Source organism: Paenibacillus sp. HWE-109 (assembly GCF_022163125.1).
Lineage (GTDB): Bacteria > Bacillota > Bacilli > Paenibacillales > NBRC-103111 > Paenibacillus_E.
This window is the reverse complement of sequence record NZ_CP091881.1, coordinates 6,770,001-6,825,489: the sequence shown is the minus strand read 5'-3', so window position 1 is coordinate 6,825,489 and position 55,489 is coordinate 6,770,001. Positions and strand designations below refer to the sequence as shown.

At 44.5% G+C, this 55,489-nt stretch carries 72 protein-coding genes and 1 other annotated feature (1 of these 73 running past the window's edge); of the genes, 69 read left to right on the top strand and 3 right to left on the bottom strand.

What is annotated here, in order from left to right; genetic code table 11:
* From clpC to pssA, 4 genes are all read left to right on the top strand, one after another.
* Window positions 1–1,468 carry the 3' portion of an ATP-dependent protease ATP-binding subunit ClpC gene (gene clpC / locus LOZ80_RS29255; protein ID WP_238167917.1) on the top strand. 974 nt of this gene lie to the left of the window's left edge, so the window shows 1,468 of its 2,442 coding nt (coding positions 975–2,442); its start codon lies beyond the left edge, outside the window; it ends in the stop codon at window positions 1,466–1,468.
* A 157-nt stretch (window positions 1,469–1,625) separates the two neighbouring features.
* Entirely contained in the window at window positions 1,626–3,056 is a 1,431-nt protein-coding gene (radA, locus tag LOZ80_RS29250) for a DNA repair protein RadA (protein ID WP_238167916.1), read from the top strand.
* A 241-nt stretch (window positions 3,057–3,297) separates the two neighbouring features.
* Complete coding sequence (gene disA / locus LOZ80_RS29245) at window positions 3,298–4,377, top strand: DNA integrity scanning diadenylate cyclase DisA (protein ID WP_189018505.1); 1,080 nt, start codon at window positions 3,298–3,300, stop codon at window positions 4,375–4,377.
* Window positions 4,378–4,489: 112 nt separating this feature from the next.
* Window positions 4,490–5,239 carry a CDP-diacylglycerol--serine O-phosphatidyltransferase gene (gene pssA, locus LOZ80_RS29240; RefSeq protein WP_189018507.1) on the top strand — a complete coding sequence of 250 codons (750 nt, stop codon included), beginning with the start codon at window positions 4,490–4,492 and terminating at the stop codon, window positions 5,237–5,239.
* A 78-nt stretch (window positions 5,240–5,317) separates the two neighbouring features.
* Here the strand turns inward: pssA and LOZ80_RS29235 are convergent, their stop codons facing one another.
* Window positions 5,318–5,713: a nucleoside triphosphate pyrophosphohydrolase family protein gene (locus LOZ80_RS29235; protein ID WP_079418106.1), complete on the bottom strand. Its 396-nt coding sequence runs from the start codon at window positions 5,711–5,713 to the stop codon at window positions 5,318–5,320.
* Window positions 5,714–5,867: 154 nt separating this feature from the next.
* Here LOZ80_RS29235 and LOZ80_RS29230 point away from each other — a divergent pair, with 154 nt between their 5' ends.
* From LOZ80_RS29230 to LOZ80_RS28925, 62 genes are all read left to right on the top strand, one after another.
* Window positions 5,868–6,935, top strand: a complete 1,068-nt coding sequence (locus LOZ80_RS29230; protein ID WP_238167915.1) for a PIN/TRAM domain-containing protein — start codon at window positions 5,868–5,870, stop codon at window positions 6,933–6,935.
* A 132-nt stretch (window positions 6,936–7,067) separates the two neighbouring features.
* Window positions 7,068–7,772: a 2-C-methyl-D-erythritol 4-phosphate cytidylyltransferase gene (gene ispD, locus LOZ80_RS29225; RefSeq protein ID WP_238167914.1), complete on the top strand. Its 705-nt coding sequence runs from the start codon at window positions 7,068–7,070 to the stop codon at window positions 7,770–7,772.
* Window positions 7,769–8,254, top strand: coding sequence for a 2-C-methyl-D-erythritol 2,4-cyclodiphosphate synthase (gene ispF, locus LOZ80_RS29220; RefSeq protein ID WP_238167913.1), 486 nt, complete (start codon window positions 7,769–7,771; stop codon window positions 8,252–8,254). The genes ispD and ispF overlap by 4 nt, the downstream gene beginning before the upstream one ends.
* Before the next feature lie 33 nt (window positions 8,255–8,287).
* On the top strand, window positions 8,288–9,742 hold the full coding sequence (gltX, locus tag LOZ80_RS29215) for a glutamate--tRNA ligase (protein WP_238167911.1): 1,455 nt from the start codon (window positions 8,288–8,290) through the stop codon (window positions 9,740–9,742).
* Between the two features lie 336 nt (window positions 9,743–10,078).
* Window positions 10,079–10,750, top strand: coding sequence for a serine O-acetyltransferase (gene cysE / locus LOZ80_RS29210; protein WP_238167910.1), 672 nt, complete (start codon window positions 10,079–10,081; stop codon window positions 10,748–10,750).
* Window positions 10,731–12,131 carry a cysteine--tRNA ligase gene (gene cysS / locus LOZ80_RS29205; protein ID WP_238167909.1) on the top strand — a complete coding sequence of 467 codons (1,401 nt, stop codon included), beginning with the start codon at window positions 10,731–10,733 and terminating at the stop codon, window positions 12,129–12,131. Before cysE ends, cysS begins: the two co-directional genes overlap by 20 nt.
* The gene (locus tag LOZ80_RS29200) at window positions 12,128–12,559 is read left to right on the top strand and encodes a Mini-ribonuclease 3 (RefSeq protein WP_238167907.1); all 432 of its coding nucleotides are present in this window, start codon (window positions 12,128–12,130) and stop codon (window positions 12,557–12,559) included. The genes cysS and LOZ80_RS29200 overlap by 4 nt, the downstream gene beginning before the upstream one ends.
* A gap of 52 nt (window positions 12,560–12,611) precedes the next feature.
* Window positions 12,612–13,358: a 23S rRNA (guanosine(2251)-2'-O)-methyltransferase RlmB gene (gene rlmB / locus LOZ80_RS29195; RefSeq protein ID WP_238167906.1), complete on the top strand. Its 747-nt coding sequence runs from the start codon at window positions 12,612–12,614 to the stop codon at window positions 13,356–13,358.
* Between the two features lie 5 nt (window positions 13,359–13,363).
* Window positions 13,364–13,876, top strand: coding sequence for an NYN domain-containing protein (locus LOZ80_RS29190; protein WP_238167905.1), 513 nt, complete (start codon window positions 13,364–13,366; stop codon window positions 13,874–13,876).
* 120 nt (window positions 13,877–13,996) lie between these two features.
* Window positions 13,997–14,641 carry an RNA polymerase sporulation sigma factor SigH gene (gene sigH, locus LOZ80_RS29185; RefSeq protein ID WP_028557511.1) on the top strand — a complete coding sequence of 215 codons (645 nt, stop codon included), beginning with the start codon at window positions 13,997–13,999 and terminating at the stop codon, window positions 14,639–14,641.
* A gap of 224 nt (window positions 14,642–14,865) precedes the next feature.
* Entirely contained in the window at window positions 14,866–15,015 is a 150-nt protein-coding gene (rpmG, locus tag LOZ80_RS29180) for a 50S ribosomal protein L33 (protein ID WP_079418041.1), read from the top strand.
* Between the two features lie 19 nt (window positions 15,016–15,034).
* Entirely contained in the window at window positions 15,035–15,247 is a 213-nt protein-coding gene (gene secE / locus LOZ80_RS29175) for a preprotein translocase subunit SecE (RefSeq protein ID WP_028557510.1), read from the top strand.
* A gap of 24 nt (window positions 15,248–15,271) precedes the next feature.
* Window positions 15,272–15,805, top strand: a complete 534-nt coding sequence (gene nusG / locus LOZ80_RS29170; protein WP_079418039.1) for a transcription termination/antitermination protein NusG — start codon at window positions 15,272–15,274, stop codon at window positions 15,803–15,805.
* Window positions 15,806–15,906: 101 nt separating this feature from the next.
* Entirely contained in the window at window positions 15,907–16,332 is a 426-nt protein-coding gene (rplK, locus tag LOZ80_RS29165; protein ID WP_029196472.1) for a 50S ribosomal protein L11, read from the top strand.
* Window positions 16,333–16,453: 121 nt separating this feature from the next.
* Window positions 16,454–17,146 (top strand): 50S ribosomal protein L1, encoded by a 693-nt coding sequence (rplA, locus tag LOZ80_RS29160; RefSeq protein ID WP_238167903.1) that lies wholly within the window; start codon window positions 16,454–16,456, stop codon window positions 17,144–17,146.
* Window positions 17,147–17,200: 54 nt separating this feature from the next.
* Window positions 17,201–17,355 (top strand) — a sequence feature (ribosomal protein L10 leader region).
* Between the two features lie 65 nt (window positions 17,356–17,420).
* Window positions 17,421–17,930, top strand: a complete 510-nt coding sequence (gene rplJ / locus LOZ80_RS29155; RefSeq protein WP_238167902.1) for a 50S ribosomal protein L10 — start codon at window positions 17,421–17,423, stop codon at window positions 17,928–17,930.
* Window positions 17,931–17,985: 55 nt separating this feature from the next.
* Complete coding sequence (rplL, locus tag LOZ80_RS29150; RefSeq protein WP_057313458.1) at window positions 17,986–18,351, top strand: 50S ribosomal protein L7/L12; 366 nt, start codon at window positions 17,986–17,988, stop codon at window positions 18,349–18,351.
* Between the two features lie 139 nt (window positions 18,352–18,490).
* Window positions 18,491–19,087 (top strand): class I SAM-dependent methyltransferase, encoded by a 597-nt coding sequence (locus tag LOZ80_RS29145; RefSeq protein WP_238167900.1) that lies wholly within the window; start codon window positions 18,491–18,493, stop codon window positions 19,085–19,087.
* A 381-nt stretch (window positions 19,088–19,468) separates the two neighbouring features.
* The gene (gene rpoB / locus LOZ80_RS29140) at window positions 19,469–23,008 is read left to right on the top strand and encodes a DNA-directed RNA polymerase subunit beta (protein WP_238167899.1); all 3,540 of its coding nucleotides are present in this window, start codon (window positions 19,469–19,471) and stop codon (window positions 23,006–23,008) included.
* A 69-nt stretch (window positions 23,009–23,077) separates the two neighbouring features.
* Window positions 23,078–26,698 (top strand): DNA-directed RNA polymerase subunit beta', encoded by a 3,621-nt coding sequence (rpoC, locus tag LOZ80_RS29135; protein ID WP_283214713.1) that lies wholly within the window; start codon window positions 23,078–23,080, stop codon window positions 26,696–26,698.
* A gap of 188 nt (window positions 26,699–26,886) precedes the next feature.
* Window positions 26,887–27,138 (top strand): ribosomal L7Ae/L30e/S12e/Gadd45 family protein, encoded by a 252-nt coding sequence (locus LOZ80_RS29130; RefSeq protein WP_189018536.1) that lies wholly within the window; start codon window positions 26,887–26,889, stop codon window positions 27,136–27,138.
* 161 nt (window positions 27,139–27,299) lie between these two features.
* Window positions 27,300–27,719, top strand: a complete 420-nt coding sequence (gene rpsL / locus LOZ80_RS29125) for a 30S ribosomal protein S12 (RefSeq protein ID WP_189018538.1) — start codon at window positions 27,300–27,302, stop codon at window positions 27,717–27,719.
* 44 nt (window positions 27,720–27,763) lie between these two features.
* Window positions 27,764–28,234: a 30S ribosomal protein S7 gene (gene rpsG, locus LOZ80_RS29120; RefSeq protein ID WP_189018540.1), complete on the top strand. Its 471-nt coding sequence runs from the start codon at window positions 27,764–27,766 to the stop codon at window positions 28,232–28,234.
* A gap of 39 nt (window positions 28,235–28,273) precedes the next feature.
* Entirely contained in the window at window positions 28,274–30,349 is a 2,076-nt protein-coding gene (fusA, locus tag LOZ80_RS29115) for an elongation factor G (protein WP_173226637.1), read from the top strand.
* A 39-nt stretch (window positions 30,350–30,388) separates the two neighbouring features.
* Window positions 30,389–31,579 (top strand): elongation factor Tu, encoded by a 1,191-nt coding sequence (gene tuf / locus LOZ80_RS29110; RefSeq protein ID WP_028557497.1) that lies wholly within the window; start codon window positions 30,389–30,391, stop codon window positions 31,577–31,579.
* 239 nt (window positions 31,580–31,818) lie between these two features.
* Window positions 31,819–32,127 (top strand): 30S ribosomal protein S10, encoded by a 309-nt coding sequence (gene rpsJ / locus LOZ80_RS29105; protein WP_028557496.1) that lies wholly within the window; start codon window positions 31,819–31,821, stop codon window positions 32,125–32,127.
* Window positions 32,128–32,172: 45 nt separating this feature from the next.
* Window positions 32,173–32,796, top strand: coding sequence for a 50S ribosomal protein L3 (gene rplC / locus LOZ80_RS29100; RefSeq protein WP_029196463.1), 624 nt, complete (start codon window positions 32,173–32,175; stop codon window positions 32,794–32,796).
* Window positions 32,797–32,812: 16 nt separating this feature from the next.
* Window positions 32,813–33,439, top strand: a complete 627-nt coding sequence (gene rplD / locus LOZ80_RS29095) for a 50S ribosomal protein L4 (protein ID WP_189018544.1) — start codon at window positions 32,813–32,815, stop codon at window positions 33,437–33,439.
* The gene (gene rplW / locus LOZ80_RS29090; RefSeq protein WP_028557493.1) at window positions 33,436–33,726 is read left to right on the top strand and encodes a 50S ribosomal protein L23; all 291 of its coding nucleotides are present in this window, start codon (window positions 33,436–33,438) and stop codon (window positions 33,724–33,726) included. Before rplD ends, rplW begins: the two co-directional genes overlap by 4 nt.
* A gap of 30 nt (window positions 33,727–33,756) precedes the next feature.
* On the top strand, window positions 33,757–34,587 hold the full coding sequence (gene rplB, locus LOZ80_RS29085; protein ID WP_161407566.1) for a 50S ribosomal protein L2: 831 nt from the start codon (window positions 33,757–33,759) through the stop codon (window positions 34,585–34,587).
* 39 nt (window positions 34,588–34,626) lie between these two features.
* Window positions 34,627–34,905 carry a 30S ribosomal protein S19 gene (gene rpsS / locus LOZ80_RS29080; RefSeq protein ID WP_029196461.1) on the top strand — a complete coding sequence of 93 codons (279 nt, stop codon included), beginning with the start codon at window positions 34,627–34,629 and terminating at the stop codon, window positions 34,903–34,905.
* Window positions 34,906–34,935: 30 nt separating this feature from the next.
* Entirely contained in the window at window positions 34,936–35,268 is a 333-nt protein-coding gene (gene rplV, locus LOZ80_RS29075; protein WP_047683189.1) for a 50S ribosomal protein L22, read from the top strand.
* Between the two features lie 13 nt (window positions 35,269–35,281).
* Window positions 35,282–35,944 carry a 30S ribosomal protein S3 gene (gene rpsC / locus LOZ80_RS29070; RefSeq protein ID WP_079418013.1) on the top strand — a complete coding sequence of 221 codons (663 nt, stop codon included), beginning with the start codon at window positions 35,282–35,284 and terminating at the stop codon, window positions 35,942–35,944.
* Between the two features lie 3 nt (window positions 35,945–35,947).
* Window positions 35,948–36,382 carry a 50S ribosomal protein L16 gene (gene rplP, locus LOZ80_RS29065; protein ID WP_161407565.1) on the top strand — a complete coding sequence of 145 codons (435 nt, stop codon included), beginning with the start codon at window positions 35,948–35,950 and terminating at the stop codon, window positions 36,380–36,382.
* Complete coding sequence (gene rpmC, locus LOZ80_RS29060) at window positions 36,372–36,569, top strand: 50S ribosomal protein L29 (RefSeq protein ID WP_028557487.1); 198 nt, start codon at window positions 36,372–36,374, stop codon at window positions 36,567–36,569. The genes rplP and rpmC overlap by 11 nt, the downstream gene beginning before the upstream one ends.
* Before the next feature lie 27 nt (window positions 36,570–36,596).
* On the top strand, window positions 36,597–36,860 hold the full coding sequence (rpsQ, locus tag LOZ80_RS29055) for a 30S ribosomal protein S17 (protein WP_079418009.1): 264 nt from the start codon (window positions 36,597–36,599) through the stop codon (window positions 36,858–36,860).
* Between the two features lie 35 nt (window positions 36,861–36,895).
* The gene (rplN, locus tag LOZ80_RS29050) at window positions 36,896–37,264 is read left to right on the top strand and encodes a 50S ribosomal protein L14 (RefSeq protein WP_028557485.1); all 369 of its coding nucleotides are present in this window, start codon (window positions 36,896–36,898) and stop codon (window positions 37,262–37,264) included.
* A gap of 55 nt (window positions 37,265–37,319) precedes the next feature.
* Window positions 37,320–37,673: a 50S ribosomal protein L24 gene (gene rplX, locus LOZ80_RS29045; RefSeq protein WP_209856245.1), complete on the top strand. Its 354-nt coding sequence runs from the start codon at window positions 37,320–37,322 to the stop codon at window positions 37,671–37,673.
* A 33-nt stretch (window positions 37,674–37,706) separates the two neighbouring features.
* On the top strand, window positions 37,707–38,249 hold the full coding sequence (gene rplE / locus LOZ80_RS29040; RefSeq protein WP_079418003.1) for a 50S ribosomal protein L5: 543 nt from the start codon (window positions 37,707–37,709) through the stop codon (window positions 38,247–38,249).
* A 36-nt stretch (window positions 38,250–38,285) separates the two neighbouring features.
* Window positions 38,286–38,471, top strand: a complete 186-nt coding sequence (locus LOZ80_RS29035; protein ID WP_029196455.1) for a type Z 30S ribosomal protein S14 — start codon at window positions 38,286–38,288, stop codon at window positions 38,469–38,471.
* A gap of 33 nt (window positions 38,472–38,504) precedes the next feature.
* Complete coding sequence (rpsH, locus tag LOZ80_RS29030; RefSeq protein WP_056834171.1) at window positions 38,505–38,903, top strand: 30S ribosomal protein S8; 399 nt, start codon at window positions 38,505–38,507, stop codon at window positions 38,901–38,903.
* Between the two features lie 29 nt (window positions 38,904–38,932).
* Window positions 38,933–39,475 (top strand): 50S ribosomal protein L6, encoded by a 543-nt coding sequence (rplF, locus tag LOZ80_RS29025; protein WP_047683181.1) that lies wholly within the window; start codon window positions 38,933–38,935, stop codon window positions 39,473–39,475.
* 101 nt (window positions 39,476–39,576) lie between these two features.
* Window positions 39,577–39,945, top strand: coding sequence for a 50S ribosomal protein L18 (gene rplR, locus LOZ80_RS29020; protein WP_238167897.1), 369 nt, complete (start codon window positions 39,577–39,579; stop codon window positions 39,943–39,945).
* Window positions 39,946–39,973: 28 nt separating this feature from the next.
* Window positions 39,974–40,471 (top strand): 30S ribosomal protein S5, encoded by a 498-nt coding sequence (gene rpsE, locus LOZ80_RS29015; protein WP_029196451.1) that lies wholly within the window; start codon window positions 39,974–39,976, stop codon window positions 40,469–40,471.
* Between the two features lie 11 nt (window positions 40,472–40,482).
* Window positions 40,483–40,671, top strand: coding sequence for a 50S ribosomal protein L30 (gene rpmD, locus LOZ80_RS29010; RefSeq protein ID WP_079417994.1), 189 nt, complete (start codon window positions 40,483–40,485; stop codon window positions 40,669–40,671).
* A 35-nt stretch (window positions 40,672–40,706) separates the two neighbouring features.
* The gene (gene rplO, locus LOZ80_RS29005; protein WP_238167896.1) at window positions 40,707–41,147 is read left to right on the top strand and encodes a 50S ribosomal protein L15; all 441 of its coding nucleotides are present in this window, start codon (window positions 40,707–40,709) and stop codon (window positions 41,145–41,147) included.
* Window positions 41,147–42,451 carry a preprotein translocase subunit SecY gene (gene secY, locus LOZ80_RS29000; protein ID WP_238167895.1) on the top strand — a complete coding sequence of 435 codons (1,305 nt, stop codon included), beginning with the start codon at window positions 41,147–41,149 and terminating at the stop codon, window positions 42,449–42,451. The genes rplO and secY overlap by 1 nt, the downstream gene beginning before the upstream one ends.
* An 85-nt stretch (window positions 42,452–42,536) precedes the next feature.
* The gene (locus LOZ80_RS28995) at window positions 42,537–43,187 is read left to right on the top strand and encodes an adenylate kinase (protein WP_238167894.1); all 651 of its coding nucleotides are present in this window, start codon (window positions 42,537–42,539) and stop codon (window positions 43,185–43,187) included.
* A complete protein-coding gene (gene map / locus LOZ80_RS28990) occupies window positions 43,187–43,939 on the top strand; it encodes a type I methionyl aminopeptidase (RefSeq protein ID WP_189018557.1) in 753 nt (250 codons plus the stop codon). The genes LOZ80_RS28995 and map overlap by 1 nt, the downstream gene beginning before the upstream one ends.
* A gap of 10 nt (window positions 43,940–43,949) precedes the next feature.
* Window positions 43,950–44,255 (top strand): hypothetical protein, encoded by a 306-nt coding sequence (locus tag LOZ80_RS28985; protein ID WP_443146984.1) that lies wholly within the window; start codon window positions 43,950–43,952, stop codon window positions 44,253–44,255.
* A gap of 2 nt (window positions 44,256–44,257) precedes the next feature.
* Window positions 44,258–44,476, top strand: a complete 219-nt coding sequence (infA, locus tag LOZ80_RS28980) for a translation initiation factor IF-1 (RefSeq protein ID WP_009676800.1) — start codon at window positions 44,258–44,260, stop codon at window positions 44,474–44,476.
* Window positions 44,477–44,602: 126 nt separating this feature from the next.
* Window positions 44,603–44,716 (top strand): 50S ribosomal protein L36, encoded by a 114-nt coding sequence (rpmJ, locus tag LOZ80_RS28975; RefSeq protein WP_003333770.1) that lies wholly within the window; start codon window positions 44,603–44,605, stop codon window positions 44,714–44,716.
* 19 nt (window positions 44,717–44,735) lie between these two features.
* Entirely contained in the window at window positions 44,736–45,104 is a 369-nt protein-coding gene (gene rpsM, locus LOZ80_RS28970; RefSeq protein WP_145669519.1) for a 30S ribosomal protein S13, read from the top strand.
* Window positions 45,105–45,122: 18 nt separating this feature from the next.
* Complete coding sequence (rpsK, locus tag LOZ80_RS28965; protein ID WP_189018559.1) at window positions 45,123–45,518, top strand: 30S ribosomal protein S11; 396 nt, start codon at window positions 45,123–45,125, stop codon at window positions 45,516–45,518.
* Between the two features lie 126 nt (window positions 45,519–45,644).
* Window positions 45,645–46,589 carry a DNA-directed RNA polymerase subunit alpha gene (locus LOZ80_RS28960; RefSeq protein ID WP_029196443.1) on the top strand — a complete coding sequence of 315 codons (945 nt, stop codon included), beginning with the start codon at window positions 45,645–45,647 and terminating at the stop codon, window positions 46,587–46,589.
* Window positions 46,590–46,613: 24 nt separating this feature from the next.
* A complete protein-coding gene (gene rplQ / locus LOZ80_RS28955) occupies window positions 46,614–46,979 on the top strand; it encodes a 50S ribosomal protein L17 (protein WP_079417964.1) in 366 nt (121 codons plus the stop codon).
* Between the two features lie 140 nt (window positions 46,980–47,119).
* On the top strand, window positions 47,120–47,881 hold the full coding sequence (gene truA / locus LOZ80_RS28950) for a tRNA pseudouridine(38-40) synthase TruA (RefSeq protein ID WP_238167893.1): 762 nt from the start codon (window positions 47,120–47,122) through the stop codon (window positions 47,879–47,881).
* Window positions 47,882–48,056: 175 nt separating this feature from the next.
* Complete coding sequence (gene rplM, locus LOZ80_RS28945; protein ID WP_238167892.1) at window positions 48,057–48,494, top strand: 50S ribosomal protein L13; 438 nt, start codon at window positions 48,057–48,059, stop codon at window positions 48,492–48,494.
* An 18-nt stretch (window positions 48,495–48,512) separates the two neighbouring features.
* Window positions 48,513–48,905 (top strand): 30S ribosomal protein S9, encoded by a 393-nt coding sequence (rpsI, locus tag LOZ80_RS28940; protein WP_189018563.1) that lies wholly within the window; start codon window positions 48,513–48,515, stop codon window positions 48,903–48,905.
* Window positions 48,906–49,122: 217 nt separating this feature from the next.
* Entirely contained in the window at window positions 49,123–49,815 is a 693-nt protein-coding gene (locus LOZ80_RS28935) for a phosphoadenylyl-sulfate reductase (RefSeq protein WP_238167891.1), read from the top strand.
* Window positions 49,816–49,942: 127 nt separating this feature from the next.
* Entirely contained in the window at window positions 49,943–50,698 is a 756-nt protein-coding gene (cwlD, locus tag LOZ80_RS28930) for an N-acetylmuramoyl-L-alanine amidase CwlD (RefSeq protein ID WP_238167890.1), read from the top strand.
* A 60-nt stretch (window positions 50,699–50,758) separates the two neighbouring features.
* Window positions 50,759–51,856, top strand: coding sequence for an Mrp/NBP35 family ATP-binding protein (locus LOZ80_RS28925; protein WP_238167889.1), 1,098 nt, complete (start codon window positions 50,759–50,761; stop codon window positions 51,854–51,856).
* A gap of 39 nt (window positions 51,857–51,895) precedes the next feature.
* Here LOZ80_RS28925 and gerD read toward each other — a convergent pair whose 3' ends face one another.
* Complete coding sequence (gerD, locus tag LOZ80_RS28920) at window positions 51,896–52,675, bottom strand: spore germination lipoprotein GerD (RefSeq protein ID WP_238167888.1); 780 nt, start codon at window positions 52,673–52,675, stop codon at window positions 51,896–51,898.
* A 136-nt stretch (window positions 52,676–52,811) separates the two neighbouring features.
* Between gerD and LOZ80_RS28915 the strand changes: the two genes are divergently transcribed.
* A complete protein-coding gene (locus LOZ80_RS28915; protein ID WP_238167887.1) occupies window positions 52,812–53,408 on the top strand; it encodes a KinB-signaling pathway activation protein in 597 nt (198 codons plus the stop codon).
* Between the two features lie 39 nt (window positions 53,409–53,447).
* Here the strand turns inward: LOZ80_RS28915 and pdaB are convergent, their stop codons facing one another.
* Window positions 53,448–54,230, bottom strand: a complete 783-nt coding sequence (gene pdaB / locus LOZ80_RS28910) for a polysaccharide deacetylase family sporulation protein PdaB (RefSeq protein ID WP_238167886.1) — start codon at window positions 54,228–54,230, stop codon at window positions 53,448–53,450.
* A 118-nt stretch (window positions 54,231–54,348) separates the two neighbouring features.
* Between pdaB and LOZ80_RS28905 the strand changes: the two genes are divergently transcribed.
* Window positions 54,349–54,963 carry a stage II sporulation protein M gene (locus LOZ80_RS28905; protein ID WP_238167885.1) on the top strand — a complete coding sequence of 205 codons (615 nt, stop codon included), beginning with the start codon at window positions 54,349–54,351 and terminating at the stop codon, window positions 54,961–54,963.
* A gap of 149 nt (window positions 54,964–55,112) precedes the next feature.
* Complete coding sequence (locus tag LOZ80_RS28900; protein WP_189018578.1) at window positions 55,113–55,343, top strand: regulator of G-protein signaling domain-containing protein; 231 nt, start codon at window positions 55,113–55,115, stop codon at window positions 55,341–55,343.
* The last annotated feature ends 146 nt before the right edge of the window (window positions 55,344–55,489 follow it).

Below are 55,489 nucleotides of genomic sequence, written 5' to 3'. Positions count from 1 at the left end.
AAAAGACGCTGCGCTTGAACGCCGTTTCCAACCGATTACGGTTGATCAACCATCGCCGGATGAAGCGATACAAATTCTTTATGGATTGCGTGATCGGTATGAGGCGCATCACCGTGTGAAAATCACTGATGCTGCTATTCAAGAAGCTGTTAAACTTTCGGATCGTTACATTACAGACCGCTTCCTGCCTGATAAAGCGATCGATTTAATTGATGAGGCCAGCTCCAAAGTTAGGCTTCGCTCTTACACGGTACCGCCATCCTTGAAACAGCTTGAGAATAAGCTGGAAGATATCCGCAAAGAGAAAGACGCGGCGGTTCAAAGCCAAGAGTTCGAGAAAGCGGCCGGTCTTCGCGATACAGAGCAAAAGCTTCGTGAAGAGTTGGATACGACGAAGAACGAATGGAAAGAGAAACAAGGTCGTTTGGATACGGAAGTTACGCCGGATGACATTGCCCAAATCGTAGCGAGCTGGACTGGAATTCCGGTCAGCAAGCTGGCGGAAGAAGAAACCGAGCGACTGCTCAAGATGGAAGAGATTCTTCATGAACGTGTCATTGGTCAAGAAGAAGCTGTGAAATCGGTTAGCCGCGCTATCCGCCGCGCGAGAGCAGGACTTAAGGATCCGAAGCGTCCGATGGGCTCCTTCATTTTCCTTGGACCAACGGGTGTAGGTAAAACAGAATTGGCGCGCGCGTTAGCGGAATCTTTATTCGGTGACGACAATGCCGTAGTACGTATCGATATGTCCGAGTACATGGAGAAGCATTCGACATCCCGACTCGTTGGGGCGCCTCCAGGCTATGTGGGTTATGAAGAAGGCGGCCAGCTTACCGAGAAGGTTCGTCGTAAGCCGTACTCCGTCGTACTGCTCGATGAAATCGAAAAAGCGCATCCGGAAGTGTTCAACATCCTCCTTCAAGTTTTGGAAGACGGACGTTTAACAGACTCCAAAGGACGCACGGTTGATTTCCGCAATACATTGATCATCATGACATCCAATGTGGGTGCCGATGTGATCAAGAAGAATTCGTCACTGGGCTTTACGGCTGCGGTTGATGCCGGCAGAGACTATACGAATATGAAAGACAAAGTGATGGGCGAGCTTAAGAAAAGCTTCCGTCCCGAATTCCTTAACCGGATTGATGAAACGATTGTGTTCCATTCCTTGGATGAAACGCATATCGCACAAATCGTTAGCTTAATGGCAGAAGATCTTCGCAAACGTCTTAAAGAGCAAGAAGTTGACTTCTTGTTGACAGATAAAGCGAAAATGTTCTTGGCCAAAGAAGGCTTTGATCCTACGTATGGGGCAAGACCGCTGCGTAGAGCCATTCAGAAGCATATTGAAGATCGCTTGTCCGAGGAACTGCTTAGAGGAAATATATCCAAAGGCGACTCCTTGACAATCGATGAAAACGAAGGCGAACTTGTCGTCTTGAAGAGCGAAGGCGTAGTTGCCAAATAAATGAAAAGCAAAAAAGCATTTTGCATCATCCAGCGTGGATGCGGCAAAATGCTTTTTATTTGCTTTAGCTCTTTCAGGGGCTTCATAATCATAGTAAACTTTATTTGGAAAAGGAAGTTTGAAAATAATTGATTAATTGGAGAAGTGATTCTTACATATGAAAAAGAAAACCACATACAAGTGTACCAGTTGCGGTCAAGAGCATCCCAAATGGCAAGGTTCGTGCAGCAGTTGTCGGGAGTGGAATACGCTCGAAGAAGAAGATGTTATCAACGCTCCTAGTGGTGGCCAAAAGGGCGTAACGAAAAAAAAGAATGTTGTCATTAACCGTCTTACCGATACCGTGTCTCAGAACAGTGATAGAATTGTTACTAAATACAATGAATTTAATCGCGTAATGGGTGGAGGGATCGTTAAGGATTCTGTTACGATTATCACGGCTGTTCCAGGTGCGGGGAAATCTACGCTTTTGTTGCAAATATCGGATGATGTGGCGAAGCAAGGGTTGAAAGTGTTGTACGCTTCTGGGGAAGAAAGTGACAGCCAGATCAAGAGAAGAGCTGAGCGAGTCCTGCAAAATATTCATAAAAACGTCTGGGTTTATTCGGATAATAGCTTGAATAATGTCTTGGGTTGTATTGACCAGGTAGACCCGGATTTGATTATTATTGATAGTATTCAAACTTTTTTATTGGAAGAATATCCACAAAGACCCGGGTCCCCTACGCAAACGATGGAATGCGCCAATACGCTCCTCAAGGTTGCCAAAGATGCGCAAAGACCAAGAGCTATTATTATGGTTGGACAGATGACGAAAGATAACGAATTAGCTGGTTTAAGAGCATTAGAACATTTGGTGGATGCCGTTCTTGTTCTGGAAGGAGAAGAAGGTGAGGAGCTGAAACAGCTATTCTCCACTAAAAACCGCTACGCCAGCACAGGAGAACTTGGATTTTTCACCATGGGAGAGCAAGGATTGACACCTATTGATAACCCCTCAGAGTTCTTCATGACGCAAAGAGACGAAAATGATGTTGTGAGTGGGAGCGCATTAACAGTCGTTAAAGAAGGCACAAGACCGATTATTTTGGAGATAGAAAGTTTAGTATCAACGACGTTCATGCCATACCCAAGCCGGATTGCTGAATGTTTAAAAAAGGACCATGTAAACACACTTATCAGCATCATGGAACAAAGAGCTAATATACCTTTACATGATAAGAATGTGGTTGTGAAAACAACGGGTGGCATTCGCTTAAAGGAACAGTCCTCAAACTTAGCCGCGATAATGAGTATTGTCTCTTCCTGCAAGAACCAAGGTATTCCTAATGATACTGTTTTTATCGCAGATATTGGATTAACGGGTGAATTAAAGAAAGTACCTACATTGGAACTAAGAATCAGAGAACTTGAAAGAATGGGTTTCAAACGAGTCTATGTTGCGCTTAATGGTTTAAAAAGCACAACTTCATTTTCTACAATAAAAGTAGTCCCATGCAAAACCTTGAGTCAGGTCATACACTCTGTATTTGGTTCATCCAACCAAGGCAAAGAGCAGAGAGCACCCTGGGATGAGGAAGATAATTAGCATGAAATAGGATATAGTTATATACTTAACAGTTTATCAATTATATACAACTTCTTTTAAAGGAAAGCATTTTCCGTTATACTTAGTTGTAAGGATTTAGCAACTGAACTCTATTCTTAGTCCGATCGGGATTAAGGATGCTTAGGTTGAATCAAAACAGCATGAATTTCGAATGTGACATGTATGATATATGTAGAGACTCTTGTGGTCATTCAACCTGCAAGCCTTCAGGAGGAAAATGATGAGTAAAGAAGAGATAAAGCGAGACGTCATGAGCCAATTGCTGCAAATGGTAGCGCCTGGTACTCCGTTCCGCGATGGTTTGGAGAATGTCCTACGCGCCAAAACGGGTGGACTTCTTGTAGTTGGCTATAGCGCAGAAGTGCGAGAAATCGTAGATGGCGGTTTTTCGATCGATTGCGATTTCTCACCTAACTACTTATATGAGCTTGCCAAGATGGATGGCGCGATTATTCTAAGTGAAGATATCAAGCGAATTCTTTATGCAAACACACAACTAATCCCGGACTCCTCGATCTCCTCTTCAGAGACGGGAATTCGCCATCGCACAGCGGAACGAGTTGCGAAGCAAACGAACAAATTAGTGGTCTCAATTTCACAGCGGCGAAATGTCATCACCTTATATCAAGGCAATTTACGCTATGCGCTCAAAGATATCGGTGTTATTTTGACCAAAGCGAACCAAGCGATTCAGACCTTGGAACGTTATAAAGTGGTGCTTGATCAATCGCTGACGAATCTGAGCGCGTCTGAGTTTGAGGAATTAGTTACACTCCATGATGTTACCAATGTGATTGCACGTTTCGAGATGGTTTTACGCATTAAAGCGGAGATCAATCGATATATTAATGAATTGGGGAATGAAGGACGCCTCATCAGTATGCAATTGGAAGAACTTGTGGGGAATGCGGAACTTGAAGCGCGTTTGCTCGTAAAAGATTATGTAAGGGAATTATCCGAAGACCGAGTCAAGGAAATGCAAGCAGGTTTGAAGCGGTTATCGTCAGATGAACTGTTAGAACCGCACCAAATCATTCGCTTACTTGGTTATCCGCATACGAATTCCATCGTCGAAGAACCGGTTTCACCTCGAGGGTTCCGTGTTCTTGGGAAAATTCCGCGACTTCCTTCCATCATTATTGCTAATCTGGTGGAGAAGTTCGGATACCTGCCACATATGATGATGGCGACAATTGAAGAACTGGATGAAGTTGACGGAATCGGGGAAGTGAGAGCTCGTGCCATTAAAGAAGGGCTCAAGAGAATTCAGGAACAAGTGTTCATTGACAGACATATTTAAAGTGGATACAATCAGTAAGTATCAATGTTGAGATTTTGTGAAGTCATTCAGTCGATAAGGTTTTATTAAGTCGAGATTAGGGTATAGTAAATTCAGAGGTGGACAAAAACATATGTTAACGAAATCGATTCCCAGTCTTTTTACAGTAGGGAACTTATTCCTAGGTGTTCTTTCAATTATTCTGGCTTTTAGCGGTGAACACGGGATTGCAGCTGTGCTCGTCATTGTCGCTATGTTGCTGGATGGTCTGGATGGACGTGTCGCAAGAGCGTTAAATGCCCAAAGTGAATTTGGTAAAGAATTGGATTCCTTGTCGGATGTCATTTCTTTCGGTGTAGCTCCTGCCTTCATCATGTACGTTGTTGCTTTCAATGATCCTAGCGTGATTAGTCCAGCGTTTGCTTGGATCGTCACAGCGATTTTCCCGATTTGCGGTGCTCTTCGTCTTGCTCGGTTCAATGTTGTTGCGGGTACACCAGGCTACTTCATCGGTCTTCCAATCCCGGCAGCTGGCGGCGTTCTTTGTACATTAGCTCTGTTCGTGAATGAGATTAATGTGTATGTTCTTTTGGTAAGCACAATTATGTTGTCTTACTTGATGGTAAGTACAGTCAAATACCCGAATTTCAAGAAAGCTGGCATTCCCAAAGCAGCAATTTGGATTACGCCGATTATTGTTGCCGTAGCTGTTCTTATTGCAATCAAATGGCCAGAGTCCATTTCCAAAATGATTTTCGTACCTTTATTGGGGTACGCGCTTTACGGCTTAAAAAAAAACGTTGATGGATTCTTCATCCGTCTGCGCAGAAAGAACAAAACACGCGGCAGAGACGATTCGAAGTCCGTTAAATCGGATGTCTAGGTCTTAGTACGAAAATAAAAAGCATTTATTTTCTTCTGATGTAATCAGAAAGAAGATAAATGCTTTTTTTTCGTTTGTTCATGACATGTTAAAAAGTCCTAATGTTGTGCATTTCTTCGATTCGTTCTCAACGACTTGCTCCAAATTAATGTCAAGAATGTTGCTTAGTGCGGACATATAGAACAAGTTCCTGCCCAGCTCATTGCTCACAACTTCGATGCATTGTTCACATAAGTGTCCAGTCACATGAGTGCCGAGCACATCCTTGGCTTCATTCAAAGTCATCTCAGGATGATACTCTTGCTTGGCCGCATGAACCTGTATACATCCGCATTCGGTTATGGATTTCACCACGGAACGATTGGCGGCTGCGCCTGACTGTTGAAATTTGGATAAGACGTCAAGCAGACTTCGGTGACGGAGTAACAATTCGGATACTTGATCTTGAAACTGCTTTAAAGTCAAGGAGCTCATTCCATCCACCTCTGGTGTGTTGGTAACTTCCAATTTCATTATAAAGGAAGCCCTCTAATATTTCAATTTTCCATATGAAGAAGTGATTAACGTTGGAGAAATTGGAACATAATTGTAATAAAGCTTTATCAATGTTGAAGTAGGGGGTGAATCTATGATGAGGAAATGGGTACAGTTCATTTTGGCCATCATGGGTGGTAGTTTAGGTTATGGGTGGAGCGATACCATTTTTCGAACGACAGGATTCATAAGTGAAGCAGGTAATGGGATTTGGATGAATAGTTTGTGCGCTGTCGTCATGTTTTTTGTTTCCGGGTGGGTGGCAGGTCAAGGGATGAAGCTCTTGATAAAAGGTGAGAAGAATGTTGTAGATATCCCGGTTTCTGATCTGCTTTCTGGGACGCTGGGGTTAGTCATTGGGCTGCTTATCTCTGTCATGGTGTTCCCTGTGCTCGATCAAGCGAAGTGGGCTGGTCCCTTCCTGCCTTTCATCGTATCCGCTGTATTAGCTGTGATGGGCTTCAGAATCGGGTATAGCAAGCGGGAAGAATTGGTTCAGATGATGGTGAGAAGCCGGTCAACCGGACCGGAGAAGCAAACACATCGCCCTTATGAGGAACACAAGATTTTGGATACGAGCGTTATTATCGATGGGCGAATCGCTGATATTTGCAAGACCGGATTTATCGAGGGAACCTTGGTAATCCCGGAATTTGTTCTGGAAGAGCTGCAGCACATTGCAGATTCGTCGGATTTACTCAAGCGGAATCGCGGACGACGCGGTCTGGACATTTTGAACAAGATCCAAAAAGAACTTGAAGTCAAGGTCCTTATCTATGAAGGGGATTTCGAAGAAATATCGGAAGTCGACAGCAAGCTTGTTCGTCTGGCCAAGGTATTGCAAGGCAAAGTGATAACCAATGATTTTAATCTCAATAAAGTCTGTGAATTGCAGGGTGTTTCGGTGCTGAACATCAATGATTTAGCGAATGCTGTGAAGCCTGTTGTTTTGCCGGGAGAAGAAATTATTGTTCAAGTCATTAAAGACGGCAAGGAACATGGACAAGGTGTCGCTTACCTGGATGACGGCACGATGATCGTCGTGGAAGGCGGACGTGAGTTCATTGGGATGACGCTTGAAGTGATGGTCACCAGCGTGCTGCAGACGTCTGCGGGTCGGATGATCTTCGCCAAACCTAAACTATTGGAAAAAGCACAATAAAACCAGTATGATAGGGAGATGTAACATAGCCTGGACAAACGTGCTCGTCCTAGAAGGACGACGGAGTCGTCTAGCCTTGGGCCTATGCTTACGAAGAAAGCTTTCTGACGAAAGCGCGTAGTTGGAGGACTTATGGGGAAGCTAGGGGTTATCATCGTGGCAGCGGGCAAGGGCTCGCGCATGGGAACGGCTGAAAGTAAGCAATACTTACAACTGGGACAGAAGCCAATTCTGGTACATACCTTGCAATTATTTCAAAACATACAGGAAGTGCATGAAATCATTCTGGTTGTTGGGGAACACGACATAGATCGCTGTAGAAGCTATGTACAGGACTATGGGCTGTCGAAGACGACTCATGTGCTATCAGGAGGCGCTGAGCGCCAAGATTCTGTTAGACGGGGGCTGGACTCCTTACAACAGGGGACCGATTGGGTGCTCGTTCATGACGGTGTTCGGCCATTCGTCAAAAAAGAACATGTGTTCGATTGCCTGGAAAAGGCACAAGAACAAGATGCAGCCGTTCTGGCTGTACCTGTAAAAGATACAATCAAAGTGGTAGATACGGAAAAGCGAATTCAATCTACACCCGATAGACGAAGCTTGTGGGCGATCCAAACGCCGCAAGCTTTTCGGCTTTCCGTTCTGCAGGAAGCGCATGAACGCGCTCTTCAAGAGAACTTTATAGGGACAGATGACGCTATGCTGGTCGAACGAATCGGGACGACGGTGCATGTGGTCGAAGGGGATTACTACAATATCAAGATCACAACACCGGAAGATCTGCCATGGGCAGAATGGATTTTAAACAATGTTAGGGGAGAGGGACAGCTATGATTCGCGTAGGACAAGGATTTGATGTTCATCAATTGGTTGAAGGCCGCAAGTGCATTATTGGAGGCGTCACGATTCCTTACGAAAAGGGACTGCTGGGTCATTCAGATGCCGACGTGCTGCTTCATGCTATTAGCGATGCGATTCTTGGCGCATTGGGGCTGGGCGATATCGGGAAGCATTTCCCGGATACGGCAGCTGAGTTTAAGGACGCGGACAGCCTGGTGCTGCTGAAAGAAATTTGGCAGATGGCCAAAGAGCGAGGATACCGTTTGGGAAATGCCGATTCCACGATCATTGCCCAGAAGCCGAAAATGCTGCCATACATTCCGCAAATGGTAGAAATTATTGCCGCAGCGCTGGAGACAACGCCGGAGCAAGTGAATGTGAAAGCGACAACGACAGAACAGCTTGGTTTCACGGGGCGCGGGGAAGGTATTGCTGCGCAATCGGTTGTTTGTTTAATTCGAGATGTGCTAGAATAGCAGGTATTATTGGGGATAAGAGGAGATACAGTCATGAATCAACCGTTACGTGTGCGTTATGCACCAAGTCCGACTGGACATTTACATATTGGCGGTGCTCGTACGGCACTGTTTGATTATTTATTGGCGCGTCGTCATGGTGGAGCCTTTGTTGTCCGCTTCGAAGATACGGATCAAACCCGCCATAAGGAATCAGGCATCGAGGATCAATTGAATGGCCTCAGATGGCTTGGCTTGGAGTGGGATGAGAGCGTTGATATCGGAGGACCTTATGGTCCCTACCGCCAGATGGAGCGATTGGATATCTATCAAACCTATCTGGATCAACTGCTGCAGAGCGGACATGCGTACCACTGCTATTGTTCAGAAGCAGATTTGGAGCAGGAGCGGGCGGAGCAAGAAGCCAGCGGCGAGATGGGCGGATACTCCGGAAAGTGCCGTCACTTAACGCCAGAGCAGGTTGCTGCGCACCAAGCGGAAGGACGCAAGCCGTCTACCCGTTTCCGTGTGCCAGCTGATCGTATTATTGAAATCGAGGACAAAGTGCGGGAGCATGTTGAATTTGAATCCAATGGTATTGGTGATTTCATTATTGCGCGCACAGACGGCATTCCGACATATAACTTCGCGGTCATCGTCGACGACCACTTGATGAAAATCAATTTGGTTATTCGCGGTGAAGAGCATCTGTCCAATACACCGCGACAAATTTTGATGTATGAAGCTTTAGGGCTTCCTATTCCTGATTTTGCCCATTTGGCATTGATTTTGAATCCCGATCGCAAAAAAATGAGCAAGCGGGATGAGTCCATCATCCAGTTTATTGAGCAATACAGAGAACTTGGTTACCTGCCGGAAGCGGTCGTTAATTTCATCGCGCTGCTTGGCTGGTCTCCGGGCGGTGAAGAAGAAATCTTCACGAAGGAAGAATTGATTGCTCAGTTTGACCTGGATCGCGTATCCAAGAGTCCGGCTGTGTTTGATATGGACAAATTGAATTGGATGAACAATGCTTATTTGAAAAAGGCTCCGCTTTCGCGCGTTGTTGAGCTTAGCGTGCCTCATTTGCAAAAAGCAGGCTATATCCAAGGTGATCTGGATGAAGCGGCGCAGGACTGGATTGCGGCACTCGTAGGCCTTAACCAAGACAGGATGCGCTACGCGGCGGAGATCGTCGAACTATCGAGCATCTTCTTCAAAGATGAGCTCGTCATCGACGAAGAAGCGGCTGCTGTTCTCAAAGAAGAGCATGTTCCGGTTGTGCTGGCCAGCTTCTTGACCCAAGTTGAGCAAGCGGAAGCCTTCACCGTAGAGGCGATTCCTGCTTTGTTGAAACAGGTACAGAAGGATACTGGCTTTAAGGGCAAACAACTGTTCATGTCCATTCGTTCGGCATTAACGGGACAAGTCCATGGCCCAGACCTGAATGTATCACTTTATCTGCTTGGTAAAGAAAAAGTCGCTTCCCGGCTTAGGAACTTATTGTAAAGCGAGTTTCTTTTCGCTATACTTAACTCAATACACAGTGCGATGATCAGGAGAGTACGTTTATTATGGGATTCATCAGAGAGGATAATCGAGGCCTAACGGCTTCGGCTGTGAGTTATCCAATCCCTGTAACCGGAAATGCACCTGGGAGCTGCCGCGCCGAATACTCGCCCGAGTAAAGTAGGCGCAGCCGGAGTACCCACGTTACGGGAACCTAAGTTGGGAGACTTCCGAGTCACCAAGCAGAGTGGAACCGCGATAACTACGCCTCTGCAGCCATATGGCTGCGGGGGCTTTTTTGCATATTTTTCTACTGAGAAGCGAGAAGGTGAGAGCATGTGGACATCCGTCAAATCTGATATTTCTGCCGTATTCGACAACGACCCGGCTGCACGCAGCTGGTTTGAAGTTGTGTTTACGTATTCTGGGCTTCATGCGATTTGGGCGCATCGAGTGGGCCACTGGTTCTACAAACGGAAGATGTATACCATTGCTCGGGTGATTTCGCAGTGGAGTCGCTTCATGACGGGTATTGAGATTCACCCGGGAGCGACGATCGGCCGCAGACTGTTCATTGATCATGGCATGGGGGTCGTGATTGGAGAAACCTGTGAAATCGGTGACGATGTCATCCTTTACCAAGGCGTTACACTTGGTGGCACAGGAAAAGAAAAAGGGAAGAGACACCCAACAATTGGCAATAATGTAGTTGTAGGCTCAGGGGCCAAAATACTTGGATCTTTTCTCGTGGGCGAGAATTCGCGCATTGGATCTAATGCGGTTGTCATTCAGGAGGTTCCCTCCAACAGCACTGTCGTCACGATGCCGGCTAAGCTTGTTAAGCGGGACGGTGTTCGCGTGAATCGTTTGGATCACGGCAATTTGCCGGATCCGATTATTGATATATTTCAGGAATTGCAGCAGCAAATTAATGATCTCAAGAAACAGCTTGAACAAGAACGGTCAAAGAATGGAGAAGCGAGAGAACATGACGCTCAAAGTGTATAATACCTTAACACGCAAGAAAGAAGAATTCATTCCCATAGAGCCAGGCAAAGTGAAAATGTACGTTTGCGGACCTACCGTCTATAACTATATTCATATCGGGAATGGTCGTCCGGTTATCTTTTTTGATGTCGTACGCCGCTATCTGGAGTCGCAGCAGTATGAAGTGAACTACATTACGAACTTTACCGATGTGGATGATAAAATGATTCGCAAAGCCGAGGAAATGGCGGTTACGGTTCCAGAGCTGGCAGAAACGTTCATCCAAGCTTTTCTTGAGGATATCGCTGCGCTTGGAGTTCACGAAGCCAGCATGAATCCGCGGGTTACGGAGAACATTCAGGAAATCGTTGATTTCATCGCTGTTCTCGTGGAGAAAGATTATGCGTATGAAGCTCGCGGCGATGTCTACTACCGCACTAGCAAATTCGCCGACTACGGCAAGCTGTCGAATCAAAATCTGGATGAACTCCAATACGGTATTCGGATTGAGGTGGACGACCGCAAAGAAAATCCGCAGGATTTTGTCCTGTGGAAAGCCGCGAAGCCAGGCGAGATTTACTGGGATAGCCCTTGGGGGCAAGGCCGTCCAGGCTGGCATATCGAATGTTCGGCGATGGTTCGCAAATATTTGGGTGAAACAATCGATATTCACGGGGGCGGGCATGATTTGACATTCCCGCACCATGAGTGCGAGATTGCCCAGACAGAAGCGGTAACGGGCCAGCCGATGGCGAATTACTGGATGCACAACGCTTTCTTGAACATCGACAATGAGAAAATGTCCAAATCGCTTGGCAACGGTATTTTAATTCGTGATTTGGTTAAACAAATTAAGCCGGAAGTGTTCCGTTTCTTCATGCTGTCTGCGCATTATCGCAATCCGCTGAATTTCAGTGATGAAAGTCTGAAGCAGGCTGCCAATGCGCTGGAACGGATTCAGAATGCCTACGATAATTTGAAACATCGGTTGGCTACAGCCTCAGATTCCAGTGAAGTGGATCCGCAATTGACGGATCGTGTAGCTGCGATAGCAACGCAATTTGTGGATAAAATGAATGATGATTTCAATACACCGGATGCGATTACAGCTGTATTTGAGTTGGTCGCTGAAGCTAATTTATATTTGCAGCAGGAGCGGGTACACGCGGCTGTCTTGCAGCTTTTCATCAATCAATTGCAAGCATTCGATCAGACATTAGGCATTCTTTCGCAGCAAGCAGATGAGCTCCTGGACGAAGAAATCGAGCAACTTATTGTAGATCGGACAGAAGCTCGCAAGTCCAAGAATTGGGCTCGTGCTGATGAAATCCGTGATCTGTTAACGGAGAAAGGGATACACTTGGAGGATACACCGCAAGGAATACGGTGGCGCCGCAAATGACCGATACCGTAACTGACCATGCGAATCTTTTTATTTTCCCGCCATCCAAAAGTCCGCATTTGCTCAATCCGTTAGTCTTAGCCTATATTGGGGATGCGGTATATGAGGTCTATATTCGGCAATATGTCATATCCGGGACTAATCATCGGCCTAACCATTTGCACAAAGCATCGACAGGCTATGTGTCTGCGAAAGCGCAATCCAAGCTGCTTGAAGCTTTGATGCCGATGCTCACGGAAGAGGAAGTGGATATGGTGAAGCGCGGGCGCAATGCCAAATCGGGAACAACAGCCAAGAACGCGGAGGTGCTGGAATACCGGCACAGTACCGCGTTTGAGTGCTTGATCGGATATTTATACTACAAGCAGTCATTTGAACGATTGAAAGAAATTATGGACTTCGCGTTAACTTACAAGAAACAAACATAACGGTGGTATAAGCAGTGTTGTGAACAAAGGTAAATGCCTAGGAGGAACAAGTATGGAAGAAGATCAAGAATATATTGGTGGCAAGCACTCCGTATTGGAAGCTATCCGTGCCGGCCGCACGATTAATAAAATATGGATTGCGGAGAATGCGCAGAAGCAGTTCGCAGGTCCCATCGTGGCAGAAGCCAAAAATTTAGGAATCCTGGTCCAGTTTACGGACAAGCGGAAGCTTGACCAGATGGCGGAAGGGCTGCAGCACCAAGGTGTCGTAGCGCAAGTAGCTGCTTACGCCTATGTGGAAGTGGAGGATATTTTAGCCAAAGCTAATGAACTAGGGCAAGAGCCGTTTATCCTGATTTTGGATGAGATTGAAGATCCGCATAATCTAGGTTCCATTTTACGTACGGCTGACTGCACAGGGGTTCATGGGGTGATTATTCCCAAGAGGCGTTCGGTGGGACTTACCGCGACCGTTTCCAAAACATCGGCGGGTGCCGTTGAGTATGTACCTGTTGCCCGTGTAACGAACATTGCGCAGACCATCGAGAAGTTGAAAGAGCAGGGAGTTTGGGTAGCTGGAACGGACGTATCCGCTGCTCAGGATGTGTACAAAGCGAATTTTAATATGCCGATTGCGCTAGTTATTGGCAATGAAGGCAAGGGTGTCGGTCGACTAATTAAAGAGAAATGTGACTTCCTGGTCAAGCTGCCAATGGCGGGACATGTGAATTCTTTGAATGCTTCTGTTGCCGCGGGTGTATTGATGTATGAAGTGGTTAGACAGCGTAAACAGAGCTAAATGCTATGGAAGAGTTTCTGATTGTAGATGGTTACAATATCATCGGAGCTTGGCCTGAACTGAGCAAACTTAAAGATACGGATCTGGAAGGCGCTCGCGATAAGCTGATTCATATGCTGGCTGAGTATCAGTCTTATTCAGGTATGAAGGTCTACCTTGTTTTTGACGCGTATATGGTACCTGGACTAGGGAAGAAGTACGTGCAGAGCAAGCTGATCGTCCTCTATACCAAAGAGAAGGAAACGGCGGATGAACGGATCGAACGATTGGTCACGAATCTGATGGGCCGCCGGAAACAAATCTATGTGGCGACCTCGGATATGATTGAACAGCATGTTATATTCGGCAAAGGAGCACTTCGATTGCCTGCTGGCGAACTGCTGGTCAAGATCAAGCAAAATCGCAAAGAGGTCCGTGAGCGCATTCATCCAGAGACGTCATCGAAGCGGAATCCGTTTGAAGGAAAGCTGAGCAGCGAAGTCAAGGCGCAATTCGAGCGTTGGCGCAGAGGAGAGTGAAATCCTCCAAATGCTAGAAATGGTGCGGTTCCCCGTTGACGGTGTGAGATTTCATCATGTATACTTAACCTAAACTTTTATAGTGAATCTGGGTAGTCCTGCAGGCCGGAGGGATTGTTGGTGAGTGTCGACCTCAAAGAACTGAGAATGTATGATTATGACCTCAAGCCAGATGAAGACATCGTCGAAGCAGTCCGTGAAGGCAGTAGCGAAGCGTTGGAATACCTTATCAATAAATATAAGAATTTCGTACGTGCCAAAGCACGTTCTTATTTTTTGATAGGTGCAGACCGAGAAGACATTGTGCAGGAAGGCATGATAGGTTTATATAAATCTATTCGCGACTTCCGAGGAGACAAGCTTGCTTCATTCAAAGCCTTTGCTGAACTGTGCATCACACGACAGATCATCACGGCCATTAAGACAGCAACGCGTCAGAAGCACATTCCTCTTAATTCCTACGTGTCACTGGACAAGCCTATCTATGATGAAGATTCTGATCGTACCTTGCTTGATGTCATTAGTGGTTCTCGGGTCACAGATCCCGAGGAGCTCGTGATTAATCAAGAAGAGTTTACGGGCCTTGAAGATAAAATGGGAGAAATATTAAGTGACTTGGAGCGTAGAGTACTTATGCTCTATCTCGATGGTAGATCCTACCAAGAGATCGCGGTTGATCTCGATCGACATGTGAAGTCCATTGATAATGCTCTCCAGCGCGTCAAACGCAAGCTAGAACGATATTTGGAAGTCAGAGACTTATAGAAAGTGCCCGTACTGCTAATGCAGCGCGGGTATTTTTCTTTATGCGCATGTTTAACAATTCACTGGAGGGTCTATACTGTTGATACTCTCGCTTTTGTGAGACTTGTGCCTTGACACTCTATCACGGATTGTGATAAAGTATTTCAGGTAGCCCTAAAAGTCGCTTTCTTTTTGACGCGCTTCGAAGGGCTTTAATTAGAACGTGTCTGTAGGAGGTGTACATCATGCGGGTCATCATCACATTAGCGTGCACAAATTGCAAACAAAGAAACTATGCATCCACTAAAAATAAGCGCAACAATCCCGACCGTATTGAGTTGAAGAAATATTGCAAATTTTGCAATGAACATACTGCTCATCGCGAGACTAGGTAGTTCTTTGGAGGTGTAGTTTGTGGCGTTCTTGGCTAGAATGAGACAAAGCTTCGGATCCACTTTTTCCTTCTTCACCGACAGTTGGACAGAACTCAAAAAGGTCAAGTGGCCAAGTCGCAAAGAGATGACTACCTATACGCTTGTCGTTATTGGTACCGTAGCTTTTGTTGCTATTTATTTTTTTGTGCTTGATCTAGGCATTTCTGAGTTGCTGCGCCTTGTTTTTAAATAAACAGGACTATAGGTGAATTTATTCATGGAAAAAAGATGGTACGTCGTACATACCTATTCAGGGTATGAGAACAAAGTGAAAGCCAACCTAGAGAAACGTGTAGAATCTATGGAAATGACGGACAAGATCTTCCGTGTGCTTGTGCCTATGGAAGAAGAACTGGTGAACAAAGACGGCAAGAAAAAAGTCGTCATGCGTAAAGTTTATCCAGGGTATGTCCTCGTCGAAATGATTCAAACGGATGACTCTTGGTACGTAGTGCGTAATACGCCAGGAGTGACTGGATTCGTAGGTTCTACAGGATCCGGCTCTAAACCGACTGCATTATTACCTGAGGAAGTTGAATCTATTTTGAAGCATATGGGGATGGAAGAGCCGAAGGAGATTATCGACTTCGAACTCAAAGAAACCGTTCGCGTCAAAGTGGGACCTTTCGCAAACTTTGTTGGATCTGTTGAGGAAATTGTGGCTGACAAGGGTAAACTTAAGGTGCATGTCAACATGTTTGGTAGAGAAACCCCGCTTGAGCTCGATTTCGACCAAGTGGAAAAGCTATAAAACAAGACAACCAAGGGTTTCTGCCAGGTCTATTCCTCGGGATAGACCTTCGTTAGTGGGATCACACCAGATTCCATACTAAAAGCAAGGAGGTGTCTATCATGGCAAAAAAGGTTATTAAAATCGTGAAGCTTCAAGTTCAAGCTGCGAAAGCAAATCCAGCACCACCGATCGGTCCAGCATTGGGTCAAGCAGGTGTGAACATCATGGCTTTCTGTAAAGAGTTTAATGCTCGTACTGCTGATCAAGTTGGTCTTATCATTCCGGTTGAAATCACAGTATTCGAGGATCGCTCCTTTACATTCATCACTAAAACGCCTCCGGCTGCAGTTCTTCTTCGCGTCGTTGCTGGTATCGAAAAAGGATCCGGTGAACCAAACAAAAAGAAAGTTGCAACTGTGAAACGTGCAAAAGTTCGCGAAATCGCTGAACAAAAAATGCCTGACTTGAATGCTGCATCCGTTGAGGCTGCAATGCGTATGGTCGAAGGTACTGCTCGCAGCATGGGAATCACTATCGAAGATTAATTCCGCAAGGAATGCGGTTAACCGCTAAGCATCTGCTTGCGAAGTGAGTTTTCTTTGAGGGAACTCTTCAGCCGCTCGGTGGGAGGATTATCCGCTAATACCACTAAGGAGGATTATCATTATGCCTAAACACGGTAAAAAATACCGCGAGGTATCTCAGCTTGTAAACGCTGAAACCTTGTATGATCCGTCAGAAGCAATCGAGCTTGTTAAGAAAACAGCTCCTGCTAAATTCGATGAAACTGTAGATGTTGCAGTTCGTCTGGGTGTTGACCCAAGAAAACAAGATCAGGCTGTTCGTGGTGTTGTAGTACTTCCACACGGTACTGGTAAAACGAAACGCGTACTCGTTTTTGCTAAAGGCGACAAAGCGAAAGAGGCTGAAGCAGCTGGTGCAGATTTTGTTGGTGATGCTGACATGATCAACAAAATTCAACAAGGTTGGTTCGAATTTGACGTTTGCGTAGCTACTCCAGACATGATGAGCGAAGTTGGTAAACTGGGTCGTATCCTCGGGGGTAAAGGTTTAATGCCGAACCCTAAAGCAGGAACAGTTACTTTCGACGTTACCAAAGCTGTTCAGGAGATCAAAGCTGGTAAAATCGAATACCGTCTTGACAAAGCAGGACAAATTCATGCTCCACTTGGTAAAGTATCCTTCGATGCAGACAAGTTGAACGAAAACTTCAAAGCATTGGTTGATGCGCTTCTTAGAGCGAAACCAGCAGCAGCTAAAGGTGTTTACCTGAAGAACATTGCTGTATCTTCGACTATGGGCCCAAGCGTACGTGTGAACCTGTCAACCTTCAGATAAGTAGAAGCTTCCAGTTGACTTAGGTTGCTGGGCATGATACTCTATCAAAGGTCCCAAAAATGAATATGCAAACCGTAGACAGTAGGTGCCGCAAGGCTTAATTTCCTACCGAGGTGTTATGATATAGATAACGATTTCTTTGTACATCAGGGAAAAAGTGAACACATCATGCCTTCGTAGCGTCTACGAAGGCATTTCTTATTTTATAAGGAATGCTGATGCTCCTACTGTTTGCGATCTTGAAAGATAAATGTATAAAGAAGTGAGGTGTACTATGGCAAACGCGAAAATTCTTGCAGAGAAAGAACAAGCAGTAGCTGAAGTAACTGAGAAGTTTAAAGCTAGTGCTTCTACAATCATCGCAGACTACCGCGGTTTAAACGTAGCTCAAGTAACACAGTTGCGTAAAACCTTGCGCGAAGCTGGTATTGAATTCGTAGTTCTCAAGAACTCGTTGGCTAGACGCGCATCGGCAAATGCTGAGCTAAGCGCATTGGATGAATACCTAACAGGTCCAACTGCTATTGCTTTCAGCAAAGACGATCTAGTTGCTCCAGCGAAAATCTTGACTGATTTTGCGAAAAAGAATGATCAATTGAGCGTAAAAGGTGGCGTGGTCGAAGGCCGCGTAGTTGGATACGATCAAATCAAAGCACTTGCAGAACTTCCATCCAGAGATGGTCTTCTCTCCATGTTGCTTAGCGTTCTTCAAGCTCCAGTTCGTAACTTTGCACTTGCTGTTAAAGCAGTTGCTGAGAAAAAAGAAGCTGAAGGTCAAGCTTAATTTTGTTTTACAACAACAACCACAAAATATATGAAATGATAATGGAGGTTTAACCATGAGCACAAATGCAACGATCCTAGAAGCAATCAAAGGCATGACAATCTTGGAATTGAACGACCTGGTTAAAGCAATCGAAGAAGAGTTTGGCGTAACAGCAGCAGCTCCAGTAGCAGCTGGCGGTGGCGCAGCAGTAGCAGTTGAAGAAGCTCAAACTGAGTTTGACGTTATCTTGACAAGCGCTGGCGCTTCCAAAATCAACGTAATCAAAGTAGTTCGCGAAATCACAGGTCTTGGCCTGAAAGAAGCGAAAGACCTTGTTGACGGAGCTCCAAAAGCAGTTAAAGAAAAAGTTAGCCAAGAAGAAGCAGACGCTGTTAAAGCTAAGCTTACAGAAGCTGGCGCTTCCGTAGAAGTGAAGTAATTTCTTTTTCTTAAAAACCTCTTGAAGCTAGTCTTCAAGGGGTTTTTTTCAACCTAAGTTTTTACCCTTAGGAAAGCCTTAGGAACGCGCTCTGTTATTTGATTTTCCTATAGGTAAAAAAGAAGGAGGGAAGCTTATCGTGTCAGAGCACTATTATACACAGCGGCCCACTGTTAAACGTGATGTTCACACCATGCAAGAAGAGCTGCGGGGTAAGACGTATACGTTTCTGACGGATGCGGGTGTCTTTTCGAAAAAGGGTGTCGATTATGGAAGTAAGCACTTAATTGAAACGATGCAGCTGAAAGAAGATGCCAAAGTTCTGGATGTTGGTTGCGGCTATGGACCTATTGGACTTAGCGCGGCTGTAATGTGTCCGAAGGGACATGTGACAATGGTCGACATCAATGAAAGAGCGATTGAGCTTTCCTTGGATAATGCCAAGCGCAATGGCATTGCCAATGTGAGCATATTGCAAAGCGATCTGTTGGAACAAGTGAAGGAACAGCGTTTCGATGTTGTGCTGACCAATCCTCCAATTCGTGCCGGTAAAGAAGTGGTTCATCGCATTTTTACAGATGCTTATGATTGCTTGGTGGAGGGTGGGTCTATCTGGGTTGTTATTCAGAAGAAACAAGGTGCTCCTTCGGCAATGAGAAAGCTGGAATCTCTCTATCGTGAGGTTGTTGAGGTGTCCAAGGATAAGGGCTACAAAATTCTCAAAGCAACAAAGTAAGCTATCGAGGGCAACAGGCTGAAAGTCTTATCACTCAATCGTGGGAATTTGTTTGACTTGACTTTTTACATGTGGTATTATTAAAAAATGTCAGTATTAAGATGGGACACATGTCTTTAGTTAACAAAAATGTCAAGTACTTTTTTTTGTCCGAGATGAATAAAATTTGAATGTATAACGTATAATGTTTGAATTTTAGGAAACTCTAACAGGATGAGAAGAAATATTTGGAAAAGTTTCAGTGATTACAGAGAAAAACCTTCATCCATACAGTCGCTTATTCGGACGGGCTCCACTAACGGAGGCGTCCTGAGTGTACGTCGGTCGAAGTTTTTCTTCTTTCTTTTTATTTATTGAGTAGAGTTGAGGGGTGAATGAAAGTTGGCGGGACATCTTGTTCAATTTGGACGACGTAAACGCAGGACTTATGCACGAATTAATGAGGTGCTGGGCATTCCAAACCTGATTGAAATCCAGCAAAAATCGTATGAGTGGTTTTTGGAAGAAGGACTACGTGAGATGTTTCAGGATATCTCTCCGATTCAGGATTTTACAGGTAACCTAGTACTGGAGTTTATTGACTATAGCTTGGGTGATCCTAAGTATTCAGTTGATGAATCCAAAGAACGCGACGTAACCTATGCGGCGCCGTTAAGAGTCAAAGTCCGTTTGATTAATAAGGAAACCGGTGAGGTCAAAGAACAAGAAGTGTTCATGGGGGATTTCCCTATCATGACTGACACGGGAACGTTCATTATTAACGGTGCGGAGCGTGTAATCGTCTCCCAGCTCGTTCGTTCACCCAGTGTTTATTATAGCACGAAAGTGGATAAAAACGGCAAAAAAACTTACACCGCAACCGTTATTCCGAACCGTGGAGCTTGGTTAGAACTTGAGACGGATGCCAAAGATATCATCTATGTTCGGATCGATCGCACACGTAAAATTCCAGTTACTGTCTTGCTTCGTTCATTAGGTTTTGGCACAGATGCTGAGATCTTGGATTTGCTAGGCGATAACGAATACATCCGCAATACGCTCGATAAAGATAACACGGATTCTACGGAAAAAGCGTTAATCGAGATCTATGAGCGTCTTCGTCCGGGTGAGCCGCCTACGCTTGATAATGCAAGAAGCTTGATCGTTGCTCGTTTCTTCGATCCTAAGCGTTATGATCTTGCGAATGTAGGGCGCTACAAAATCAACAAAAAACTTCACATCAAAAATAGATTGTTCAATCAACGTTTGGCTGAAACATTGGTGGATTCCGAAACAGGAGAAATCATCGCAGAAGCTGGGCAATTGCTTGACCGTCGTGTACTGGATGAAATCCTTCCTTTTATCGAAAAAGGAGCAGGTTACCAAGAGTTCACGATTCCTAAAGGCGTAACAGGAGCGGATACAATTCCGGTTCAATGTATCAATGTATACTCGCCAACAGAAGAAGGTAAAATCGTTAAGGTTATTTCCAATGGTGTGATTGATAAAGCAGTCAAGAACATTACGCCTGCTGATATCATTTCATCCATTAACTATTTTATCAACTTGCTGCATGGTATCGGGAATACGGATGACATTGACCACTTGGGTAACCGTCGTCTGCGTTCCGTAGGTGAATTGCTGCAAAACCAATTCCGTATCGGTTTATCCCGTATGGAGCGTGTTGTTCGCGAGCGGATGTCGATTCAAGATGCGAACGTCATTACGCCGCAGGCTTTGATTAACATTCGACCAGTGATTGCGTCCATCAAAGAGTTCTTCGGTAGTTCCCAGCTTTCACAGTTTATGGACCAAACGAATCCCCTTGCTGAATTGACGCACAAAAGACGTCTGTCTGCACTCGGACCCGGCGGTTTAACGAGAGAGCGCGCAGGGATGGAAGTTCGTGACGTGCATCACTCTCACTATGGCCGTATGTGTCCTATTGAGACGCCTGAGGGACCGAACATTGGTTTGATCAACTCGTTGTCGACATTTGCCCGTATTAATGAGTATGGCTTCATTGAGGCTCCATATCGTTGGGTAGATCCGAAGACAGGTTTGGTAACCGATCAAATTGCATACCTGACTGCTGATGAAGAGGATAACTATGTTATCGCTCAAGCGAACGCAGAACTGACGGAAGAAAATAAATTCGTTGAAGATGCGATTATCGTTCGTTACAAGGATGATAACTTAACGCTACCGGTTGAACGTGTCGATTACATGGACGTTTCTCCGAAGCAAGTTGTTTCCGTTGCAACGGCGCTAATTCCGTTCCTCGAAAATGATGACTCCAACAGAGCGCTCATGGGATCCAACATGCAACGTCAAGCGGTACCTTTACTTATCCCTAAAGCACCTCTCGTAGGTACGGGGATGGAGCATAAGGTTGCTAAAGACTCAGGAGTATGTATTGTATCCAAATTTGATGGAATTATTGAGAAAGCTGCTGCCAACGAAATTTGGTTGCGTCGCCAAGAAATGGTGGATGGCAAATTAGTCAGTGGCAACATCGTCAAATATAAGCTTCACAAATTTATGCGTTCCAACCAAGGGACTTGTATCAATCAACGTCCGATTGTTAAAAAAGGACAATTGGTCAAGGCTGGCGAGATTCTTGCCGATGGACCATCGACAGAGCAAGGGGAATTGGCTCTTGGGCGTAACGTTGTCGTAGCTTTCATGACTTGGGAAGGCTACAACTACGAGGATGCTATTTTGCTTAGCCAAAAGCTTGTGAAGGAAGATGTGTATACTTCGATTCATATCGAGGAATACGAATCCGAAGCTCGTGATACGAAGCTTGGACCTGAAGAAATTACACGCGATATCCCGAACGTTGGGGAAGATGCACTGAAGAATCTTGATGAGCGCGGAATCATCCGTGTCGGTGCCGAAATCGGCGCAGGCGACATCCTTGTTGGTAAAGTAACGCCGAAAGGTGTGACGGAGCTAACAGCGGAAGAAAGATTGCTGCATGCGATCTTCGGAGAGAAAGCTCGTGAGGTTCGTGATACATCCCTTCGCGTACCGCATGGTACAGATGGTATTGTCGTAGACGTGAAAGTATTTACTCGTGAGAATGGCGATGAGCTGCCTCCAGGTGTCAACCAACTCGTACGTGTCTATATCGCGCAAAAACGGAAAATTTCCGAAGGCGATAAAATGGCCGGACGCCATGGTAACAAAGGGGTAGTAGCACGTATTCTTCCTGAAGAAGATATGCCTTTCCTGCCAGATGGTACGCCAGTTGAAGTTGTTCTGAATCCACTAGGGGTTCCTTCACGGATGAACATCGGTCAAGTGCTTGAAGTTCACTTGGGTATGGCTTCCAAATACCTTGGTATCCATGCTGCAACTCCGGTATTCGATGGAGCGCGTGAGTATGACGTGTTCGATGCGATGGAAGAAGCCGGCATGCAGCGCAGCGGTAAAACGATCCTGTACGATGGTCGTACGGGTGAGTCGTTCGAGCGTGAAGTTACCGTTGGCGTCATGTACATGATCAAATTGGCGCACATGGTTGATGATAAAATCCATGCCCGTTCAACAGGACCTTACTCCCTTGTTACTCAGCAGCCGCTGGGTGGTAAAGCGCAGTTCGGTGGACAACGTTTCGGGGAGATGGAGGTATGGGCGCTCGAGGCTTATGGAGCCGCTTATACACTGCAAGAAATCCTTACCGTGAAGTCAGATGACGTCGTAGGCCGTGTGAAAACATACGAGTCGATCGTCAAAGGTGAAAATGTTCCAGAACCAGGTGTTCCGGAATCCTTCAAAGTTTTGATCAAAGAGCTTCAAAGTTTGGGGATGGATGTCAAAATCCTGTCCGGCGATGAGGAAGAGATCGAAATGCGAGAAGCCGATGATGATGATGAAGTCACTAGCGATAAATTAAACCTAAACTTAGAGGGCTCTGAACTAGGAGTCAACGAATAAAGAACACCACAATAGATCGAGAACGATTCACTGCATAGTGGGTTTAAATTCTTAAAGGAGGGTTGCTCCTTGATGGACGTTAACAACTTCGAGTTTATGAAAATCGGCTTGGCATCACCCGATAAAATTCGCTCTTGGTCCCGTGGGGAAGTAAAGAAGCCGGAAACGATTAACTACAGAACCTTAAAGCCTGAGAAAGAAGGTCTTTTCTGCGAAAAGATCTTCGGGCCTACGAAAGATTGGGAATGTCATTGCGGTAAATACAAACGTGTTCGCTATAAAGGCGTCGTTTGTGACCGTTGCGGCGTTGAAGTAACACGCCAGAAGGTACGTCGTGAGCGCATGGGTCATATTGAACTTGCGGCTCCGGTATCGCACATTTGGTACTTCAAAGGTATCCCTAGCCGCATGGGGCTTGCGCTGGATATGTCTCCAAGATCCTTGGAGGAAATTATCTACTTCGCTTCCTATGTTGTCACGGATCCAGGCGATACGCCTTTGGAGAAAAAGCAGCTGCTTTCCGAGAAAGAATACCGCAGTTACCGTGAGAAGTACGGGTATGCTTTCCAAGCCGGTATGGGTGCTGAGGCCGTTAAGAAATTATTGGTCGACATCGATATCGAACGTGAAGTAGATACGCTTAAAGAAGAACTCAAAACAGCGCAAGGTCAACGCCGTAATCGTGCGATTAAGCGTTTGGAAGTTATGGAAGCTTTCCGTAACTCCAAAAACCTGCCTGGTTGGATGATTCTGGATGTACTTCCGGTTATCCCTCCTGAGCTTCGCCCGATGGTACAGCTCGACGGCGGTCGCTTCGCGACTTCCGACTTGAATGACTTGTACCGTCGTGTTATCAACCGTAACAACCGTCTCAAAAGATTGCTCGACCTAGGCGCTCCGGATATCATTGTTCAAAATGAGAAACGGATGCTTCAAGAAGCGGTCGATGCGCTTATTGATAACGGTCGTCGCGGCCGTCCTGTAACAGGACCTGGTAACCGTCCTTTGAAATCTCTCAGCCATATGCTGAAAGGTAAACAAGGCCGTTTCCGTCAAAACTTGCTCGGTAAACGTGTCGATTACTCCGGCCGTTCCGTTATCGTTGTAGGTCCTAACCTGAAGATGTACCAATGTGGTCTTCCGAAGGAAATGGCACTTGAATTGTTCAAGCCTTTCGTTATGAAAGAGCTTGTGAATAAAGGTTTGGCTCACAACATCAAGAGTGCGAAACGCAAAGTAGAGCGCGTAAGCCCGGATGTATGGGATGTTCTAGAAGAAGTCATCAAGGAGCACCCGGTTCTTCTGAACCGTGCCCCAACGCTGCATAGACTTGGTATTCAAGCTTTCGAACCGATTCTGGTTGAAGGCCGCGCCATTAAGCTTCATCCGCTCGTTTGTACAGCTTACAACGCTGACTTCGACGGTGACCAAATGGCCGTTCACGTACCGTTGTCCTCTGAAGCTCAAGCTGAAGCTCGTTTGCTGATGCTCGCATCAGGCAACATTTTGAATCCGAAAGACGGTAAGCCGGTTGTTACGCCTTCACAGGATATGGTTCTGGGAAGCTTCTATTTGACAACGGACAACAAATTCGCCAAAGGTGCAGGTTCTATTATCAGAACTGTTCACGAAGCTGTTTCTTCTTACCAATCGGGCAAAATGGCACTGCACGCACGGGTAGCTATTCCTGCTAGAGCATTGAACAAAACAAGTTTCTCTGAGAAACAGCAAAATGCTATTCTGATTACAACAATCGGAAAAGTTATTATGAATGAGATCTTCCCTAGCGACTTCCCTTTCATTAACGAACCAACCAAAACGAATTTGTTGAATGGTATCCCTGATGCTCACTTTGTTTTTGAAAAAGGTGCTGATCTTAGAGCCATTATGTTGGAACGCGAAGAGAACAAAGCGGTAGGTAAAGAATATCTCGGTTCGATTATTGCTGAGTGTTTCCGTAAATACCATACAACGCAAACTTCGATGATCCTTGATAAAATCAAAGAACTTGGATTCACGTATTCCACCAAAGCTGGTATTACCGTTGCTGTCTCTGACGTTGTTGTTCCAACTGAAAAAGTAGCGATCCTCAAAGATTGCGAAGAGAAAGTACGCGTAGTTACGAACCAATACCGTCGTGGTTTGATTACGGATGAAGAGCGTTATGACCGCGTTATTGCGATCTGGAGTAAAGCGAAGGATGAAATCACAGAAATCTTGATGAAATCCCTAGATAAATACAACTCCATTAGCATGATGGTTGAATCCAAGGCACGGGGTAACAAATCCCAGATTACTCAGCTTGGTGGTATGCGTGGTTTGATGGCGAATCCATCCGGTAAAATTATGGAGTTGCCAATTAAATCGAACTTCCGTGAAGGGTTAACGATCTTGGAGTACTTTATTTCCACGCACGGAGCGCGTAAAGGTCTTGCCGATACAGCACTTCGTACAGCGGATTCAGGGTATTTGACTCGTCGTCTGGTTGACGTTGCGCAAGATGTTATCGTTCGTGAAGATGATTGCGGAACTGACAAAGGCTTCATGGTTAGCAAAATTCAAGATGGTAAAGAGGTTATTGAAGATCTTTACGACCGTATTGAAGGACGTTATGCGTATGAAACTCTGCGTCATCCGAAAACAGGTGAAGTGATTGTTCAACGCAATGAACTGATTGAATCGGGAATTGCGGATACTATCATTGAAGCTGGAATCGAGAAATTGCAAATTCGTTCCGTTCTTAGCTGCCGCACCAATCATGGTGTTTGTAAGAAATGTTACGGTCGCAACTTGGCTACTGGCCAGTTTGTCGAAGTTGGGGAGGCAGTTGGTATTATCGCTGCACAATCCATCGGTGAGCCAGGAACACAATTGACGATGCGTACGTTCCATACCGGTGGTGTTGCCGGAGACGATATTACACAAGGTTTGCCGCGTATTCAAGAGCTCTTCGAAGCTCGGAATCCAAAAGGTCAAGCGATCATTTCCGAGATTGATGGTACCGTCAAAGAAATTCGCGAAGCCAAAGATCGTCGTGAAATTGAAGTTCAAGGCGAAGCGGAATCCAAAGTTTATGCTGTTCCTTACGGTTCACGTGTACGTGTTTCATTGAATCAACAAGTGGAAGCTGGAGACGAGTTGACTGACGGATCTATCGATCCTAAGGAAATGCTTCGCATCAAAGGTATCCGCGGCGTGCAGAACTACATTCTGCAAGAGGTTCAACGTGTTTATCGTAACCAAGGGGTAGAAATTAACGATAAGCATATCGAAGTCATGGTTCGTCAAATGTTGCGTAAAATTCGTATCGTTGACGCTGGAGATACAACGCTTCTTCCAGGTTCCTTCGTAGACATTCATGAATACGAAGCAGCTAACAAAGTCGCCTTGTTCGCAGGCAACGAGCCGGCTGTTGCAAGACCTATCTTGCTCGGTATTACCAAGGCGTCCCTTGAGACTGATTCCTTCCTGTCTGCAGCTTCCTTCCAAGAGACGACACGTGTCTTGACGGATGCAGCGATCAAAGGCAAGGTTGACCAATTGCTCGGTCTGAAGGAGAACGTTATTATCGGTAAACTCATCCCTGCAGGTACAGGTATGCCTCGTTACCGGAATATCCGTATCACGGATCCGAACGAAGTTGTCGTGCAAGATGAGGACCTCGAAAAAGAGACAGTTGCAGTCGAATAATGACGATATAAAAGAGAGAGGGATACTCACTTTATATGAAGTGAGTATTCCTTTTGATTTTTTAAGGTGAAACTATCAAGTTGTTTGAAGGAGTTAGAAGTTATTCCTTGACACTCCAAGTTCTAAGTGCTAATATATCGTAGTGTGCCTAAGTTGATATTCTTTCCTTTCTTTGTAGGGGGTGCCTTATGTCTTATGATAAAGTCAAACAGGCGAAGAATATAAGTGTAGGTACTAAGAAAGTCACGAAGATAGTTGAGCAAGACAAGGCTATCGAAGTATTTGTTTCCAAAGATGCAGATCCGCGATTGACGATAAAACTGGTGACTCTCTGTACGCAGAAGGGAATACCTGTAACCTACGTAGATTCTATGAAGATGCTAGGTAAAGCATGTGGAATTGAAGTTGGAGCTGCGGTAGCAGCTGTTGTAAATGAATAAACGCTAATGACGTTTTTGTTAGTGGGCTTAGCATACATAAGTTTTCATGACTTTTGCAGCTGTCCATGGCAAGGACTTTCTATTTGCTCATTTATGACTCGCCTGGATCTGTGGGCTTGCAAGAGAACATCATGTTATGAATGTAGGGAGGAGGTGGCGATATGCCAACAATTAACCAACTAGTACGTAAAGGTCGTCAAGCGAAGGTGGAAAAGTCTAAATCACCAGCTTTGCAAAAAGGTTTTAACGCTTTGAAAAGAGAAGCAACGGATTTGAGTGCACCTCAAAAACGTGGTGTCTGCACGCGTGTAGGTACTATGACTCCTAAGAAGCCTAACTCCGCACTTCGTAAATATGCACGTGTTCGTTTAACGAACCGCGTAGAGGTGACAGCTTATATTCCAGGTATCGGTCACAACCTGCAAGAACACAGTGTTGTATTGATCCGTGGAGGTAGAATTAAAGATCTTCCAGGGGTACGTTATCACATCGTGCGTGGCGCGCTGGATACTTCCGGTGTTAACAACCGTAAGCAATCCCGTTCCAAATACGGTACTAAACGTCCGAAAGTTAAAAAATAAGAGATAATAATCAGGGATGATTCTTATAAGAAAGGGGGATAACTATGCCTCGTAAAGGTCCAGTTACTCGCAGAGACGTATTGCCAGATCCAATTTATAATAGCAAACTCGTTACTCGTCTTATCAATCGTATTATGGTTGATGGAAAAAGAGGGGTAGCACAAACTATTCTTTACAACGCTTTTAACCTCGTGAAAGATCGTACAGGTAAAGAGCCGATGGAAGTGTTCGAAACAGCTATCAAAAACATCATGCCAGTACTAGAAGTTAAAGCTCGCCGTGTTGGTGGAGCAAACTATCAAGTGCCTATCGAAGTTAGACCTGACCGTCGTTCGACATTAGGTTTGCGTTGGTTGGTCAACTACTCCCGCCTACGCGGTGAGAAGACGATGGAAGAAAGATTAGCTTACGAAATTATCGATGCTAGCAACAGCACGGGTTCTTCCGTTAAAAAACGTGAAGATACACACAAAATGGCTGAAGCTAACAAAGCATTCGCTCATTATCGTTGGTAGAATAAGAAAACTAATTTCAGAAAGGAGACATAACGACCTATGGCTAGAGAGTTCTCCTTAAAAAACACACGTAATATCGGGATCATGGCTCATATCGATGCTGGTAAAACGACAACAACAGAGCGTATTCTTTACTACACTGGTAAAGTTCACAAAATCGGAGAAGTGCACGAAGGTGCTGCTACGATGGACTGGATGGAACAGGAACAAGAGCGCGGAATTACGATTACTTCCGCTGCTACGACTGCGCAATGGGAAGGTCACCGCATCAATATCATTGATACCCCGGGACACGTTGACTTTACTGTTGAGGTAGAGCGTTCCCTTCGTGTGTTGGATGGAGCAGTTGGTGTATTTAGTGCGAAAGAGGGCGTTGAGCCTCAATCGGAAACAGTTTGGAGACAAGCTGATAAATACAACGTTCCACGTATCGCTTACGTAAACAAAATGGATATCATCGGTGCAGACTTCTTGCAAGTTGTTGAATCCATGCGTCTAAAACTTGGTGCAAATGCAGTTGCTATCCAACTTCCGATCGGTGCTGAGAATGAATTCAAAGGTATCATCGATTTAGTTGAAGAAGTGGCGTATATGTACAAAGACGATCTTGGCAAGGATATCGAGAAAGTTGAAATTCCTGCTGAGTTCAAAGATCAAGTTGCAGAATTAAGATTGGAACTGATCGAGAAAGTTGCTGAGCTTGATGAAGAGCTTACAATGAAATATCTCGAAGGTGAAGAACTTACTGTTGATGAGATCAAAGGAGCTCTACGTAAAGGTGTCTGTGAAGTGAAAATCTTCCCAGTTATCGTAGGGTCTTCTTACAGAAACAAAGGTGTTCAATTGATGTTGGATGCAGTTATCAACTACCTGCCATCCCCACTTGATGTACCTGATATTAAAGGTGTACTTGACGATGGTACTGAAGTGATTCGTAAGTCTGCTGATGATCAACCGTTCTCAGCGCTTGCATTCAAAATCATGACAGATCCTTTCGTTGGTCGTCTTACCTTCTTCCGTGTATACTCTGGTACATTGAACTCCGGTTCCTATGTCGTTAACGCGACTAAAGGTAAACGTGAGCGTGTTGGTCGTATTCTGCAAATGCATGCGAACTCACGTCAAGAAATCAGCATCGTATACGCAGGTGATATTGCCGCGGCTGTTGGATTGAAAGATACAACAACTGGTGATACACTTTGTGATGAGAAGAACCCTGTTATTCTTGAGAAAATGGTCTTCCCTGAACCGGTTATCCAGCTTGCTGTTGAACCGAAAACGAAAGCCGACCAAGATAAAATGGGTATCGCATTGCAAAAACTTGCAGAAGAAGATCCTACGTTCCGTGCTTCTACTGATGAAGAAACAGGACAAACGATTATCGCGGGTATGGGTGAGCTTCACCTTGAGATCCTCGTTGACCGTATGCTTCGTGAATTCAAAGTAGAAACCAATGTAGGTAAACCTCAAGTAGCATACCGTGAAACATTCCGTGCTGCTGCTAAAGTTGAGGGTAAATTCGTTCGTCAATCCGGTGGTCGTGGTCAATACGGACATTGTTGGGTTGAGTTTGAACCTCAAGAAGCTGGCACTGGTTTCATCTTCGAGAACAAGGTAGTAGGGGGATCTATTCCTAGAGAATATATCGCACCTATTCAAGCTGGTATCGAAGAGTCCATGAAAAACGGTGTAATCGCAGGATTCCCGCTCGTGGATATCAAAGCTACTGTTGTTGATGGATCATACCATGATGTTGACTCCAATGAAATGGCGTTCAAAATTGCGGGATCCATGGCACTTAAAGCAGCAAAAGAAAAATGTAAACCGGTTCTTCTTGAGCCAATCATGAAGGTTGAAGTTACTGTACCAGAAGAGTACATGGGCGATGTTATGGGTGACCTTAACTCCCGTCGTGGACGTATCGAAGGTATGGACAGCCGTCATGGAGCACAAGTCATCCGTGCTAAGGTGCCTCTTTCCGAGATGTTTGGTTATTCCACAACACTTCGTTCGAGAACACAAGGCCGTGGTGTTTACTCCATGGAACTTTCGCATTATGAAGAAGTACCTAAGTCCATTGCAGAAGAAATTATTGCAAAAGGCAAAGGCGCTTAATATAAAACTAATAGTCACTCTAAGGAGGAATCGTTTAAAATGGCAAAGGCTAAATTTGAACGTAACAAACCGCATGTTAACATCGGTACTATCGGTCACGTCGACCATGGTAAAACAACTTTAACAGCTGCAATCACTACTGTATTGTCCAAAAGATACGGTGGAGCTGCAGTAGCATTCGACCAAATCGATAAAGCACCAGAAGAGCGCGAGCGCGGTATCACAATCTCCACAGCTCACGTTGAGTATGAAACACCTAATCGTCACTACGCACACGTTGACTGTCCTGGACATGCCGACTATGTTAAGAACATGATTACTGGTGCTGCTCAAATGGACGGAGCGATCCTGGTTGTATCCGCAGCTGACGGCCCTATGCCGCAAACGCGTGAGCACATCTTGCTTTCCCGTCAAGTAGGCGTACCTTACATCGTAGTATTCCTTAACAAATGTGATATGGTTGAAGACGAAGAGTTGCTTGAATTGGTTGAGATGGAAGTTCGCGACCTTCTTAACGAATATGAGTTCCCAGGCGATGATACTCCAATCATCCGTGGAGCAGCTCGTGAAGCTCTTCAAAACCCAGATGGTCCTTGGGCTGACAAAATCATCGAGTTGTTCGAGCAAGTTGATACTTACATCCCAACTCCTGAGCGTCAAACTGACAAGCCTTTCCTTATGCCAGTTGAGGATGTATTCTCAATCACTGGTCGTGGAACAGTTGCAACTGGTCGTGTTGAGCGTGGTACTGTTAAAGTACAAGAAGAAGTTGAAATCGTTGGTATAGCTGAAGAAACTCGTAAATGCATCGTAACTGGTGTAGAGATGTTCCGTAAATTGCTTGATTCCGCTCAAGCTGGAGACAACATCGGAGCATTGCTTCGTGGTGTTGACCGTAAAGATATCGAGCGTGGACAAGTTCTTGCGAAACCGGGTTCAGTTAAACCACACACGAACTTCACAGCTCAAATCTACGTTCTAACTAAAGAAGAGGGTGGCCGTCATAAGCCTTTCTTCACTGGTTACCGTCCACAGTTCTACTTCCGTACAACTGACGTAACGGGTATCATCTCCCTTCCAGAAGGTACTGAGATGGTTATGCCAGGTGATAACATCACAGTTACAGTTGAACTAATCAACCCAATCGCAATCGAAGAAGGAACACGCTTCGCGATTCGTGAAGGCGGACGTACAGTTGGTGCGGGCGCGGTTGCTACAATTCAAAAATAAGACCTTTTTATAGAAGAAACACTCATCGTTTTGGCGGTGAGTGTTTTTTTATGCGAATGCCTAAAAATAAGCTTGCAATTCGTTTTCAAATTTTATATAATATTAAACGTTGGTCTGTGACGTTGCGATGATGCGAAAGGTTGCCGACACACCTGGCCCCTTTGCCATGGGGAAGGCTGTTGGAGAATTTTCGCGGAGTATGTCCGATACTAAATTGGGCGATAGAAGGAGGGACTTATATGGCAAAGCAAAAAATTCGTATCCGTTTGAAAGCTTATGATCACAGAATCATTGATCAATCAGCTGAGAAAATCGTGGAAACTGCCAAGCGTTCCGGTGCAGGTGTATCCGGTCCGATTCCGCTTCCGACAGAGAAGCAAATCATCACGATTCTTCGTGCGGTACACAAGTACAAGGATTCGCGTGAGCAATTCGAAATGCGTACGCATAAGCGTCTAATCGATATTGTGAATCCAACACCACAAACAGTTGATGCTCTGATGCGTTTAGACTTACCGTCTGGCGTTGACATCGAGATCAAACTGTAAAACAACTATAGAATGAACGTTTAGGAAGGAAATGAGGTGTCAACGATGAAAGGTATCTTAGGAAAAAAACTTGGGATGACACAGTTGTTTACTCCGGAGGGCAATGTAGTTCCGGTAACTGTCATTCAAGCGGGACCATGTGTGGTACTGCAAAAGAAAGATGTGGACAACGACGGTTATGAGTCGATCCAAATCGGTTTTGATGATGTGAAAGCTAGCAGAATCATTAAACCAGAGCTTGGCCATGCGAAAAAAGCAGGGGCAACGCCTAAGCGCTACGTTAAAGAAATTCGTGGCATTCAGTTGGGTGACTATGAAGTTGGTCAAGAACTGAAAGCAGATCTGTTTACAGAGGGCGAATTCGTTGATGTAACGGGTACTTCCAAAGGTAAAGGTTTCCAAGGTAACATCAAAAGACATAACCAATCCACGGGCCCTATGGCACACGGATCACGTTATCACCGCGGACCAGGTTCGATGGGTTCCATTCAAGCAAACCGCGTTCCTAAAGGTAAGAAATTGCCAGGGCACATGGGTAACGAAACAGTAACTTTGCAAAATTTGCAAATCATTAAAGTAGATGCTGAGCGTAATGTATTGCTAGTTAAAGGTTCCATTCCGGGTCCTAAAAACAGCTACGTTAGCGTGAAGTCTGCTGTTAAAAAGTAAGAAAGGAGGAAGACAGATGCCAAAAGTAGCTTTATATAATGTAACAGGTGCTCAGGTAGGAGAAGTTGAACTGTCTGACGTTGTTTTCGGAATTGAACCTCACGTTCACGCGATTCACGAAGCTGTTCTCTTGCAACAAGCGGCTGTGCGTCAAGGAACACACAAAACAAAAGGTCGTTCAGAAGTACGCGGCGGCGGTCGTAAACCTTGGAAACAAAAAGGAACAGGCCGTGCTCGTCAAGGTAGTATTCGTGCTCCACAGTGGAAAGGCGGCGGTACCGTATTCGGACCAACTCCTCGTAGCTATGGTTTCAAATTGCCAAGAAAAGTTCGTCGTTTAGCGATCAAATCCGCTTTGTCCTCGAAACTTATCGATAACAACTTGATCGTACTGGATCAACTTGAATTGAATGCTCCTAAGACGAAAGACTTCGTAGCAATCTTGAACAACCTGAAAGTAGATCGTAAAGTATTGGTTGTAGGCGTTGCTAACGACTCCAACGTTGCTTTATCTGCTCGCAACATCCCAGGCGTGAAATTCGTTGCTGCTAATGGTGTGAATGTTCTTGATGTCATGTTATATGACAAATTGATCATTACACAAGAAGCTGTACAGAAAGTTGAGGAGGTGCTTGCACAATGAAAAATCCACGCGACATTATCAAGCGCCCGATCATCACTGAGCGTACAAGCGACCTAATGGCTAATAAAAAGTATGTTTTTGAAGTGGATCTTCGCGCTAACAAAACAGAAATTAAACAAGCTATCGAAGCTATCTTCAAAGTGAAAGTTACTAATGTAAACACATTGAGAATGCCAGCTAAGCCTAAACGTTACGGCAAACACTCCGGCTACACTTCCATCTGGAAAAAAGCTATCGTGTCCCTAAGCGCAGAAAGCAAAGAATTGGAATTCTTTGAATCGGTATAACCCATTTCTTAAAGTTAGGAGGAAATCAGAGTGCCAATTAAAAAATATAAACCAACCTCACCAGCACGACGTGCGATGTCGGTTTCTACTTTTGAAGAAATCACAACATCAACACCGGAGAAATCGTTGCTTGCTCCTCTGTTCAAGCATGCTGGTCGTAATAACCAAGGTAAAATTACGGTTCGTCACCACGGTGGTGGACATAAGCGTAAATACCGTATTATCGACTTCAAACGTAATAAAGATGGAATACCAGGACGCGTTGCTACAGTTGAGTACGATCCTAACCGTTCCGCAAACATCGCATTGATCCATTATGCAGATGGCGAGAAAAGATACATCATCGCTCCTAAAGGTCTTAAAGTGGACGATCGCATCGTATCTGGACCGCAATCCGACATTAAAGTAGGTAACGCTCTTCCATTGGAAAACATTCCAGTTGGTACAGTTATCCACAACATTGAGTTGAAACCTGGTAAAGGTGCACAATTAGTGCGCGCAGCTGGTACAGAAGCTCAATTGCTTGGTAAAGAAGAAACTTACGTAACGATTCGCCTTTCATCTGGTGAAGTTCGTAAAGTCCTTAAAGTTTGCCGCGCAACAATCGGTTCTGTTGGTAACGAAGATCACGAACTCGTGAAAATCGGTAAAGCAGGACGTAATCGTTGGAAAGGCAATCGTCCACAAGTTCGTGGGGTCGTAATGAACCCGAATGATCACCCACACGGTGGTGGTGAAGGACGTGCACCAATCGGACGTAAATCACCTATGTCTCCATGGGGTAAACCGACGCTTGGTTTCAAAACTCGTAAAAAAGGTAAAGCATCCGATAAATACATTGTACGTCGCCGTACGAAGTAATATGAATTCTCTTAAGGTTCAAGGAAGGGAGGAACACCCATGGGTCGCAGCTTAAAGAAAGGTCCATTTATTGATGGATACTTACTGAAAAAAGTAGAAGACTTGAACACTTCCAGTAAAAAACTGGTTATCAAAACGTGGTCCCGTCGTTCTACGATTTACCCGCAATTCGTTGGTCACACTTTCGGAGTGTACGATGGAAGAAAACACGTGCCTGTTTATGTAACGGAAGATATGGTTGGACATAAGCTTGGTGAATTTGCTCCAACACGTACTTACAAAGGTCACGACGACGATAAGAAAACCGGAAAACGTTAATTTCATTTTTAACCGAGAGGAGGTACTACCATGCAAGCTAAAGCAATATTGAACCACGCTCGGATTGCTCCTCGTAAAGCAAAGCTAGTTGTTGACTTGATTCGGGGAAAAGCGGTAGGTGAAGCGATCGCAATTCTGCGTCATACGCCTAAAGCAGCTTCTCCAATTCTGGAGAAATTACTTAATTCCGCAATTGCCAATGCAGAGCATAACTATTCATTGGATCTTAATAAATTAGTGGTTTCTGAGACGTATGTTAACCAAGGGCCAACAATGAAAAGGTTCCAACAACGTGCAATGGGCCGCGCTAGCGCGATCAAAAAACGTACCAGCCACATTACAATCGTGGTATCTGAAAAATAAGGAGGGATAACGTGTGGGTCAGAAAGTAAACCCGGTAGGCTTTAGAATTGGTATTATTCGTGATTGGGAATCCAAATGGTTCGCAGAGAAAGATTTCGGAACTCTGTTGCTTGAAGATGTCAAAATCCGCGAATACTTGAAGAATAAACTTAAAGATTCCGCAGTTTCCCGTTTCGATATCGAGCGCGCGGCTAACCGTGTGAACGTTACGATTCATACTGCAAAACCAGGAATGGTTATTGGTAAAGGCGGAGCTGAAGTTGAAGTTATTCGCAACTACATCGCTGCAATGTCCAATAAAAAAGTTCACATCAACATTTCTGAAATCAAAAGCCCTGACCTTGATGCTATTCTCGTAGCTGAAGCTGTTGCACTTCAATTGGAACGTCGTGTTTCTTTCCGTCGTGCGATGAAACAAGCTATGCAAAGAACAATGAGATCCGGAGCTAAAGGTATTAAAGTAGCAACTAGCGGACGTCTTGGCGGTGCTGAGATTGCTCGTACGGAAGGATATAGCGAAGGAACTGTTCCACTTCATACGCTTCGTGCGGATATCGACTATGGTACTGCTGAAGCAGCCACTACTTATGGACGTATCGGTGTAAAAGTATGGATTTATCGTGGAGAAGTACTTCCGCCAGCTAAGAAAAAGGCTCAGCCGGAAGGAGGAATTTAAATCATGTTAGTACCTAAACGTGTAAAACACCGTAAAGAACACCGCGGTAGCATGAAGGGTCGCGCTAAAGGCGGTACGGAAGTAGCTTTTGGCGAATATGGTCTGCAAGCGGTAGAACCGGCTTGGGTATCCAACCGTCAAATCGAAGCAGCTCGTATTGCCATGACACGTTACATCAAACGTGGCGGTAAAGTTTGGATTAAAATCTTCCCAGCTAAACCAGTTACACAAAAACCGCTTGAAGTTCGTATGGGTAGTGGTAAAGGTAACGTGGAAAAATGGGTTGCTGTAGTAAAACCGGGTAAAATTTTGTTTGAACTTGCTGGTGTAAGTGAAGAGGTCGCTCGTGAAGCGATGCGTCTTGCTGCTCACAAGCTTCCAATCAAAACGAAATTCGTGAAAAGAGAAGAAGTAGGCGGTGAAGCAAATGAAGGGTAGTGAATTCCGGAACTTAACCACTGCTGAAATTGAGCAAAAAGTTAATGGTTTTAAAGAAGAACTCTTTAACCTCCGTTTTCAACTAGCTACTGGTCAATTGGACAACCCGACTCAAATTCGTGATTTGCGTAAAGAGATCGCTCGTGCCAAGACTATTTTGCGTGAAAGAGAATTGGGGATTGGGTAACCAAATCTAGAAGGGAGGGTTCCTTAGATGGCTGAACGTAACGATCGTAAAGTCCTGATCGGTAAAGTTGTCAGTGATAAAATGGATAAAACCATTGTTGTTGCTGTTGAAACTTACAAAAAACATGATCTCTATCACAAGAGAATCAAACACACGAAAAAGTTTAAAGCACATGATGAAAACAACCAAGCTAAAATTGGTGACACTGTGAAAATCAGTGAAACTAGACCATTGTCCAAAGATAAAAGCTGGAGACTGGTTGAAGTAATTGAAGTTGCAGTTGTTATCTAATATTATAGACATGAACCTCGAAAGGAGGGAATACGATGATTCAACCATTTACTCGTTTGGCTGTCGCTGACAACTCAGGTGCGAAACAATTAATGTGTATCCGCGTTTTGGGTGGTACTGGTCGTCGCGTTGGTCACATTGGTGATTTGATCGTCTGTTCAGTAAAAGAAGCAACACCAGGTGGCGTTGTCAAAAAAGGTGACGTTGTTAAAGCAGTTATCGTTCGTACGAAGAGCGGAGCTCGTCGTAAAGACGGTTCATATATCTCATTCGATGAGAATGCGGCTGTTATCGTGAAAGAAGATAAAAGCCCACGTGGTACACGTATCTTTGGACCAGTTGCGCGCGAACTTCGTGACAGAGACTTCATGAAGATCGTATCCTTGGCTCCAGAAGTTATCTAAGAACAGTTACGATGTTTGTTTTCCTAACGGGAAACCTCAGGAGGTGTAGAAGCTAATGCCAAGAACAAAAAAGAGATTAGAATCTCATAACAATAAACTGCACGTGAAAAAGGACGATACGGTTTTTGTGATCACGGGTAAAGACAAAGGTAAAAAGGGTCGCGTTATCGCTGCTTATCCTCGTCAAAACCGTGTACTAGTTGAAGGTGTAAACATGGTTAAGAAACATGCGAAACCATCCCAACAAAACCCACAAGGCGGTATCTTGAATCAAGAAGCTGCGATCCACGTTTCTAACGTGATGCTGATTGATCCTAAGAGCGGCAAACCTACTCGCGTAGGTTACAAAGTATTGGATAACGGAACGAAAGTTCGTATCGCGAAAAAATCCGGCGAAGTTATCGATTAATACAAACAAGCATGGAAAGGAGGCCAATGAGTCATGGCAGTAAGAATGAAAGATCGTTATTTGAACGAAATTACTCCAGCGTTAATCCAAAAGTTTAACTACTCAACAGTAATGCAAGTTCCTAAAGTCGAGAAAATCGTTATCAACATGGGTGTTGGTGAAGCTGTTTCGAACTCCAAAGTTCTTGATACTGCAGTAGAAGATCTTCAAAAAATCGCTGGTCAAAAGCCAGTTGTAACTAAATCCAAAAAAGCAATCGCGGGTTTCAAACTTCGTGAGAATATGCCAATCGGCGTGAAAGTAACTCTTCGCGGCGAGCGCATGTATCATTTCTTGGATAAACTCTTCAACGTATCACTTCCACGTGTACGTGACTTCCGTGGTATTTCCAACAAGGCTTTTGATGGCCGTGGAAACTACACACTAGGATTGAAAGAACAACTCATTTTCCCTGAAATTGAGTATGATAAAATTGATAAAGTTCGTGGTATGGATATTGTTATCGTAACGACGGCTAAGTCTGACGAGGAAGCTCGCGAGCTTTTAACACAACTCGGAGCGCCATTCGTAAAATAGGTCACCAGTCGTACCTATCAGGAGGTGTTATATTAAGTGGCAAAAACTTCGATGAAAGTCAAACAGCAACGTACCCCGAAGTTTAAAGTGCAAGCATACACACGTTGTGAGCGCTGCGGACGTCCGCATTCAGTGCTTCGCAAGTTCAAAATTTGTCGGATTTGTTTCCGCGAATTAGCACATAAAGGTCAGATTCCTGGCGTTAAAAAAGCAAGCTGGTAATCACCCTATTTTCGGGAAGGAGGTTTACACAAAATGGTCATGTCAGATCCAATTGCAGATATGCTAACTCGCATTCGTAATGCGAATATCGTACGTCATGAAACAGTTGAAATTCCCGCGTCAAAAGTGAAGAGGGAAATCGCTGAAATCCTTAAAAAAGAAGGATTTATCCGTGATGCTGAGTACGTTGAAGATAGCAAACAAGGTATCATCCGTTTGTTCCTGAAATATGGTTCAAACAATGAGCGTGTTATCTCTGGTTTGAAAAGAATTAGTAAACCAGGTCTACGCGTTTATACAAAATCACAAGAAGTCCCTCGTGTATTGGGCGGATTAGGGATTGCCATCATCTCCACATCTAAAGGAGTTATGACGGATAAAGATGCTCGTCAATCCAAAGCTGGCGGAGAGGTTATCTGCTACGTTTGGTAATACAATTGTAATTGAATGGAGGTGCAAACATGTCTCGTATTGGTCGTAAGCCAATCACCATTCCAAGTGGTGTAAATGTAACACTAGACAATACTCAAATTACGGTAAAAGGCCCTAAAGGTTCTTTATCCCGTGAACTTCATAAAGATATGAAAGTAAATGTTCTAGAAAACGAGATTTCCGTTGAGCGTCCTTCCGATAACAAACTCCACCGTTCCCTGCATGGTACAACACGTAGTGTTGTTGCCAACATGGTAAGTGGCGTAACGGAAGGCTTCACGAAATCTTTGGATCTAGTAGGCGTAGGTTACCGTGCAAACAAAAGCGGTGACAAACTAGTTCTCAACGTGGGTTACTCCCATCCTGTTGAAATCACTCCTGAGAACGGTATTGAATTCGATGTTCCAACGAACACGAAAATTATCGTTAAAGGTATCGATAAAGAATTAGTTGGTGCAATGGCAGCTAAAGTTCGTTCCGTACGTGAACCAGAGCCGTATAAAGGTAAAGGGATCAAGTATGAAGGCGAGCGCATCCTTCGTAAAGAAGGTAAAGCTGGTAAGAAGAAATAAGATCGTAAGATCGCGAGTAATAGCTAAAAGTTCTCTCAAGAGAGCTTGCTACGTAAGCATAAGCCTCGCATCATAAGATGATGAAAGGAGTGTAAGTATAGATGATTACTAAAAGCGATAAAAACAAAGCACGTTTGAAAAGACACCTTCGTGTTCGCAAGAAAATTGAAGGTACAACTGTTCGTCCGCGCTTAAACATTTTCCGTTCTTCCAAACACATGTACGCTCAATTGATCGATGATACAACGGGTGTAACAATCGTTGCAGCTTCGACTCAAGATAAAGATCTGAAAAGTGATATTGGTAACGGTGGTAACGTAGAAGCTGCTCGTAAAGTTGGCGCATTAATCGCTGAGCGCGCGAAAGCTAAAGGTTTTGACAAAGTGGTTTTTGACCGCGGTGGATACCTTTATCATGGACGTGTTCAAGCATTAGCTGACGCAGCTCGTGAAGCTGGACTAGAATTCTAGGAAAAACATATATAAGGAGGTAAAAGACTTGCGTGTAGATCCTAATACTTTAGAGCTAACAGAAAAAGTCGTTAATATTAATCGCGTAGCTAAAGTAGTAAAAGGCGGACGTCGTTTCAGCTTCAGCGCACTTGTTGTCGTTGGCGATGGCAATGGCTGGGTTGGCGCAGGAATCGGTAAAGCTTCCGAAGTTCCTGATGCAATCCGCAAAGGCATTGAAGATGCGAAAAAGAACTTGATTCATGTTCCTATCGTAGGCACTTCGATTCCTCACCTTGTAACTGGTAAGTTTGGCGCAGGACGCGTCCTGTTGAAACCAGCTTCCCAAGGTACTGGAGTTATCGCAGGCGGACCAGTTCGTGCAGTACTTGAACTTGCTGGTATCGGCGATATCTTGACAAAATCCCTGGGTTCATCGAACTCCATGAACATGGTTAACGCAACGCTTGAAGGCTTGAGCCGCTTGAAAAAAGCGGAAGAAGTTGCAAAGCTTCGTGGCAAAACAGTTCAAGAGCTATTAGGTTAGGAGGGGTAAACATGGCGAAACAATTACAAATTACCCTAAAACGCAGCCTGATTGGCCGCCCTGAGACACAACGCGTTACTGTGAAAACACTTGGTCTGCGCAAGCTGCACCAAACTGTTCTTCATCAAGATAATGCTGCAATCAGAGGCATGGTTAATCAAGTTAGCCATTTGGTAGAAGTTAAAGAAATCGAAGCATAGTAACACATATTAAGATTTAGAGGAGGTGTGCAACGATGAAGTTACATGAGCTAAGTTCTGCTATTGGTTCCCGTAAAGCTCGCAAGCGTGTTGGACGTGGTACTAGTAGCGGCATGGGTAAAACATCAACTCGCGGACACAAAGGTCAAAACGCACGTTCCGGTGGAGGCGTTCGTCCTGGTTTCGAGGGTGGACAAAACCCGTTATACCGTCGTTTACCTAAACGTGGTTTCACGAATCGTTTCCGTACGGAATACGCAATCGTGAACCTTGAAGATTTGAACAATTTCGCAGCTGGTACTGAAGTTACTCCAGAAGTTCTAATGGAGGCTGGTATTGTTAAAGCTCCTAAAGACGGCATCAAGATTTTAGGAAACGGTGAAATCACAGTAAAATTAACCGTTAAAGCGAATAAGTTCTCTCAATCAGCGATTGAGAAAATCCAAGCTGTCGGCGGTCAAACCGAGGTGATTTAATGTTCAGTACCATAGCCAACATCTTCAAGGTAGAAGATTTACGGAGAAGAATTCTATTCACGCTCATTTTGCTTATCGTCTACCGCTTAGGCGCGTTCATTCCGGTGCCGAACATTAACACTGATGTTCTGAAACTTCAAGACCAAGCGAATCAGAGCGATGTCTTTGGTTTGCTTAACACGTTTTCCGGCGGTGCGCTCTTCCAATTCTCCATCTTCGCGATGGGAATTATGCCTTACATTACAGCTTCTATCATCGTTCAGCTTTTGTCCATGGATGTTATCCCGCGCTTCACGCAGTGGGCAAAAGAGGGTGATGTCGGAAGAAAGAAGATGACACAGGTTACTCGGTACGGTACGATTGTGCTAGGTGTGATTCAAGCTTTCGGTCTTTCCATTGGGTTTAACCGCCTTTACAGCGGACTCGTGATTGATCCGGGCTTCACTACTTTTGCCATGATTGCTATTATACTGACAGCTGGAACAGCTTTCTTGATGTGGCTTGGTGAGCAAATCACGGAGTATGGGATTGGCAACGGTATTTCCATTATCATCTTTGCAGGTATCGTCGCGGCGATTCCTACAAGCATACAGCAAATCTATAAATCACTGTTTGCGACCGAAGGAGCTTTGTTCCTGAATATCGTGAAACTGATCATTATTGCCTTGGTTGTCATACTGATTATTGCCGGCGTCATATTCGTTCAACAGGGTGTTCGCAAGATACCTGTACAATATGCCAAACGCGTAGTTGGTCGTAAAATGTATGGTGGTCAAACCACGCACATTCCACTTAAAGTGAATGCTGCTGGCGTAATCCCAGTCATCTTCGCCTTATCGTTGTTGATGTTTCCCCCTACCATTGCTAGTTACTGGAGAGGAAATGTCGTTGCAGAGTGGATCATTAATAACTTGAGTATTAACCAAACTGCACCACTAGCGATTGTCTTGTATGTACTGTTGATTATTGGGTTCACTTACTTTTATACCTTCGTTCAAATTAATCCAGTTCAAATGGCTGATCAGATGAAGAAAAATGGTGGCTATATTCCTGGTATTAGACCTGGTAAGACAACTTCTGTTTATCTGACTCGTGTAATGACTAGAATTACTCTTTCTGGAGCTCTGTTTCTCTCAGCAATCTCGATCCTTCCGATGTTATTCGGAGGACTTGCAGGTTTGCCTAGTTCGGTTCGGATTGGTGGTACATCTTTACTTATCGTAGTAGGCGTTGGTCTTGAGACGATGAAACAAATCGAGAGCCAATTGATTAAGCGGCATTACAAAGGGTTCATCAATAAATAGCTAATAGGTTCTGATGGGGCAAGTTATGCGACATCGGCACCTATTGTGCTGTTCGTAATGCCGAGTGCGATGGGAGGTTTTAAAGTTGAACGTAATTTTTATGGGGCCTCCTGGTGCAGGCAAAGGTACGCAGGCAGAGAAAATCGTTAATGAATTTCAAATTCCTCATATTTCAACTGGAGATGCTTTTCGCTTGGCGATGAGCCAAGGAACACCACTTGGTGTTGAAGCCAAAGGTTATGTGGATAAGGGACTTCTAGTTCCGGATGAAATCACGAACGGTATTGTGAGAGAGCGACTTGCTCAACCAGATTGCGACAAAGGCTTCTTGCTTGACGGGTTCCCGAGAACCGTTGCTCAAGCAGATGCGCTTGCTGAAATCGTTGAATCCTTGGGTAAAAAGATTGAGATTGTTATTAATCTTTCCGTTGATCGCAGTTTCTTGCTTGCTCGACTAACCGGCCGAAGAATTTGTAAATCCTGTGGTGCTACGTATCATGTAATCTTCAACCCACCAAAGCAAGATGGCGTATGCGATAAATGTTCAGGTGAGTTGTACCAACGATCTGATGATACGGAAGAGAAAGTCGGAACACGTTTGGATGAATATATCAACAAAACGGCTCCGCTGCTGGATTACTACCAAAAGAGGGAATTATTGCGTGAGGTTAACGGGGAACAAGACATTCATGCGGTAACCGAACAAATTAGCTCACTGCTACGAGGTCTAGCGTAATGATCATTTGTAAGTCCGAGGTTGAACTAGACCTAATGCGAGAAGCTGGTCGTATCGTAGCCGAAACGCACCGCTTATTGGCAAGGGCGATTCGTCCGAACATTACAACGAAAGAACTTGATCAGATCGCAGAGGAATTCATTCGCAGTCAGGGAGCGATTCCATCTTTTAAAGGCTATAACGGTTTTCCTGGAAGCATTTGTGCTTCAGTCAACGAAGAATTAGTTCATGGTATTCCTGGTCCAAGAAAGCTGGTTGAGGGCGATATTATCAGTATTGATATCGGTGCTCAGTATAAAGGTTATCATGGAGATTCTGCTTGGACTTATCCTGTTGGAGAGATTTCAGAAACGGCCAAACGTTTGTTAGCCGTGACCGAAGAATCCCTATACAGGGGCATAGCAGAGGCTAAACCGGATACTAGACTCTACACGTTGTCGCATGCAATCCAAACTTGTATTGAAGACGCAGGCTTCTCCGTGGTTATAGAGTATGTCGGTCACGGTATCGGAACGGATCTTCACGAAGAACCCCAAATTCCGAACTACGGTGTTCCTGACAAAGGACCTCGTCTCAAACCAGGCATGGTCCTAGCCATTGAACCCATGGTGGTTGTTGGCGAAAGATATGTCCAAACACTCGAAGACGATTGGACGGTTGTCACTTCGGACCGTACGCTGTGTGCTCATTTTGAACATACGATTGCAATTACGGCAGCCGGTTATGAAATATTAACTTTGCCTAGATCGTAGGTGATGATGTGTGGATAGGTTGATTCCCAAAGTGGGTCAAATCGTAAAGGTGCTTCGCGGTAGAGATCCCGGAGAATATGCGGTCGTGATTGGCATTGTAGATGAGCGTTTCGTCTGGCTTGCAGACGGCTATCATCGCAAGTTCGATCAACCAAAGAAGAAGAACCTGAATCATCTTCAATTACAAGAAACGATTAGCAGCGAAGTGGAGTCCAGCATTAGGGAAACAGGTCGTGTTACTAATGGGAAGTTGCGCTTCGCAATTGCCAAATTCGTTGAACTTATGCAAGATGAAGCACAAGAGAAAGGAGAATGACTGTGGCCAAAGAAGATGTAATTGAAGTAGAAGGTACAGTGATTGAACCTCTTCCGAATGCAATGTTTAAAGTTGAATTGGAAAATGGTCATAAAATCCTAGCCCATGTATCCGGAAAAATCAGAATGCATTTTATCCGCATTTTGCCTGGAGATAAGGTTACCGTAGAATTATCGCCTTATGATTTAACACGAGGCCGTATAACCTACCGTTTTAAATAAATGTTCGGCTTAGATGTAAGTTACTCTCTCAAGGCGTATGCTTACGAAGCAAGTTTTCTAACGAAAACGCAACATGGTGCTTACGATTGCAAGATTTCTTGAAGAAATCTTAAAGGAGGGCTTAAAATGAAGGTAAGACCGTCAGTAAAACCGATTTGCGAGAAATGCAAAGTTATTCGCCGTAAAGGTAATGTAATGGTAATTTGTGAAAATCCTAAGCATAAACAAAAACAAGGTTAAAAGGAGGTGCAATCTGTAGATGGCACGTTTAGCTGGAGTTGACTTACCTCGTGACAAACGAGTTGTAATCGCGTTGACTTACATTTTCGGTATCGGCACTACAACTGCTCAGAAAATTATCGCTTCGACAGGTATCGACGGCAGTACTCGCGTTCGCGACCTTACGGAAGATGAAGTGAGCAAAATCCGTGATGTAATCGACAAAACCCTTAAAGTAGAAGGCGACCTTCGCCGCGAAATTTCCCTAAACATCAAACGTCTTATCGAAATCGGATCCTACCGTGGTCTTCGTCACCGCCGTGGTCTTCCTGTTCGTGGACAACGTACTAAAACTAATGCTCGTACACGTAAAGGTCCTCGTCGTACGGTAGCTAATAAGAAGAAATAATAAAGGGGGTTAGAGCTAATGGCAAAACCTAAAAAAGTCGTCCGTACGAAACGTCGTGACCGGAAAAATATTGAGACTGGTGTGGCACACATCCGTTCAACATTTAACAACACGATCGTAACGATCACGGATCCGCATGGTAACGCAATTTCTTGGGCAAGTTCAGGAAACCTTGGATTCAAAGGTTCCCGTAAAAGTACTCCTTACGCAGCGCAAATGGCAGCTGAAAAAGCAGCTAAAGCAGCTATGGAGCATGGCTTGAAAACTGTTGAAGTTATGGTTAAAGGACCAGGAGCTGGCCGTGAAGCAGCAATCCGCTCTTTGCAAGCAGCAGGTCTTGAAGTAAACCTGATTAAAGACGTGACTCCGGTTCCTCATAATGGCTGCCGTCCTCCAAAACGTCGTCGCGTATAATTCAGGATCACTTTGTAGTATAATTATCCTAAAATCGTGAATAATGGTTGGAAGGATAGGCATACTATAGAATTTTGAAGCGAAGTATCCAGAGGGAAACGACGTATTGAATGGAGGGTACATTTCATGATCGAAATCGAAAAGCCAAAAATAGAAACTGTAGCATTAAGTGAAGATGGCGCTTATGGTAGATTTATCATTGAGCCGTTGGAACGTGGCTATGGTACAACCTTAGGTAACTCACTACGTCGTATCTTACTGTCCTCTTTACCCGGGGCAGCAGTAACCTCTGTCCAAATCGATGGCGTTTTGCATGAGTTTTCAACGATTCCTGGCGTGCTTGAGGATGTAACGGAAATTATCCTCAACCTGAAAGGTCTTTCGTTGAAAATTCACTCCGATGAGGAGAAAGTGCTTGAAATTGATGCTGAAGGAGAAGGCAACATCACGGCGGCTGATATTCGCGGTGATAGCGATGTGGAGATCCTTAACCCGGATCTGCATATTGCTACCTTATCTCCAGACGCGCGTCTTCATATGAGGATTCATGCGGGCAGAGGTCGCGGTTATGTCCAATCGGACAAAAATAAGCATGAAGAGCAACCAATTGGTGTAATTCCGATTGATTCGATCTACACGCCTATTACCCGAGTAAACTACAGTATTGAGAATACTCGCGTCGGCCAAGTGACTAACTATGATAAGTTGACCCTCGAAGTGTGGACCGATGGAAGTATTCGACCAGAAGAAGCAGTGAGCTTGGGTGCCAAAATCTTAACGGAACATTTGAACTTGTTCGTCGGTTTGACGGATGAAGCCAAGGACGCTGAGATTATGGTGGAGAAAGAAGAAGATAAGAAAGAGAAAGTTCTAGAGATGACTATCGAAGAACTTGATCTATCCGTTCGTTCTTATAACTGCCTCAAGCGCGCAGGGATTAACACCGTACAAGAGCTTATTACCAAAACAGAAGAAGACATGATGAAAGTTCGGAACTTAGGTCGCAAATCGCTTGAAGAAGTTCAAGAAAAGCTCGAAGAGCTTGGTTTGGGTCTTCGTACCGAGGAATAGTCTTGTCAGAAGGAGGTTAATTCAATGAACTACAGGAAGTTGAACCGCGATTCCAGTAATCGTAAAGCATTATTCCGTGATCTGGTAACAGATCTGTTCATACATGAACGCATTCAAACTACAGAAGCAAAAGCAAAAGAACTTCGTTCTATCGCTGAGAAGTTAATCACTCTTGCGAAACGCGGAGATCTGCACGCACGCCGTCAGGTAGCTGCTTTTGTTCGTAGAGAAGCTGCAAACGAGAATCAAGATGCGATTCAAAAACTGTTCTCCGATTTGGCACCTCGTTACTCCGAGCGTCCAGGTGGATACACGCGTATCCTTAAACTGGGTCCACGCCGCGGTGACGCAGCACCAATGGTTTACCTAGAGTTAGTAGATCGCGCATAAAACGGATGGGAAAGGGTGGACGGAATCGACTTCGATTCTGGTGAAGCCCTTTTTTTGCAGTCTATGCCCGCTCTCTCTAGGCTGAGTTTAGTTTAGGCTAAACACGGAGATGGGAAGGATGACTCATGGAGGAACAAGCCTTGAGAAATCTACGTTTTACCATTAGTTATGATGGTACGGCTTATTCTGGCTATCAGATTCAACCCAGGGCAGACACGATTCAGTATCGGTTAGAACAAGCTGTTCTGTTGTTGACAGGTGAGACGGTGAAAGTCATCTCGTCTGGGCGTACAGATGCCGGTGTACACGCGAAAGCTCAAGTTATTAATTTCACCACGAACTCCAAGATACCCGTGGAACGGTGGTGTTTAGCTCTTAATGCTAGACTACCCAGGGATATTGTTGCACATACCGCGGAAGAAGTCCCTCCTTCCTTTCATTCTCGCAAAGCCGCGAAGCGCAAGACTTACTGCTATACGATTCGCTCGGCGCGCTTCCCTGATGTCTTTCACCGCAACTATGAATACCATCACCCTACGCATTTAAATGTGGAAGCCATGAGAGAGGCGCTCCCTTGTTTGCTAGGAGAGCATGATTTCACTTCGTTTTGTACGGTGAGAACGGATAAGGAAGTTAAGGTGAGAACTCTCTATGAGGTTCGAATGGAGACAGAAACCGATGAGTTGTCAGCAACAGGCAAGGTTGGCAGAATCCGTTTAATAGTGACGGGCAATGGCTTCCTGTATAACATGGTTAGGATCATCGCAGGGACGCTGATTCAGATCGGTGAGGGTAAGAGACCCAGCAGCGATATGCAGCGAATTCTCGAAGCCCAGGACCGCGCAGAGGCGGGCCCTACGGCCGAGGCCATGGGATTAACCTTATGGAAAGTCGAGTATTAAAAAGCCTCAAATACTACTTGATTCTTAACGATCTTTCGTGTAAAATATAACTTGGCGTTTCGTGATCGGCTACCCCACAGCCCCTGATCCTTAACAGCCATTGAAACCATCCATCACGAATGTAAGTTAACTATGATAACGATGTTATTGAGATATATTTTTAGGAGGATTAAGCATGCGCACCACATATATGGCTAAGCCAAATGAAGTAGAGCGTAAATGGTTTATCGTTGACGCTGCAGGCCAAACACTTGGCCGTCTTGCAAGTGAAGTTGCTAGCATTATCCGCGGTAAGCACAAACCGGAGTTCACTCCACACGTAGATACTGGCGATTTTGTTATTGTTATCAATGCTTCACAAATCAAGCTAACTGGTAAGAAAATGCAAAACAAATTGTACTACCGTCACTCCCTATACCAAGGTGGTTTGAAAGTGACTACAGCTCAGGATTTGCTTAACAGCAAGCCTGATCGCATGATTGAATTTGCAGTACATGGTATGCTACCTAAGAACCGTCTTGGCGACAGCTTGAAAACTAAGCTTAAAGTCTACGGTGGAGAAGAGCATCCGCACCAAGCACAACTACCAGAAGTCTGGAATCTTCGCGGTTAATATAAGGAGGAACGTTTCGTGGCACAAGTTCAATATTATGGAACGGGTCGTCGTAAACATTCGGTAGCGCGCGTGCGTTTAATACCGGGTGAAGGACGTATCATTATCAATAAACGTGATCTAGATGAGTATTTCGGTCTAGAAACTTTGAAGCTGATCGTTAAACAACCATTGGCACTTACTGAAACTGTCGGTAAATACGATGTTCTAGTACTTGCAAATGGCGGCGGAATCAGCGGACAAGCTGGCGCAATTCGTCACGGGATTTCCCGTGCATTGCTGAAAGCTGATCCGGAATACCGTGGATCCTTGAAAAAAGCAGGATTCTTAACACGTGATTCCCGTATGAAAGAGCGTAAAAAATATGGATTGAAAGCCGCTCGTCGCGCTCCTCAATTCTCCAAACGTTAAGAAACTGCGCTTATGGCGCTCAAGAGAACCTTTCTGGCATTATGCTGGAAAGGTTTTTCTTTTTGTCTGAAATTCCTGTCTAGATTGTACGTTTTCACTGATTATTGTGAAGTTTATACCAAAATGATAAAAAGTCATTGACAGCAGAAAGAACTCAGCTATAATTAACTTATAAATCATACGATATCACTCGGGATTAAAACATGGAGGTTATAACATGAATCTTTTTGAAAAGGAAGCCTTTGTATCGAAAGCTGCGGAAGAATTCGAAAATCAGTCACCGGAAGCTATTTTGAGATTAGCCGTAGATACTTTTTCAAGTTTGACACTTGCTTGCAGCTTCGGCGCTGAAGATGTTGTGCTTGTGGATATGCTGCAAAAAATCAGTCCCAATGTAGATATTTTCTACTTGGATACGAACGTTCATTTTGATGAAACTTATGAAACCAGAGATCGTTTAGAGAAGCATTACGGGACTAAATTCGTGCAAGTACTGCCTAAATTAACGCTTGAGGAGCAAGCGGAGAAATTCGGCGATGAGCTTTGGAAAACAGATGCAAACCAATGCTGTAATATACGTAAAGTGGATCCGCTAACGGATATTCTCAAAAATTATGACGCCTGGATTACTGGTATTCGCCGTGATCAGGCACCAACTCGTGCCAACGCCAAGAAAGTGGAGTATGACGTGAAATTTGGTCTGATCAAATTCAATCCATTAGCTAGCTGGACTACGGAAGACGTATGGAATTACATTCGTGAGAATAATGTTATCTATAATCCATTACATGATCGCAATTTCCCAAGCATCGGTTGCACACACTGTACGCGTCCTGTTGCTGAGGGTGAAGATCCGCGTGCGGGGCGATGGGCAAGTATTGAGAAAACAGAATGTGGACTTCACAAATAATTTTTGAACTGGATTTTGGAGAAACGAAGTCTGACGATATTTCTGCTCAGGTGTAAGCGAGGTATATTTGTCCACCCTGTCCCATATAGATGATACAGAGTCTATGGGGAACAGAGGTGGATTTTTTATGCGCAAAAGAAAGAAGAGGTTGGTCGTTTGGCTGACTTTTAACAGTAGTCTTAAGCTTGTCCTTTCGACCTTGTTGGTCGCTCTGGTCGTATTCATTTATGCCTATGAGCTGCCGGCAACGAAAACGTGGTCAGAGTGGAACTTGCCTTTGTCGGGCAAAACGATTGCCCTGGATGCGGGGCATGGAGGTCCGGATGGTGGTGCTTCGAGTAAAGATGGGGTTATCGAGAAGGATATTAATTTGGCCATCACATTGCAGCTGCGCGATTATCTGCAGCAGGCAGGAGCGCTGGTTGTGATGACCAGAGAGACGGATATGGATTTGGCTGAACCAGGGACCAAAGGATATAGCAAGAGAAAGACGGAAGATCTTCATAATCGCGCTGATATGATCAATGAGAAGAACGCGGACATGTTCCTGAGCGTCCATTTGAACAGTATTCCCTCGCCCAGATGGAAAGGCGCACAAACGTTCTACTATGCGAACAATCCCAATAACCCCAACTTAGCCTCGCTCATTCAGCTTGAATTGAAGCGAAATCTAGAAAACACGGATCGTGTCGCCAAGCTGGCGGACAAGACGGTGTACTTATTAAAAACGCTGAAAATTCCAAGCGCGCTAGTTGAAGTGGGATTTCTTTCCAATCCGGAAGAAGCGAGATTACTGGCTGACGAGAAATATCAGAAGAAGGTCGCTGCTTCCATTTATCAAGGGGTATTGCGATATTTTGCTGGAGAAAAAGTGGGTTCCTAATCAGAATGTGATATAATGAAAGCCACAAATACGATGTCTGAATAAAGGTGTGGTGTGGCTATGATAACGAAGGAACAGCTATTAGAAGCGTTGAAACCTCTTGCGGAACCTTTTTATAACAAAAGTGTTGTTGAACTTAATTTGGTTAGAGATATCTTGTTTAATGGCGAGAATGTATCTTTGAGCTTGATTGTTACGTCAGAAGATGAGGCTTATAAAGAAAAAGCCAAATCCTATATAGGGCAGACACTTGAGAAATTGGGTGTAGCCCAAGTACATATCAGATTTAGACTAATGACGGATTATGAACGCAATCAAATCACCAATAATCAGGCTCCGACCCCTTCAACAGAGTCGAAACCAAATCAACCTGTACAACCACCGATAGATCAGCCTATTTTGGGAGAAGCTTCTACGGTTGAGTTTATTGCCATTGCGAGTGGTAAAGGCGGGGTAGGGAAATCGACAGTAACCGTGAATTTGGCCGTTGCCTTAGCGCGGCAAGGTAAGAAGGTAGGCATCATAGATGCGGACATATATGGTTTCAGCATTCCGGATATGATGGGGATTGAGGAACAGCCCAAGCTTGTCGAGAACGTCATTATACCGGTTGAGAAATTTGGTGTTAAAGTCATTTCAATGGGTTTCTTCGTGCAGGATAATGCCCCTGTCATTTGGCGCGGACCTATGCTTGGCAAAATGCTGCGCAACTTCTTCAATGAAGTCAGCTGGGGGGATGTAGAGTACATCCTGCTTGATTTGCCGCCAGGTACAGGCGATGTGGCACTCGATGTGCATCAACTGATCCCTCAAAGCAAAGAAGTTATCGTAACGACTCCTCACGCAACAGCCGCCTTTGTAGCCGCGAGAGCGGGGGCTATGGCTGTTCAGACGAATCACGAAATTCTGGGGATCGTCGAAAATATGTCTTACTATGAGAGTAAGGATGGAACGAAGGATTATGTGTTTGGTAAAGGCGGCGGAGCGAAACTTGCTGAAGATCTGCATAGTGAGCTGTTGGCGCAAATTCCACTAGGAGCACCTGATAATCATATTTCCGAGATTGATTACTCGCCTTCCGTGTACAAGCAGGATTCCAAAACAGGTCAGCTATACCTGGAAATGGCCGCGAATATCATCAGCAAACTGGAAAAATAGAATAAAGGGCATTCGGAGATGATCCGGATGCCCTTTTTTTTATTGAGAATCGGAGGAGCCTGAATCTTTTTTCTTCTTCTTGTCAGCCTGCTGCTCCGTGTCGCCAGAATCGGATTGACTTTTCTCATCTTTTTGCGCATCATCACTGCCTTTGCCGCCGCCGCTTGATTTCTTTTCGGCGCTTTTGGCGGTTGGCATTTGTTCGGCTTTACTTTGCTGCGCAATGGCGGATTTAAGAAGTTCTACCATATGTGCTCGGAAAAGAGGGCTCTGAATTGATTCTTCCATCACCGTCATCATTTGTTGGCGGTAGGAAGCTGTCTTCATGACATCAAGAACCATTTTCTCGTAATCCGGATTCTTCATCACTTCTACGAGTGATTTTTGATATTCAGGGTCTTTTAACAGCTCCTTGAACATCTGTTTGGTTTCCTTCTGAATCGCTTTGGCGAAATCGCCAGCGAACTGGGGATCCTTCATCATGTCCGTAAGGAACATATTATTTTCCTTGGCTGTCAGGACGTCCTTGACGGCCATTTGCAGCTGTAAGGACTCATTGGCCGAAAGCAGTTTGATCTGTGACTGACCGGCTATGCCATTGGCGCCTACGTCGCCATTCATAATGCTGCGGTTGGCTGCGCTGATCGCCTTTTTACCATCGTCCGATTTCAAAATATCAAGCACCATGGTCTTCTGTTCTTTGTACGTATTAGCTTGCGATTGACCTTGTGATGAATTATCAGACCCACACGATGAGAGAAGCAAAGCGATTGAAATGAACGGCAAGACCTGCAATTTTCTTAACCTGCTAATAATCATAAAAGCATGCTCCCTTCCCTAGCTTAATATTGTTAGTATGTGTGGTTAGGGACATATTATTAGGCAGTTTCATTGGCTTTTTATCTCAAACGTTGGTACAATTAACAATTAGAGTTGAAGTGTGGAGGTAATGATCTTGACGTTGCGTAAATGGTTTCACTTATTTTGGACAACACTACTATTAGGAATCATTGTATCTATAGGTATTGGTCTCATTTTACAATATTCCGACAAAGAATTTTCGGTCATGGGGTTATCAGCTGTTGGTTTTAATGTGTTAAATATGCTGCTGGGCGGGGCGACAATCAGTGTCTTGAGTCAAATGGGCTTTTTTGCCTACTTGATCGTAAGGTTTATTGTCGCGGGCATTATCAAATCCAAGACAGTCTGGGATTTATTGCAGCTAGCTATTGTGATTGTCGTATTATTTGACCTGGTGTACCTCCGAATGACGAATTTTGAAGGGACGGGCACTGTCTTTAGTTATATAGTCTTGCCTGTTATTATTCTACTTATTTCGTTAGGAGTTGCTTATTGGAAAGTTAGATTAACGAACCGCAATGCGTTCATTCCGACCTTGTTCTTTATGTGCGCGGTATCTGTATTGGAAGCCGTTCCAGCTCTGAAATTAGATAATGCAGCATCTAGCTTGTTTATGTTAGCCCCATTGCTTGTATGCAATGCATGGCAAATCCTGATTTTACATAAAATATTAGAAAACAAAAAGAGCTAATAATCTTAGCTCTTTTTTTTATTGCATTTGTTATCGCTTTTACTGGATTTGCTTCATGGCACGGTCTTCAACGGGCGTCGTTTCTACTTTCGTTTGCTTGATTAACTCGCTGACAGTAACGAATTCGTAACCCTTGGATTTCAATTGATCGATGATGACGGGCAAAGCTTCATGTGTTTGTTGGGAGGAGTCGCTGGCATGCAATAGGACGATGTCGCCAGGATGGGCTTTGGTTACAACGCGATTGATAATCGTATCTACCCCTTTATTCAGCCAATCCTGAGAGTCAGTATCCCATTGAATCACGGAATAGCCCAGATCATCTGCAATACGCAGGACACGTTTGTCGAAATCCCCGTTTGGCAGTCGGATCAAATTCGGCTCTTTTCCGATTAATTCTGTCAAAATTCCATGCGCTGTGGTGATTTGTTTGCGTATTTCTTCGTCACTAAGCGTGCTGTAGTTATCGTGTTTATTCCCATGGCTGCCAATTTCGAAACCGCTTTTCTTGATTTGCTCGACGATCTCAGGGTGATCCTTGCTCCAGGGCGAGGAAAGAAAAAATGTGGCATCCTTCACCCCTTTGTCTCTTAAAATTTTCAGAATAGGCTCTGCTCGCTTGTCTCCCCAAGAAATATCGAAAGTAAGCGCAATAGCCTTTCTCTCTGTTTGCACGCTATAAATAGCGGATGGTTCAGCAGTTGAGAAAACGGACACATTGCTTTGTTCTGAATAAACAATGGCGCCAGCGAACACGATGGCAAGTGCTATAAATACATATTGTTTAAATTTCCGGGCATTAACAACGAAAAAATAATTCATGAGCAGCGTGCACCTCCTTGTAAAACCTTTTCCCCATGGGAAAGGCTTGTATACTCTTTACTAAATAATGTATGCTCGTACACAGTACTTATGCTTCCGAAATTGGAGGAAATAGAAGATGACATTCAAACCATTGCTGCAACATTTTAAAGAAATGAAACATTATTTCATCGTAGTTGTCCTAGTCTTTGCATTCAGTTTCTATTTGGGCTGGTCGAATTCAAGTCAGTATTCACATTTCTTAGATGGACAATTGAAAGGGCTCAAAACCATCAGTCAATCTCTTAGCAATAAGGAAAACCCGCAACTGTGGTACTTTATTTTCATTTTTCTAAATAATGCGATTAAATCTGTCATAGTCGTATTTCTGGGTCTATTTGTTGGTGTGCTGCCGCTATTTATGTTAGTTGCCAATGGTATGATCCTTGGATACGTACTCTCCTTGCAGACCAATGAAAGCACGCTCTCTATTGTCCTCAAAGGTATTCTTCCTCATGGCATTATAGAAATACCGGTTATCTTGTTGGCCTGTGCTTATGGAATCAAATTAGGAATGTTGGTTTGGAAATCAGGTATACAACTCTTTGTTCCAGTAAAAGAAGGGGGCACAGCTCGAGCTGAACTAATCAAAGTGCTTCAGCTTACCAAGCCCCTCGCTGTGGTTATTGTTGTATTACTGCTGGTTGCGGCGATTATTGAAAGTACGCTTACCTACTGGTTGGTTCATTTGTAAAATTATTTCAGAAGCTTGTCATAAAAATGGCAAAATCTGAGCATAACAGTAAAGCAGTAGGGAGGGGGCAACATTAGTACCTGCCTTTTCCTTATACCAAACTGGTAGTGCCATAAATCTCTACAGTCGAGAGGGGTTTGGATGGATGTATGCTCGGATTTTTGTTCAATGAACGGGAATGCAGAGAGTTGGATTACGTGCTTCGCAAAGAATTAGATGAAATGTTATTCGATCTTAATGACAAAAGAATGGATCAAGAAATCAAAGGTGCCATAGAATCCAGATATAAAGTGATCTTTCGGATGTATGCTCGTTTAGCGTCACCAAAGGAAATATCCAAGTATGCAAGAAACCGCAATCATCAGGCTCAAAAAAAATAGAGGGTTAGTTCTTGACTTACCCTCTCTTTCTATGGTATTTTATAACTCGCCCCTTCGAAAAGGCGGACAAGCAAGACCTTTGTTGGACAAGAACTTCAAAGTTCTCGAAAATAAAACTTGCATTGTACCTAGACGCTGTGGTATAT

Coding starts and splice junctions, on each gene's coding strand:
- tuf (WP_028557497.1), top strand. CDS start 30,389: ATGGCAAAGGCTAAATTTGAACGTAACAAACCGCATGTTAACATCGGT.
- rplE (WP_079418003.1), top strand. CDS start 37,707: ATGGCAGTAAGAATGAAAGATCGTTATTTGAACGAAATTACTCCAGCG.
- rplK (WP_029196472.1), top strand. CDS start 15,907: ATGGCAAAAAAGGTTATTAAAATCGTGAAGCTTCAAGTTCAAGCTGCG.
- rplX (WP_209856245.1), top strand. CDS start 37,320: ATGCCAAGAACAAAAAAGAGATTAGAATCTCATAACAATAAACTGCAC.
- rplP (WP_161407565.1), top strand. CDS start 35,948: ATGTTAGTACCTAAACGTGTAAAACACCGTAAAGAACACCGCGGTAGC.
- pdaB (WP_238167886.1), bottom strand. CDS start 54,230: ATGAATTATTTTTTCGTTGTTAATGCCCGGAAATTTAAACAATATGTA.
- rplL (WP_057313458.1), top strand. CDS start 17,986: ATGAGCACAAATGCAACGATCCTAGAAGCAATCAAAGGCATGACAATC.
- rplJ (WP_238167902.1), top strand. CDS start 17,421: ATGGCAAACGCGAAAATTCTTGCAGAGAAAGAACAAGCAGTAGCTGAA.
- nusG (WP_079418039.1), top strand. CDS start 15,272: ATGGAAAAAAGATGGTACGTCGTACATACCTATTCAGGGTATGAGAAC.
- ispD (WP_238167914.1), top strand. CDS start 7,068: ATGGGGAAGCTAGGGGTTATCATCGTGGCAGCGGGCAAGGGCTCGCGC.
- secY (WP_238167895.1), top strand. CDS start 41,147: ATGTTCAGTACCATAGCCAACATCTTCAAGGTAGAAGATTTACGGAGA.
- rplW (WP_028557493.1), top strand. CDS start 33,436: ATGAAAAATCCACGCGACATTATCAAGCGCCCGATCATCACTGAGCGT.
- rplV (WP_047683189.1), top strand. CDS start 34,936: ATGCAAGCTAAAGCAATATTGAACCACGCTCGGATTGCTCCTCGTAAA.
- rplD (WP_189018544.1), top strand. CDS start 32,813: ATGCCAAAAGTAGCTTTATATAATGTAACAGGTGCTCAGGTAGGAGAA.
- cysE (WP_238167910.1), top strand. CDS start 10,079: ATGTGGACATCCGTCAAATCTGATATTTCTGCCGTATTCGACAACGAC.
- fusA (WP_173226637.1), top strand. CDS start 28,274: ATGGCTAGAGAGTTCTCCTTAAAAAACACACGTAATATCGGGATCATG.
- rpsH (WP_056834171.1), top strand. CDS start 38,505: ATGGTCATGTCAGATCCAATTGCAGATATGCTAACTCGCATTCGTAAT.
- LOZ80_RS29130 (WP_189018536.1), top strand. CDS start 26,887: ATGTCTTATGATAAAGTCAAACAGGCGAAGAATATAAGTGTAGGTACT.
- LOZ80_RS28960 (WP_029196443.1), top strand. CDS start 45,645: ATGATCGAAATCGAAAAGCCAAAAATAGAAACTGTAGCATTAAGTGAA.
- LOZ80_RS29200 (WP_238167907.1), top strand. CDS start 12,128: ATGACCGATACCGTAACTGACCATGCGAATCTTTTTATTTTCCCGCCA.
- LOZ80_RS28925 (WP_238167889.1), top strand. CDS start 50,759: ATGATAACGAAGGAACAGCTATTAGAAGCGTTGAAACCTCTTGCGGAA.
- rpsL (WP_189018538.1), top strand. CDS start 27,300: ATGCCAACAATTAACCAACTAGTACGTAAAGGTCGTCAAGCGAAGGTG.
- disA (WP_189018505.1), top strand. CDS start 3,298: ATGAGTAAAGAAGAGATAAAGCGAGACGTCATGAGCCAATTGCTGCAA.
- rpmG (WP_079418041.1), top strand. CDS start 14,866: ATGCGGGTCATCATCACATTAGCGTGCACAAATTGCAAACAAAGAAAC.
- rplA (WP_238167903.1), top strand. CDS start 16,454: ATGCCTAAACACGGTAAAAAATACCGCGAGGTATCTCAGCTTGTAAAC.
- rplF (WP_047683181.1), top strand. CDS start 38,933: ATGTCTCGTATTGGTCGTAAGCCAATCACCATTCCAAGTGGTGTAAAT.
- LOZ80_RS28900 (WP_189018578.1), top strand. CDS start 55,113: ATGCTCGGATTTTTGTTCAATGAACGGGAATGCAGAGAGTTGGATTAC.
- rplO (WP_238167896.1), top strand. CDS start 40,707: ATGAAGTTACATGAGCTAAGTTCTGCTATTGGTTCCCGTAAAGCTCGC.
- rplR (WP_238167897.1), top strand. CDS start 39,577: ATGATTACTAAAAGCGATAAAAACAAAGCACGTTTGAAAAGACACCTT.
- rpmD (WP_079417994.1), top strand. CDS start 40,483: ATGGCGAAACAATTACAAATTACCCTAAAACGCAGCCTGATTGGCCGC.
- rplN (WP_028557485.1), top strand. CDS start 36,896: ATGATTCAACCATTTACTCGTTTGGCTGTCGCTGACAACTCAGGTGCG.
- rpsK (WP_189018559.1), top strand. CDS start 45,123: ATGGCAAAACCTAAAAAAGTCGTCCGTACGAAACGTCGTGACCGGAAA.
- rpsJ (WP_028557496.1), top strand. CDS start 31,819: ATGGCAAAGCAAAAAATTCGTATCCGTTTGAAAGCTTATGATCACAGA.
- LOZ80_RS29235 (WP_079418106.1), bottom strand. CDS start 5,713: ATGAGCTCCTTGACTTTAAAGCAGTTTCAAGATCAAGTATCCGAATTG.
- rplC (WP_029196463.1), top strand. CDS start 32,173: ATGAAAGGTATCTTAGGAAAAAAACTTGGGATGACACAGTTGTTTACT.
- LOZ80_RS29230 (WP_238167915.1), top strand. CDS start 5,868: ATGATGAGGAAATGGGTACAGTTCATTTTGGCCATCATGGGTGGTAGT.
- rpsS (WP_029196461.1), top strand. CDS start 34,627: ATGGGTCGCAGCTTAAAGAAAGGTCCATTTATTGATGGATACTTACTG.
- radA (WP_238167916.1), top strand. CDS start 1,626: ATGAAAAAGAAAACCACATACAAGTGTACCAGTTGCGGTCAAGAGCAT.
- rplQ (WP_079417964.1), top strand. CDS start 46,614: ATGAACTACAGGAAGTTGAACCGCGATTCCAGTAATCGTAAAGCATTA.
- pssA (WP_189018507.1), top strand. CDS start 4,490: ATGTTAACGAAATCGATTCCCAGTCTTTTTACAGTAGGGAACTTATTC.
- LOZ80_RS29190 (WP_238167905.1), top strand. CDS start 13,364: ATGGAAGAGTTTCTGATTGTAGATGGTTACAATATCATCGGAGCTTGG.
- gerD (WP_238167888.1), bottom strand. CDS start 52,675: ATGATTATTAGCAGGTTAAGAAAATTGCAGGTCTTGCCGTTCATTTCA.
- rpsM (WP_145669519.1), top strand. CDS start 44,736: ATGGCACGTTTAGCTGGAGTTGACTTACCTCGTGACAAACGAGTTGTA.
- ispF (WP_238167913.1), top strand. CDS start 7,769: ATGATTCGCGTAGGACAAGGATTTGATGTTCATCAATTGGTTGAAGGC.
- rpsG (WP_189018540.1), top strand. CDS start 27,764: ATGCCTCGTAAAGGTCCAGTTACTCGCAGAGACGTATTGCCAGATCCA.
- gltX (WP_238167911.1), top strand. CDS start 8,288: ATGAATCAACCGTTACGTGTGCGTTATGCACCAAGTCCGACTGGACAT.
- cwlD (WP_238167890.1), top strand. CDS start 49,943: ATGCGCAAAAGAAAGAAGAGGTTGGTCGTTTGGCTGACTTTTAACAGT.
- cysS (WP_238167909.1), top strand. CDS start 10,731: ATGACGCTCAAAGTGTATAATACCTTAACACGCAAGAAAGAAGAATTC.
- rpmJ (WP_003333770.1), top strand. CDS start 44,603: ATGAAGGTAAGACCGTCAGTAAAACCGATTTGCGAGAAATGCAAAGTT.
- rpsQ (WP_079418009.1), top strand. CDS start 36,597: ATGGCTGAACGTAACGATCGTAAAGTCCTGATCGGTAAAGTTGTCAGT.
- LOZ80_RS28935 (WP_238167891.1), top strand. CDS start 49,123: ATGAATCTTTTTGAAAAGGAAGCCTTTGTATCGAAAGCTGCGGAAGAA.
- map (WP_189018557.1), top strand. CDS start 43,187: ATGATCATTTGTAAGTCCGAGGTTGAACTAGACCTAATGCGAGAAGCT.
- rplM (WP_238167892.1), top strand. CDS start 48,057: ATGCGCACCACATATATGGCTAAGCCAAATGAAGTAGAGCGTAAATGG.
- LOZ80_RS28905 (WP_238167885.1), top strand. CDS start 54,349: ATGACATTCAAACCATTGCTGCAACATTTTAAAGAAATGAAACATTAT.
- rlmB (WP_238167906.1), top strand. CDS start 12,612: ATGGAAGAAGATCAAGAATATATTGGTGGCAAGCACTCCGTATTGGAA.
- rpmC (WP_028557487.1), top strand. CDS start 36,372: ATGAAGGGTAGTGAATTCCGGAACTTAACCACTGCTGAAATTGAGCAA.